This window comes from Amycolatopsis sp. NPDC052450, assembly GCF_044547565.1.
In the GTDB taxonomy this organism is placed as follows: Bacteria; Actinomycetota; Actinomycetes; order Mycobacteriales; family Pseudonocardiaceae; genus Amycolatopsis.
This window is the reverse complement of sequence record NZ_JBIUAQ010000050.1, coordinates 1-56,650: the sequence shown is the minus strand read 5'-3', so window position 1 is coordinate 56,650 and position 56,650 is coordinate 1. Positions and strand designations below refer to the sequence as shown.

The window sequence follows — 56,650 nt, the reverse complement described above, 5'->3', positions numbered from 1 at the left end:
CGGCCGGGCTTCTAACCCCAAAACCCCCCCCGCGGGCGGGCCGCGCGGGGGGGGGGCCCAACCCCCGCGCCCCGGGCGCGGCGCGGGGGGGGGGGGCCCCCCCCCCCCTCGACCGGTCAGTGGATGAATTCTTCGGCGAATCGCTTGAGCACATCGAGATCGGTGGATTCGGGGAAACTGATCGCGATCTCCTGGACACCGGCTGCCTCGTAGGCGGCGATGCGCCGATGGATCGTGTCGATACTTCCGATCAGACCGTATTCTCCGACGTCGCCGGGATAGATCGCCTCGGTGCCACCCGGCACGAGAGCCCGTGCCTCTTCGTCCGTGTCGGCCATGATGCAGATCGAGGTGGTCGTCCGGAGAATGGAGTCGTAATCTCTCCCCGCGTCGTCACAATGCCGCTTGAGAACTCCGTATTTGTGCGCCAAACCGGCCGGGCTTTCGATCACGTTGCAGACATCACCGTACTGCGCCACCAGTTTCAGCGTCACCTTCTCCCCCGCTCCGCCGATCAGCATCGGAACGTGCGGCCGCTGAACCCCCTTCGGCTGATTGATGGCACCGTTGACCTGGTAGTACTTGCCCTCGAACGTCGTTTCGTCCTCGGTCCACAGTGAGAGGATGATCTGGACGGCTTCGCGCAACTGACGAAGGCGCTCCGGTGCTTCCGAATACTCGTAGCCGTAACCGTGGTAGTCGGACTCGTACCACCCGGCGCCGATGCCGAAGGTGAACCTGCCGTGCGAAAGCACATCGACGGTGGACGCCATCTTCGCCTGAAGCGCGGGATTACGGTAGTTGTTGCCGGTCACCATCTGGCCGATACGAATGCGTTCGGTGTCACGCGCCAAGGCCGCGAGGGTGGTCCAGCATTCGAAGAACGTCGACTGGGAAGGTGGAATGGTATGCAGGTGGTCGACGATCCAAAGGGTCTCGTAACCGAGTCGGTCTCCGGCGCGAGCCACCTGGCTCACGGTTTCGAAGGCGTCCACGGGATCCGTGATGTGCGCCAGTTCCCCGCCGAAACCGGTGGGCAGGAAAATGCTGAACTTGACAGGCACGATTTCTCGATTCTCTCTCCGGTCCTGGGTGCGGCTTCAGTTCGCCGCGGCCGGGCAGGTGTGGTAGGCGTCGACACGCCAGGGGCCGTCCGCCCGTGACAACGTCCAGGTGTCCATGGCCCACTGTCCGGCGGGCGGCTCGGCATCGCCGGCCATGACCGTGGCGCTCGTCGCGTTCACCACCGCGGTGTCCGAGCCGACGAAACGGACGGCCCGCACGTCCACGACCCCGCGCGAACCTTCGAGCGCTCCGGCGAAGCCCGCGGCCATGGTGGCGTGGATCGCCTGCTTGCTCCCCAGGAATCCCCCCGGCATGGTGGCTGTCGCATCGTCGGCGTAGGCAGCGACGAAAGCGTCGGCGTCGTTGCCCGCCCAAGCCGCGTAGATCCCGTCGAGTACCGCGCGCACAGCACTTTCGTCGTTCGCGGAATTGGCGTTGCTGCTGGTCATGAGGTTCCTCTCGGCAGGCCGGATCGGTTCGCCCAAAGCGGGGTCAGGAGTAAAGACCGGCCGACGGGCGGAAAGGAGTCGCGGATCCGGCGGAAACTTCCGCGGCGGTCCTGCGAAGGCGACCCTCGATCTGGCTATGATCGACTCGTGGTGCGATTCCACGGTGTGGCCGTACAGCCGGCCGGTTCCGCCGAGGGGGTGGAACGACCCGGTGTGATTCCGGGGCCAGGCGGTGAGACCCCGCGTTCCCCGTGTCCGGCCGTCGCCGGACGCTCCGGGGTACGGCTGTCATAACGGGGTGTTGATCGATGTTCACTGGGCGAATCGGCGAGCTGGGTGCCGTAGAAGAGATCAAGGGCGACGTGCTGCGTGTGCGGGCGCCGAAAAGCGCGGACCGCGTCCGCGACGGCGGATCGGCGTGCGTCAACGGGGTACGGCTCACCGTACGGCCGGTCGACGGCGTCCTGGAGGCGGCGCTCTCCGCGGAAACCCGTCGCCGGTCGACGTTCGACGCGCTCGCGGCCGGAGACGCCGTCATCATCGAAACGCCGCTTCAGGTCGGTGATCCGCTGGACGGCCATCTGGTGCAGGGTTACGTCGACGCCGTCGGCAAGGTGATCCGGATCGACGACGAAGGCGGCTCCCGCCGGATCTGGCTCCGGCCGCCGCAGCGTCTGCTGGACAGGCTGCTCGCGAAGTCCCCGATCGCCCTCGACGGTGTCAGCGTGACCATCGCCGAGGTCCTGCGTGACCGGATTTCGGTCGTGCTGCTCCCGACGACCCGCTCGGCCACCACACTCGGCGATCTGGAGGCCGGAGACCGGGTGAACCTGGAACTCGACCTGGTCGGCCGGTTGGTGGAGAAGGCGCCACCTTCGACCGTGGGAAAGGCGCTGCCCCAGCTGCCGTGGGCCGGTCACGTCGATGGACGCGCCGGTGTGGAGAAGGTGGTGCGCCAGCTCGCCGCCGGTGGCGGTGTCGTCGTGTGGGACCCGGAAACCGAGGGCGAGGGCGATGTGGTCTTCGCCGGCTCCCGGCTCCGCCCGGAGTCGTTCACCTTCCTGCTGACGCAGGTCTGCGGCTTCCCGGCGGTGCCGTGCGCGCCGGAAGTGCTGCGGCGACTCGAAATCGCGCCGATGCCCGGCGAAGGCGACCGGCAGGGAACGGCGTGGTCGATACCGGTCGACCTCGCCACGGGAACGGGCACCGGCGTCTCCGCCGCCGAACGTGCCGCCACCGTGCGGAAGCTGGCCGATCCGGACGCGACGGCCAAGGACTTCCTGCGGCCTGGACACGTGTTCCCGCTCGCCGCCCGGCCGGGTCTGCTCGCCGAGCGGTCCGGGCACACCGAGGCGACAGTCGCGTTGTGCACCGCCGCCGGCCTCCCGCCGGTCGGCGTGTGCTGCGAAGTGATGAACCCCGACGGAACGATGGCAGGCAGCGCCGACCTCGAAGTCGCGGCGCTGCGCTGGGGAATGCCCATGGTGGATTTGGCCGATCTGAAAGCGTGGCTCTGATGACCGCACTGACCCTCGAAGACGCCCGGAAGGGCCTCGCCTCGCAACCGTTCAGCGTCCTGCTCGGGACCCGGGTGACGTCATTCGGAAACGGTGCCGCGACCCTCGAACTCGACATCCGCGAAGACCTGTTGCAACAGAACGGGTATCTCCACGGCGGCGTACTCGCCTATGCCGCGGACAACGCGATCACCTTCGCGGCCGGGACCACGCTCGGTCCAGACGTTCTCACCGGTGGCTTCAGCATCAACTATCTGCGGCCGGCGACAGGAATCCGGCTCGTGGCGGAGGCGCGGGTCCTGCACAGCGGCCGACGGCAGGCCACCTGCCGCTGCGATCTTCACGTGATCGGCGACGACGGGACCACGACACTCAGTGCCGCGGCACAAGGAAGCGTGCTGACCAGGAACGGTCCCGCGTCCTGATATCTCGACGGGACGGCCCGGCGCTCACCGAGGAGCGCCGGGCGCTTCGTCAGGCTTGTTCCGGGGCTGCACACGGTGCCTCCCGCACGCGGGAACCGTGTCCTCATCTTGGTGGCCGCAGTACACAGTAGACGATTCTGACCCCACCGAGTTGTAGGATCTTTGTGGCGTTCCGGTGGCCTCCCTGTAGACCCGGTTGGCAGAGTTCACCCAATGGCCAGTCGATGGATACCGCGAACACCAGCAAGCCAGGCGCCCTTCCGGCGCGTGGTACTGACGTGGCTGACAACGGCGTCCGGGGGCGCCGAGCGGTCGACGCTCGAACTGGCGCGGGGCCTTCGCGAACTACTCGGGATCGAGGTCGTCGTCATCTGGTGGGGTGACGACGGCGTCCCCACGCCTGCTCCACCGGGTGTTCACGTACGGCAGGTCACGGACTATGACGCCTACGAACAGGCACTGGTCACCGAACTCGGCGTGGATTCCGCCGGAACGGTGCTCATCGGAGCGCATCGGACAGCGATGGTGGATATCGCGGCGGCGGATTTCTTCGGCGTACCGGTCATTTCGGTTCTGCGGGGAATCCTCGTCGCGGACCAGCGCCTGCGAACCGTCGATCCCCGAGTACGACGGCTGGTTCCCCGTCTGCCCGGCGAACTCCACTGGGACATTCTCTCCCGCGCCGACTGCTGGGTAGGTGTCAGCCGGGCTGCCACGAGAAGCATCCGAGAGCTGTCTTCCGGCCCGGTCAACGCGGTCACCATCCACAACGCCGTCCACCTCGACTTGTACCGGAAGCCCCGGAAGCCACCACTGCCACGCAGATTCTCGGTGGTCGCCCGAACCGAGCCGTGGAAACTGATCGACCGGGTGATCCACGCCTTCGCGCGCCTGCCCGACGAACTCGCCGCGCACGCACAGCTCAACATCTACGGGACCGGTACGGCGTTACCGGATCTCCGGCGGTTGGCAGACGAGCTCTGCCCCGGCCGGGACATCCGATTCCCTGGCCATGTACCGGGTCATCGGTGGCAGGCAGGTACCGATGTCCTCGTCTCGGCCTGCGACATCGAAGGTTTCGGCCGTTCGGTGCTCGAAGCGGGCGGCGCCGGCATCCCGCAGATCGTGCCGGATCGCGGGGGCAGCACCGAACTGGTGATACCGGGGATCACCGGCCTCGTCTACTCCACCGACGATCCCGGTGGCCTCGCCTTCGCGCTGGCCGAGGCCGCGAGGTGGCCCGCGAGCCGTCTCGACGCCATGGGCAGCCGTGCCCGGCTCAACGCCCGATCGTTCTCCCAGACCCGTTGCTTCCTCGCTTATGCCAGGCTCGCGCGAGAAGTTCGCGCGTGGAACCGGAACCCCTCACCGCTGTCGGTACCCGACCGGACGGCATAGATCGAAAGGATCGCCAGAATGGGCCACGAAGCCGAACGCCACCACATCATCCGGGCCGTCAGCGACATGACACGTTGGGGGACACTGGACCCGGCCGGTGGTTCGGTCAGCGTCCGCGCCGGCTCCGGGAACATCGTGAGCACCACCGCGAGCTCCGCGTTCGTGCGATGGGACATCACCGCCCGCAATCTGATGGTCTACGGGCCCGAGGGTTCGATCGTCGAGCGCGCCACGGATCTGGCGCCACCGGACGCGCCACTGCATATGGCCATCTACCGGGAATTCCCGAATTGCAACGCGATCGTGCACTCCCACGCACCGTACAGCCTGGCGTTCGCCTCGCTCGGCCTCGGCGTGCCCTCCTGCACGAACAAGCTCGACACGATGGGCGAGGTACCCTGCTTCACCTCGGACGACCCCACCGTCAAGGAGGATGTGCTCGCCGGACGGGTCGACATCGAGGTCGCCGAATGCATGGGATCGCGCCCGGACGTGATCGCGGGCTACCTTCTCACGGTGAACCCCCAGATGCTGGAACACTTCGGCTCCCGCGCCGACGAACTGGACAAGCACGGTCTCGGTTTCGTGGTCTACCGGCACGGCGTCTTCGTCTTCGCCCGTCACCTCGACGAGGCCGTCGAGAACCTCACGCGGATCGAGGTCAGCGCCCGGACCGCGTTGTTCCAGGCCACCCTGCACGGCGGGATCAGCGGGATCAAACCCGACGCACTGCACCACCCTGGCGCAACCTGGTCGGAAAACCTGTATTCGGGGAACAGCCGCTGAGCACGCGACCGGGTACCAGGGGCGCGTCCGCGGGAATGCTCTTCGACGATCACGGACGCATTCTCATCGTCAAACCCACCTATAAACCGGGGTGGGGCTTGCCGGGAGGGGTGATCGAGGAGGGCGAGTCGCCGCTCGCGGCGTGCGTGCGGGAACTGCGCGAGGAGCTCGGCATCGCCCCGGTGCTCGGTCCGCTCGCCGGTGTCGACTGGATACCGCCGCGGTCCAGCCGGGACGATTCGAACGTGTTCGTCTTCGCCGGCCGGATCCCGGACGAGATGATATCCGCGATCCGGCTCCCGCCCGATGAGTTGTCGGCCTGCCGGTTCGTCGACAGGCTCCGGTTCCGGGAGCTGATGGCACCGCATATCGCCCGGCGGATCGAGGTCTGCCGCCGGGCGCACGACGCCGGGCGCGTGGCCTATCTGGAATTCGGCTGCGAGGTCATGTCCGCGCCCTCCGACCCGCGCTGATCGGCTGTAGCGCGGAAAGCGAGCCAGCCGAAGCAGCCGAACCAGAACTCGCGCTCCAGTACGAAACCCACCTCCCCCGCCTCGGCGATCACCTGCGCACGGGTACGGGGGTGTGCCACCGGGTTTCTTTGCGCGTAACGCAGATCGACCAGTTCCTGGTCATAGCTGCCGGTACGGAAGTACGCCATTGCCAAGCACACCACACCGCCCACTCTCACCAGCCGCGCCATACTCCGCCACATCGGCGTCGCGTCCCGCAGATAGTGATAAGCGCCGACCAGCATCGCACCGTCGAAGCACTGCGCACCGGGAAGGGCTAGTGGTCGTTCCAGATCCCCCTGGACAATGCGAGTCCGGGGAGCATCGGCGGTGCGTTCGGCCGAGACTCGGACGAAGTCCGGGCTGACCTCCACGCCGACGAACCGACCCTGGCCACCGCCGGTCGTATGACGCGCGAGTTCAAGCAGTCCCAACCCGGTTCCGGAAGCCAGATCGAGTAAATCCGAACCCGCGGAAACCAGTGTGCGTACCGCACACATTCGAGCGTACCGATAGTACGGGAGTTGCATTCCCTGATCCCAGAGATCGGCGTTCGAGGCATCGAAACCCGACAACGCATGCTTTTCCTCATGGGTCAGAGACGCCACTACGCGGCCGAAACTCCCGCTGTACCCAAGCTCCCTGTAACTCGATTTCCCGGTGGCCAGCCGGATCAGCTCATCGTCAATCGATCGTGGCGGCACGTAATCGGTCACCGCACTGAAGCGCGAAGGCCGATCACCGACTCGGCGGACCGCTCCGCACCTGTTCAGTGCTTCGAGAAGCAACTCGGCCACCACCGCCTTGCCCGGCGCAACTCCGTGCCGGGCCACAAATTGCGCCACGGTACGCGGTGTGCCGAGCTCGTCGAGCACACCATTCTCCAAGGCCGCACGATAGATGAACTCGTAACCGGATCGCCGGTATTCCATATAAGCGGATGCCATCCGCTCCGGCCGGATTCGCAGGAGCTCGTCATCGGTGAAGTTCACGACCTCGCCCTCCACGAAAAGACTCGGCGATAAATCCCCGATACTCATCCTACGCCATTTCGTACATGCCGGAAAAGTATTCCGGAGCTGATTCCGGGGCACACTCGGCAAGATCACGGGTGGGATAGCGTCGGCACAGCCCGCCGTCAAGGCCCATCCGCGTGAAATCGGCCGTTCGATCGCGTTGCATGAACTCCAAACTTGTGACACTCTGACCTAAAGTGTCATTTTCGCGACCCGACACCTTGCGAATGCACTCACGTCACTTGATCTTCGGGCAATGGGGGGACATGACAAATGGATTTCCGTGTTCTGGGTCCCGTTGAAGCCGGCCCGGCAAGCCGGGTGAGCGGCCTCGGCACGCCGAAGCAACGAGCGCTACTGAGCATACTTCTGCTCAATGCCAACCACATCGTGTCGGTGAACCGGCTCACCGCGATGCTGTGGGACGGCCCGGCTCCGCGCTCCGCGGTCGCGAACGTCTACAGCTATGTCGCCGGTGTCCGCCGTCTGCTCGACACCGCCGGCGACGCCGGGCGAGACCGGCTGATCACCAGGATGCCCGGATACCTGTTGCGCGTGCGCGCCGACGAACTCGATCTGTCCGTCTTCGAACGGCTCGCGACGCAGGGGCGGGCGGCACTACGTCAGTCCGACCATGAACTCGCCGCCGAATGCCTGAGCAGCGCTTTGGATCTGTGGCGCGGAAGACCGCTCGAAGACGTCCGTGTCACCCCCGCGCTGATCGCACCGATCACCGCACTCGAGGGACGCCGGGCCGACGTGCTGAACGACCTCGTCCACGCCCGGCTGCAACTGGGGCAGCACAAGGAAGTGGTGGGCGAACTCCGCGAGCTGATCGCGGCTTCCCCGATCTCGGAACTCACCTGGTCGCAGTACATGTTCGCGTTGTACCGGTCCGGGCGCAAAGGCGAGGCCCTCGGCGCGTACCTGGACGCGCGGCGGAACCTGGTCTCGCAGACCGGCGTGGAACCCTCCGCCTATCTTCGCCGCGTCCACCAGGCCATCCTCGCCGGCGCGCCCTCCACCGAAGTGCTCGAGCACTGCTGCCGGGACTGACCGGGCCGTTCGGCCGCCACCGGCAGCAGCGCCCCACCGGCGAGAGGAGCGACCGCCATGACCACGAACGCCCCCGCGTACCCGATTTTGCCGATGACCGCGCTCAGCACCACCGGACCGGCGGTGGTCACCAGGCTCTGCAGTGTGTGCTGCACTCCCAGCGCACGCCCCAACCGGGCCCGCGCGGCGAATCCGGCGACCGCCGTGGAGGCCAGCCCGTAACCGGTGATCGTCGAGACGCAGGCGACGAGCACCATCACCGTGCCCAGCCAGGTCCTCGTCACCGCACCGATCACGACGAGCGACAGCACCACCGCGTTACCGAAGGCGAAGATCCGCATCAAGCCAAGCGGGGTCCCGAGACGGTCCGCGAGGTAACCGGCCAGCGGCCGGGTGAGCACGGTGAGCAGGAGCGCCCCGCTGAGCAGCCACCCCGCCTGCACCGGGCTCCAGCCTCGATCATCGACGAGGTAACTGACACTGAACGTGAGCAGCGCGGACTGAGGCAGGATCAGCAACGCGCAGGCCCCGTAGATCCGTCGCCACGGTACCGGCTCGGTATCGCCGGGAGCTGTAACGACCGGGGCCCCCTCCGCCCGCGGCTGTCCGCCGAACAGGAACACCACCAGCGCGGTCAGCAGGCAGAGCCCGGCCATACCGAGCCAGACGACGGACAAGCCGTGAGTGGCCGCGACACCCGGCACGATCGCCGCGGCCAGCGCCGAACTGAGCGGTGTCGCGGTCTGGGTGAGTCCGAGAGCCAAAGCGCGCTGTCGAACGGGAAACCGCCGCACCACCGCCTGCCCGCTCGGTGCGTACACCGAGCTCGCGGTCGTCCCGACGAGGGCGAACACAGCGAACAGGGCCGCGACACCATCGGTGGCAGCGGCCACGCACAGGAGCAGGGCGCAGAGGGACAGGCCGCACGACATGGCGCACCGCTCGCCAAAGCGGTCGGCGAACAGGCCCCAGCCCAGCATGGCCACGGTCAGTCCGCCGTTGGCGACCCCGACCAGCGCTCCGGCCAGCGCCAGCGACATCCCTGTCTCCGCACGCAAAGCGGGCAGCACCAGCGAGAGCTGGAACACCGCGGTGGCGCCGACCGCCCAGGCGATCAGGCTCACCGACAGGAGCACCCACCTGTTCGGCGACCGGCGGATCGTGGGGACGCCTGGTTCATCGTCCATGAGCGTGCACCCACGCGGCCAGGTCGCCGAGGCTGCGCAGATGTTCGTGTCGCCCTGGTGGATCGGGGCAGTCACGATGCGGATCGAGGTGCAGGGGCCGGATCCCGGCGGCGAGCGCACCGTCCACGTCGATACGGGCGGTGTCCCCGACGTAGACCGTCCGCTCGGGATCGGCGTCCAGCTCCCGCAGCGCGAGGTGGAAGATCCCGGGATCCGGTTTGGCGACGCCGACCAGCGCGGAGTCGATCACCAGGGACACCGCGGTTCCTGTTCCCGGCCCCACCTGGCAGATGCCGGCCTGCCGCAACTGTTCGGCCACCAGCCCGACCGAGTTGGACACCACGCCGAGTGCGACCGGCAAGGAACTCAGTGCGCGCAACGACTTCGCGGCTCCGGCCAGCTCGCGAGTCCACTTCGGACCGTCGATGGCGATGGCGAGTTCGACGACCACCCGCTCGACTCGGTCGTCCTCGACCCCGCACGCCCGGGCGAAGGCTTTCAGGTACAGCAGACGATTCCGCGGAGGGAACGCGTCGTTCGCCGCGGTGGCCGCGTAGTGAGCGCGGTCGATCACACCCACGTCGGCCTGCACACCTCCGCCCCGCAGGATCGCGATCACGGCTTCGGCGGCCGGCATGATCAGTACTCCCCCGGCATCCAGCAGTACCGTTTCGACCGGTTCGCGCAGGCTCATCCCGGTCCCTCCCCGGAACCGCCGTACCACGCCGGTTTCGTCGATTCCTCGTAGTACACCGTTCCTCCACCGAGATATCCCTCGACGCACGAGCGGACCCGGCGTTCGGTGTGCGGTTCCACCTCCGGTAGCGCCGACACCGGGAAGAAGCCGAATTCGGCGATCTCCCCGGGGTCCGGTTCGATGGCGGACTGAGCGGTCTCGGGCAGACGACCCGCGAACACGAACAGGTTCGACGCCGCGCGGCGGGGCCGGGGCGGGAACCACACCACCCCGACCAGCCGCTCGAGCACCGGTGTGATGCCGAGTTCCTCCCGCACCTCGCGAGTGCACGCGGCCAGCGGGGACTCCCCGGCTTCGATCACGCCCCCAGGCAGGTCCCAGACCGGCTTGTACCCGGGCCGGACCAGGAGCACCCGGCCGGTGCCGTCGAGCTGCACCGCCCCGGCGGCACCCCTGGTCCGGGCGAGTTGCGCGTAGTAAGCGCTTTCGGCGGAGCCGTCAGACATCCGCGAGCTGCTGTTCGACGGCCAGCCCCGCCTTCGGGAACAGCAGGTTGGGCTCGATCCCGGCCAGACCGCCGCGCAGGATCGCCTGGAAGACAGCCGTCCGCGCGCTCATCTCCACCCTGGCCAGGTTCTCCACCGCCTCGGTCAGTCCACGGGCGAAAGTGAAGGCACCATGGCGATAGAGTACGCACGCCAGGCCGTGGCGCTTGAGTTCGTCCGCCCGCGGGCCCAGTTTCTGCTTCAGCTGCGGAATGAGCTGATAGGTGTCGACAGCCGCGATTTCCGGGCGCTGGGCGATGCCGTCGGGCAGCTTGACCTCGGGCCGGTCCGACTCGCCGCTGAGCACCCCGCCCTTGACCGCGGTGTCGTCGGCGATCAGGCAGGGCACCTCGCCCAAGGTGTCCAGCTGGTTGACACAGGAGGGAATGCCCATGCCCAGTGAGGCGAACGCGAGCACATAGGCGCTGTGCGCGTGCACGATCGCACGGCAGTCGGGGAACATCTCGTAGGCGGCCATGTGGATCAGCGCGCCCACCGGCGCCACTCCCCCGGTGCGCTCCCGCAGTTCGCCGGTCGCCGAGATCACCGTCATGTCGCGCGGTGTGACCTTCCAGCGTGCGAAGGCCGAACCGGTGGCGGTGACGATGATGTCGCCGTTGTCGGCTCGGACGCTCAAGCCACCGCCGGTGGTCTCGATCATCCCCCAGCGGGCCATGTCGTTGATGCTTTCCACGAGCAGCTGCCGTTCGGCTTCGTACAACATGTTCTCTCCTTTGTCGTTGGCTACCGATCAGGAACTCAGCGGTGCTGGCGAGCCAGTTGTCCCGGGGTCGCGCTCTCCTTGCTCTGGTACTTCTCCCGCGGTCCCAGCCCGAACTCGGGCAGTGGCTGCTCGCCGCCCTCGATCACGTCTGCGGCGTACTCGCCGAACGCGGGACCGAACTTGAACGCGTGCCCGCCCCCGCCTGCCAGCCAGCCGCCGCCCGATCCCGGCACCGGCGCGAGCAGGAAATGCTGATCGGCGGTCAACTCGTATTGGCAGACGTGCCGGGACACCAATGGAGCGCCGGCCAGCGCGGGAAACCGGTGGGCGAGCGCCCAGCGGGCGGCTTGCTCGGCCTCCGGATCGGGAGGGCGGTCGGCGAGATCGGGATCGATGACCGGAGCCGCGCCAAGCGCTCCGCCGACCTTGAAGCCACTGTCGTCGATGTCCCCGGCCCCGTATGCGCCGCCGTCGACCCACACCGGGAGGCCAGGCGTCCGCCAGTGCGGTTCCACGCCGAAGTAGAAGACGTTCTGCCGGACGGATTCGATCTCCACCAGATGCGGGAACCATCGTCCCAGCCACGGACCGCAGGCCCAGATCGTCTGATCGGCGGGCAGCACCTTGCCGTCCACGATGGCCCTGCCTTTCGCGTCCGGCCGGGCCTTGGCGATGCGTAACCTGGCACCTGCCCGCAAAGCACGGCGCATCAGGGTCAGCACGCCCAGCCGAGCCCGCAACACTCCACTGCTCGGTTCGTGCAACACGAATTCGAGGTCGTCGCAGCGCACGTCGGGGAAGAAGTCGCGGGCCGCCTCGGGGGCCAGCCGCTCGACCGGGAGGCCCAGCGCCTCGAGACTGCGAGCACTCTGTTCCTCGAATTCGGCCTCTCCTCTGGCGAACCAGACGACGCCCACGTTGTGGAAGAGCTCGATTCCTTCCTCCACCCCGATTTCCTGCCACAACTGCCGGGCGCGCCAGGCCCGGCGGGTGTACCAGACGTCGATGTCACGGCCTCCGCCGTAGGACAACCGGAGCACCCGGGAGGTGTCGTGGCTGGAGCCCCGCACATGTCCCGGTGTGTATTGCTCGACGACGGTAACCGACCAACCCCGCTGGACAAGGCTATGGGCGATGGACGCGCCGACGATTCCAGCGCCGACCACCACCACCGTAGGTGCATCAGGCATTGGACCTCCTTCCCCGCCCGGCCGGTCGGCCGAGCTGTGCGACGGCATGGTCGATACAGGACAACAGCGCTTCGGCGTCGGCGATCTCGATCGCCGGGAACATGCCCATGCGGATCTGGTTCCGGCCGAAACTGCGATGGGGCTCCAGGTCGAGAATGCCGTGCGCCCGCAGCCCGGCGACCAGGTGCGCAGCGTCGATGTGCTCGGCGAACTCGATCGTCGCGACCACCGGCGACCGCTGTTCCGGTTCGGCGACGAACGGTGCCGCGTAAGGCGAATCCTCGGCCCAGCCGTAGACCAGCGTGGCCGTTTTCGCCGCCCTGGCCGCGGCACCGCTCAGCCCGCCGAGGCCGAGCAGCCAGTCGATCTGCTCGCTCAACAGGAACAGCGACGCCACCGACGGGGTGTTGAACGTGAGGTCACGAGCCGAGTGGTCGATGGCGGCCGGCAGGCTGAAGAACTCCGGAATATATCGGCCGCCGGCCGCGATCTCCTCGGCGCGGGCCACCGCCGCCGGTGACATCAGCGCGATCCACAGCCCACCGTCGGCACCGAAGCACTTCTGTGGTGCGAAGTAGTAGACGTCGAACGCCTCCGGTCGCACGAGCATGCCCCCGGCCGCACTGGTTCCGTCGACCAGCACCAGGGCGTCGACATCGGCACCCGGCACCCGGCGGATCGGCATGGCCACGCCGGTCGAGGTCTCGTTCTGCGTCAGCGCGTAGGCATCGACTTCCGGCTCCGCGCGCGGCTCCGGATGGGTTCCGGGCGGACTCTCGATCACCGAAGGCTCGGCCAGCCACGGCGTGCCCCGGTCGACCGCGGTGAAACGGCCGGAGAACTCACCGAAGGACAGGTGCTGGGCCCGATTTCGGATGAGGCCGTGGGTGGCGATGTTCCAGAAGGCCGTGCCCCCGCCATTGCCGAGCACCACCTGGTAGTCCGAGGGCAGCTCGAACAGCTCCCGCAGCCCGGCGCGAACCCGCCCGAGCAACGCGCGCACCGCGCCACGGCGGTACGAGGTCCCGAGGAAGTCCGCGCCGCGCGAGGCGAGCGCGTCCAGTTGCTCGGGCCGCACTTTGGCCGGGCCGCACCCGAATCGCCCGTCGGCGGGCAACAGACCGTCCGGGAGACTCAAATCCACTGCTTCATCGTCAGGCACAACACCGGATCGTAAAGCCTCCCCGCGACGGGGACCGCTCACCGGCGGCTCTCTGTGGGACATTTATGGGGCCTGTATGGAAACTGTGTGGACCTTCGAAAAAGGGGCGCTTATCAGCCGATTCACACTTGACCTTGCCGAGCGGGACGACGCAGTATCGGACTGGCAGCCCGTGCCACCGAGGGGATCCCAGCTATGCGAATCACCGTTCTCGGGACCGGCTATCTGGGTGCCACACACGCGGCTTGCATGGCTGAAATGGGGTTCGAAGTACTCGGCATGGACACCGATCCGGAAAAGGTGTCCGCACTATCCGCCGGAACTCCGCCGTTCTACGAGCCGGGCCTCGAACGTCTTGTCCGAAGACATCTGAAATCCGGCCGACTGCGATTTACCTCCTCGTACGAGGAGATCGAAAAGTTCGCCGGCGGCGCACTTACCGTACATTTCCTCTGCGTCGGAACGCCGGAGAAGAAGACCGACAGGGCAGCCGATCTCCATTTTCTCGAAGAAGCGATTCACCGGCTGGCCCCCACGCTGCGCGGGCCGGGCCTGGTGGTCGGGAAATCGACGGTCCCGGTCGGGACAGCGGAGCGGCTCGCCGGCCGCCTGCGCCGGCGTGCGCCGGCCGGTGCGCCCGTCGAGCTGGCCTGGAATCCGGAATTCCTACGCGAGGGCTTCGCCATCGGCGACACACTCAGCCCGGCCCGGCTGGTGTTCGGGGTGAGTTCCCCACAAGCCGAATCCCTTCTGCGCGAGGTGTACCGGATCCCGCTCGCCCGCGGCGTGCCGCTGGTGGTCACCGATCTGCCTACGGCGGAACTGGTCAAGGTGTCCGCCAACGCGTTCCTGGCCACCAAGATCTCGTTCATCAACGCCATGGCCGAGGTCTGCGAGGCCACCGGCGCCGATGTCACCCACCTCGCCCGCGCGCTCGCGCACGATCCGCGCATCGGCGAGCAGTATCTTCTGCCCGGTCTCGGTTTCGGCGGCGGCTGCCTGCCCAAGGATCTTCGCGCCTTCCAGTTCAGAGCCGGCGAGCTCGGCGTCGGGCACACGCTGGGTTTCCTCCGCGAGGTGGATGCCATCAATCTCCGCCGCCGGCGCCGGATGGTCGACCTCACGCGCGAGCGGTGCGGTGGGTCCTTCCGCGGCAAGCGAGTGGCCGCCTGGGGCGCGGCGTTCAAGCCCGGCTCGGACGACATCCGCGATTCACCCGCACTCAGCGTCGCCGCGTCCATCCAGCTCCAGGGCGCCGAAGTGACCGTCTACGACCCGAAGGCGGCCGACAACGTGTGCAAGAACTTCCCGAACCTGAACTACGCGAGTTCCGCGGTCGAGGCGGCGACCGGTGCCGACGTGCTGCTGCACCTCACCGAATGGCAGGAGTTCCAGGAACTCGATCCGGCGGTGGTCGGCGCCGTGGTCGCCACGCGCCAGGTCATCGACGGCCGCAACACCCTGGACGCTCAGCGGTGGAGCGCCGCGGGCTGGGCCTATTATGCACTCGGGCGCCCGCCCGCCGATGACCGGGACCGCTCAACCCTGGCGGCGCCGATCAGCCCGGACTCGTAGGCGAACACAGGAGGCCCCGTGAACAGGCGTTCACAGGGCCTCTTGGCGATCGTCCGACTGTTACCAGCCGCGCTCAGCCAACCGGTGCGGCTCGGGAACATCTGAAACATTGATGCCGACCATCGCTTCACCGAGACCGCGCGAAACCTTGGCGATGACGTCCGGGTCGTCGTAGAAGGTGGTGGCCTTGACGATCGCCTCGGCGCGCTGCGCCGGGTTGCCGGACTTGAAGATGCCGGAGCCGACGAACACGCCTTCGGCGCCGAGCTGCATCATCATCGCGGCGTCGGCCGGGGTCGCGATACCGCCCGCGGTGAACAGCACGACGGGGAGCTTGCCCTTCGCCGCGACCTCCTTGACGAGGTCGTACGGGGCCTGGAGTTCCTTGGCCGCAACGTAAAGCTCGTCCTCGGGCAGCGAGGAAAGGCGACGCAGCTCCGCGCGGATCTTGCGCATGTGCGTGGTCGCGTTCGAGACGTCGCCGGTGCCGGCCTCGCCCTTGGAGCGGATCATCGCCGCGCCCTCGTTGATGCGGCGCAGCGCCTCGCCGAGGTTGGTCGCACCACAGACGAAAGGCACGGTGAAGGCCCACTTGTCGATGTGGTTCTCGTAGTCGGCCGGGGTCAGGACCTCGGACTCGTCGATGTAGTCGACGCCGAGCGACTGGAGCAGCTGAGCCTCGACGAAGTGGCCGATGCGGGCCTTCGCCATGACGGGGATCGAAACGGCCTCGATGATGCCGTCGATCAGGTCCGGGTCGCTCATCCGGGCCACGCCGCCCTGCGCGCGGATGTCCGCGGGGACCCGCTCGAGCGCCATCACCGCGACGGCGCCGGCGTCCTCGGCGATCTTCGCCTGCTCGGCGGTGACCACGTCCATGATCACACCGCCCTTGAGCATCTCCGCCATCCCGCGCTTGACCCGGGCGGTGCCGGTGAGCGAGGTGGTGGCCGTGTTCGTGGAGTCGTCAGACACTGCTGGACCTTTCGGAAAGCGCGCGAGGTGGGGTGACGCCTTCGAGGGTAGGCCGCTTTTGGACCTCTGAAGCAGGCCAGTTCGCAGCGATTTCAGCAGTCCACTGGGTGATCTGGCCCGCATTCGTCCTCTGAACGCGGTAGTTGCGCGTGCAAGGACCACATCCAGAGGACCAAATGCGGAAGGAGGGCTAGCGGGCCAGGCCTTGGGTGAAGGCGAAGAGGCCGTCCGGGTCGTACTTCCGCGCCACCCGGCGCAACCGAGGGAGGCTGTCGCCGTAGTACGCCTTCGCCCAGTCCGGCATCTCCGGATCGATGTAGTTGACGTACCCGGCCCGCCCGTACTCCCGGCCGAGTTCGTCCCGGACCAGGCCGATCGACCGGCGCGCGTACGCCTCGCCGCCCTCCAGACCACGGGTGATCTGGATGCTCCCCAGCGCCGACCGGTATGGGAAGCACGAGTCGCTCGACGGCACCCGCGCGATCGCGCCCCCGTACGCGTCCACGATCGAATACAGTTCCGGATCGCTCGTCAGCAGCGACGCCAGCGCGCCGGGGTCGGGCACCGGATGGGTCAACATCCTCGACGTGGCCACGTACTCGCCGCGCTGCGCGACAGCGGCGGGGAAGTCGGCCTCCCGCGCGAAGGCGCGCATCGTGGCCAGATGGCCCTGTTCGGTCACCTCGCGTTTGGTCGGCTGAGTGCCGACGCGGCGGATCAGATCGTCCAGCAGCGGGTTCACCTGCGCGGCGGAGCCCACGAAGCAGCCACCACAGTTCGCGACCGTCGCGCCGAGGCCCATCCCGGACCACAGTTCGTCCGGCATCGCGGGCTGCCACTCCTGCCAGGCCGCGACCAGCGAGGCCAGCGCGGCGGGCGGGAAGATCAGGTTGAAGTTCGTCAACGTCCTGGCCGCCGCCGTGCGGAAGGTGAACGACGTGACGATGCCGAAGTTGCCGCCACCGCCGCCGCGCAACGCCCACAGCAGGTCCGGCGCGGTCTCCGCCGACACCAGACGCGGTTTCCCGTCGGCGCCGACGAAGCGCACCGATTCCACGCTGTCACAGGTCAGCCCGTACTTGCGGGCGAGCACGCCGATTCCGCCGCCGAGGGTCAGGCCCGCGATGCCGACCTGAGGGCAACTGCCGGCGGGCAGTGCGCGGCCCGCCGCCGCCAGTGCCTCGTACACCTGGCCGAGCCGCGCGCCCGCGCCGATCGCCGCCCGGCCGCCGGGCAGGATTTCGACCGTGTTCAGCCGGGACAGGTCGACGACGAGTCCTCTGTCCACAACGGAATAGCCGGCGTAACTGTGCCCGCCCGAGCGGGCCGCGATCGGAATCCGCTGTCTGGCCGCGAAATCGACGCAGTTCCGCACGTCGTCCTCGGTCGCGCAGACCGCGACACCGGCGGGCAGCCGATGGTCGTAGAGGCTGAAGAACCCGAGCCTCACTTCGTCATAGCCGGGGTCACCGGGCCGGAACAGCTCACCCGTCAGCCTGGACCGCAGCCGTTCCCACGGACCACCGCCCTCGGGGATCGCCGCGGGCGCCGCCGCGAGCACCGGAACCGCGCCTGCCAGCCGTAACACCGTTCGTCTGCCGAGCTCCATCGCTCATCCCCCACCGTCGGATCCGCCTCCGGGTGTCCGCCATCGAGCATAACGGCGCTTCGACATTCGGGGGGTCCCTCGCCGGTCGCCTTGCCGCGACGGCCGTCGCGGGTGTGTGATCGAGGACACACCTGTACGCGGCATCGTGTGGTGAGGAGATCGGCATGGCCGACAAACAGAGCAAGAACGGAGACTCCGGGGCCGCCGTCGCTGTGGACGACCCGGCGAAAGTACGCAACGTCGTCCTGGTCGGCCCCTCGGGATCAGGCAAGACGACACTGGCCGAAGCGCTGCTCGCCGCCTCCGGCACGGTGACGCGGGCAGGCTCGGTCGTGGAGGGCACCACCGTATGCGACCACGATCCCGCCGCGGTCCGGCAGCAGCGGTCGGTCGGCCTTTCGGTCGCGCCGGTGCTGCACCAGGGCCACAAGATCAACCTCATCGACACCCCCGGGTACGCCGATTTCGTCGGCGAACTGCGGGCCGGGCTCCGCGCCGCCGACGCGGCGTTGTTCGTGGTCTGCGCGGCGGAAGGCGTCGACGCGGCCACGGTCGCGGTCTGGGAGGAGTGCGCGGCCGTCGGGATGCCGAGGGCGGTGGTCGTCTCGCGGCTCGACCATCATCGCGCCGATCCCGAAGGCGAGATCGCCGCTTGCCAGGAGGCCTTCGGCGCCGGAGTCCTGCCGCTGTACCTCCCCGCTCGCGATGGGCTCGTCGGACTCATCACGCGCCGCTACTTCGACTATTCGAACGGCTTCCCACCCGAGGTCGGCGAGCCGGACGAGGCCGATCTCGCCCGGATGACCGAGGCTCGCAACGAACTGATCGAAGGGGTCATCGCCGAGAGCGAGGACGAGTCCCTGATGGACCGCTACCTCTCCGGCGAGGAGATCTCCGAGGACACGCTGATCGCCGACCTCGAAACAGCCGTCGCCCGAGGCTCCTTCCATCCGGTGATCCCGGTGTGCGCGACGACCGGGGTCGGGCTCGCCGAGGTCCTCGACGGGATCGTGCGCGCTTTCCCGTCACCGCTGGAGCACGTCCCGCCGGAGGTCACCTCGCCCACCGGCGAACCGCATGCCGGTCTTCGCGCCGACCCCGACGGCCCGCTGGCGGCCGAGGTGGTGCGGACCGCTGTCGACTCCTACGTCGGCAGGGTGTCGCTGGTGCGAGTGTTCTCCGGGACGCTCCGGCCGGAACGCCCGGTGCACGTCTCCGGCCACGGTCTCGCCGAACGGGGCCACGAGGATCACGACACCGACGAACGGGTCGCGCATCTGTACTCGCCGCTCGGGGCTAACCTGCGCGAGGTCCCGTACTGCGTCGCCGGCGATCTCTGCGCGCTCACCAAGGTCGGCTCGGCGGAAACGGGCGACACCGTCTCCTCGCCCGAAGACCCGCTGATCATGAAACCGTGGGCGATGCCGGAGCCACTGCTGCCGGTCGCCGTCGTCGCGAAGACACGCAGCGACGAGGACACCTTGGCGCGCAACCTTTCCCGGCTCGTCGCGGGCGACCCGACGCTGCGGCTGGACCGCAACGCCGAGACCAACCAGCTCGTGCTGTGGTGCATGGGCGAGGCGCACGCCGACGTCGTGCTGTCGCGGCTGCGCGCGGGAGGCGCCGACGTGGACACCGAGCCCGTCCGCATCAGCCTGCGGTCGACCTTCGCCGGGCCGGGCCGCGGGCACGGACGGCACGTCAAACAATCCGGCGGCCACGGCCAGTTCGCCGTCTGCGACATCGAGGTCCAGCCGCTGCCGAGGGGTTCGGGCTTCGAGTTCGTGGACAAGGTCGTCGGCGGCTCGGTGCCTCACCAGTTCATCCCGAGTGTCGAGAAGGGAGTCCGGGCCCAGGCACTGCGAGGGATCGTCGACGACCATCCGCTGATCGACATCCGGGTGACCCTCGTCGACGGCAAGGCGCACAGCGTCGACTCGTCGGACGCCGCGTTCCAGACGGCGGGCGCGCTGGCCCTCAAGGAGGCGGCCGCGGCGGCCAAGATCGCGCTGCTCGAACCGCTCGAAGAGGTGGCCGTGCGGCTGCCGGACGAGCACCTGGGCACCGTGCTGGGCGACCTTTCGTCCCGGCGCGGCCGCGTCCTCGGTACCGAATCGGGTGAAGGCGGCCGCACGGTCATCCGCGCCGAGGTGCCCGCGATCGAGCTCCTGCGCTACGCCATCGACCTGCGTTCACTGACGTCGGGCACGGCGACGTTCACCCGCAGGCACGCCCGGTTCGAGCCGATGCCGGAAGGAGCGGTGGCCCACTAGCCCGCAATTCGTCACCTACTTGCGTTGGTGGGGAACTCGAAGCCGCCGGGTCGGCCGTTCCGGTCGGCCAGCAGACCGGCCAGGGTGGCGATGGCGATCTCGGGCGGCGTGCGTGAGCCGATGTTCAGCCCGACCGGGCGATGGACACGGGCGATCTCCCGGTCCGGGACGTCCAGTGCCCGGAGCGCGGTGACGTGCGGGCCGGCGTGGCGCGGATTGCCGAGCACCCCGACCCACCGGGTGGGGCGGTCCAGCACGGCCTTGAGCACGTCGCCGAGTTCGGGCCGGTCGTGGTCGGTGACGACGACGTCGGCGTCCGTGCCGAGTTCCGGCACCGTCGTGACGGCCTCCAAGCCGTTCTCGACGTCCGTCACGCGGGCGCCGTCCGGGTCGAACAACACCGCCCGATAGCCGAGATCTTCGCCGTAGCGCAGGAGGAACGACGCCACCGGCGTCGCGAACACAGCCACCAGCAGCCGCTCGCTCATGGGTCGTCCTCCTATAGATCGGGCTCGGCGATCTCGAAGTATTCCGGAAGCCGGGCCGTCCCGGCGAGACCGAAGTACCGGACCTTCCGCCGCCGCCGCAGGTGCAGGGTGTCCCGGACGGCGTCGTTGTGCACACGCCGCGCGATGACGACGCGGTGTTCCGCGTCGGTCAGCTCCTCGGCCAGCGGCGGCGGCAGAGTCGCGCGGTCGACCCGCGCCAGCCGCAGCGTCAGTTCGCTTTCCTCGGCTTCGCGATCCTGCCTGCGCGCCTGCTCGGCACGTTCGGCCAACGCGCGCAGCTCCTCGTCGCCCAGGATCGCGGCGGCCGCCCTGGCGACGACGGCACGCCGCGCGAGGGCCGCGTCGAGCGCCGCCCAGCCCGCGTCCGTGCGGACGTGCAGCCGGTCCAGCCGGTTCGCCGTCGCGAGTAGGAAAAGTCCGCCCAGCACCACGATCGCGGCCACCAGACCGCCGATCCACACCCAGGTCGTCATCGGCTGAACTCGCGTTCACCCGCGCCGACCCGGCGGGGATCGGCGGCGATCGCCGTCTCGTACACGCGCAGCACCTGCGTGGTGACCACGGACCAGTCGAACATCGCGACCCGCTCCCCCGCTGCCGCCGCCAGCGACACCCGGCGAGCCGGATCCCCGAGCAGCTCACGCAATCCGTCGGCCAGTGCCGCCGCGTCGCCGGTCTCGGTCAGCATCCCGGCCTTGCCGTCGTCGAGCACCCGGCGGAACGAGTCCAGCCCACTCGCCAGCACCGGGGTCCCCGCCGCCATCGCCTCGGTGAGGATCATCCCGAAACTCTCGCCGCCCGTGTTCGGCGCGCAGTAGACGTCGACGCTGCGCAGCGCCCGCGCTTTCGTCTCGTCGTCGACCTGGCCGAGAAGGTCGATATGCGGCGCGAGTTCCGGCCCTGCTTCGCGCCGGAGCTGATCGGCGTCGCCGCGGCCGACGACCAGCAACCGCAGCTCCTCGAACTCCGGCAGCAGCATCCGCAACGCTTCCAGCAGCACACCCATCCCCTTGCGGGACTCGGTGAACCGCCCGACGAACCCGACCGTGCCGCCCGCCCGCGGATAGCCGTCCAGCGGAAGCGCCCGGGAGAAGAAGTCGACGTCGACGCCGTTGGGCACCTCGACCGCGTCCCCGCCGGCGTGCTCGACCTGGACCCGGCGAGCGAGCGCCGACACCGCGATCCGCGCGGTGATCTTCTCCAGCAGCGGCCGCAGCACCGGCTGGAACGCCGCCAGCGTGCGCGAACGGGTCGTCGCGGTGTGGAAGGTCGCCACGATCGGGCCGTCCGCGACCTTCAGCGCCAGCAGGGAAAGGCTCGGCGCGGCGGGCTCGTGCAGGTGCAGGACGTCGAAGTCGCCATCGCGGATCCACCGCCGCACCCTGGAGTAGGACACCGGGCCGAACTGCAACCGCGCGACCGAGCCGTTGTACGGGATGCCGAGCGCCTTTCCCGCGGGGACGACGAAATCCGGGACGTCGGAGTCTTCGTCGGCCGGAGCGAGGACCGAGACCTGGTGCCCGCGCGCCAGCAAGGCCTTCGCGAGATCGATGACGTGCCCCTGCACGCCACCCGGCACGTCGAACGAGTAGGGGCAGACGATCCCGATCTTCATGACCCGCGCCTGAGCCATCGGCTCAACTCGCTTCGCCGAGCTCGGCCTGTTCCCCGGCTTCGAAATCGGAGAGCCAGAACTTCTGCATCATGTGCCAGTCGGCCGGATGCGCGGCGATGTCCCCGGCGAAGATGTCCGCCAGCGCCTGGGTGGCCGCCGGGACCTCGGACCGGTTCGTGACCCGGATCCGCGGATGCAGCCGGATCTGCCAGCCGTCCTCGGTGAACCAGCAGCCCGCCGGGATCAGCGCGGCGCCGGTGGTGGCGGCCAGCCTGGCAGGCCCGCCGGGCATCCGGGTCTGCTCGCCGAAGAACTTGACGGGTACGCCGGAGTTCGTCAGGTCCCGGTCGCCCACCAGGCAGATCGCCTTGTTCTCACGCAGCCGCTTGAGCAGCACGCGCATCGCGGAGCTGTCACCGGTCAGCGGCACGATCTCGAAACCGAGCGACTCCCGGTACGACACGAACCGCTGGTACAGCGATTCGGGCTTCAGCCGCTCCGCGACCGTGGTGAAGCCGCCGAGGTAATCCGCGAGCCAGACGCCCGCCGCGTCCCAGTTCCCGCTGTGCGGCAGCGCCATCACCGCGCCGTTGCCCTCGGCGAGGGCGGCGTCGAGGTTCTCCACGCCGGTGATCGACTGGGCGACCTTGCGGCTGACCTCCTTGTGGTCCATCGAGGGCAGCCGGAACATCTCGTGCCAGTAGCGCGCGTACGAACGCATCGCGCGGCGGGTCAGTTCGTCGAGTTCGACGCCGTCGGCCTGCGGCACCACCCTGGCGAGATTGCGCCGCAACTGGCGGACGCCGCCGCCGTCCCGCCGGACCGCGAGGTCGGCACCCAGCCCGAAGGTCACCGCGCCCGCGGACTCCGGCAGCAAACGCGCGAGCCGCCAGCCCGCCGCGTAGCCGAAGTCACTGAGCCGCTGGGAGAACCCGCTCATACCCCACCCTCCGCGGCGGGTGGCCCGGCCGCCTTGGCGGCCCTCGCCGCCTTGGCCACCGCGGCCGTCCGCTGCAGCAGGGTGATCACCGAAAGCACCGCGAGCAGCCAGAGTGTGATGTCCACGGTGTACGGAACGCCCAGCCCGTGCAGTCCGGTTCCCACGAGGGCGATGATCAGCCGTTCCGCGCGTTCGACCAACCCACCGTCGGCCTCCAGCCCGGAGGCTTCGGCACGCGCCTTGACGTACGAGATGACCTGCGCCAGCACCAGGCAGATCAACGCGGCGGCGGCGGCCGGGCGGTTGTCGTCGTGGACGAAGCACCACCAGGCGATCGCGGCGAACAACGCGCCGTCGACCAGCCTGTCGCAGGTCGCGTCGAGGACTGCCCCGAACGCCGTGCCGTACCCGCGGGCGCGGGCCATCGCGCCGTCGAGCAGGTCCAGCATCGCGAAGCCCCAGACGGTGAAGGTGCCCCACAGCAGCATGTCGTTGGGAAAGAACACGAGCGCGCACAGCACCGCCCCGGCCGTGCCGATGACGGTCATCGCGTTCGGGGTCAGCCCGGCACGCACGAGCACCTTCCCCATGGGGTCGGTGACGCGGGAAACGGAGGCGCGCGCGAAAATGTTGAGCATCGGTTCTTCAGGTGCACCTAAGCAGCAGGGTCGGGTGGCCGCCCGAAGCCTATCCACCCGCACCGGCGCCCGTCGCCGTGCCCGCCCTGGAGCGGCTCCCGGTCAGTCCGCTTTGGCCAGTTCGGCAGGCTCCTCGAGATCCGCGAGCGTCCCTTCCCGTAGCGCCAGTTCCGCCTCGGCGGCGGCACATTTCGGCGACAACCGCTCCAGCACGGCGGCGCTGATCTCGCCGAGCGCCTTCACCTGTTCGGGGGTCAGCGGGTCGAAGAGGCTCTCGCGGACGGCCTCGACGTGCCCGGGCGCGGCCTCCTCCAGCGCGGCGAAACCGGCGGGGGTGAGCACCGCCCAGGAGCCGCGTTTGTCGGTGGGACAGGACTCACGGCGCACCCAGCCGTTCGCCTCGAGCCGCGCGACCGCGTGCGAAAGCCTGCTGCGCGACGCCTTGCGCGCGTCGGCGAGCTCGCTCATCCGCAGCCGCCTTTCCGGCGCCTCCGACAGGGCCACGAGCACTTCGTAGTAGGTGTGGGGCATGCCCGCCTCGTGCTGGAGCTGGCCCTCCAGATGCGCTTGCAGCATCCGCGTGGCCGCGGAGAAGTCGCGCCAGACTTTTTGCTCCTCGTCGGAGAGCCATCGGGGTTCGGACATGCCACCCATTCTACCCCTGGTTGAACGCTCAACCAAATTGCGCTACAGTCACGGTTGAGCGCTCAACCAGATGAGGGTTCACCACGGCCACACCCAGACTTTTGGAGATCGACTTTCATGACCACCACCGAGATCCCCGGCTACGTCACCGGCAAGTGGACGATCGACACCGCCCACTCCGACATCGCCTACACCGTGAAGCACCTCGGCCTGGCGAAGTCCCGTGGCAACTTCACCGCCTTCACCGGCGAGGTCGTCACCGCCGACAACATCCTCGACTCCTCGGTCACCGTCGAGATCGACGCCTCTTCGGTCGCCAGCGGTGTCGACGGGCGTGACACGCACCTCAAGTCCGAGGACTTCTTCCACGTCGACGAGCACCCGGTCATCACCTTCCGCTCGACCGGCATCCGCGAGGACGGTGGCGACTACGTCATCGACGGCGAGCTCACCTGGCGCGGCAAGACCGTCCCGGTCTCGCTCGAGGCCGAGTTCAACGGCATCGGCACCAACCCGGCCAACGACAACGCCACCACCCTCGGCGTCTCGGCCAGCACCACCGTCAACCGCCGCGACTTCGGCATCGGCCCAGAGGGCAACGCCTTCCTGTCCGAGAAGGTCAAGATCGACATCGAGCTTCAGGCCGCGCTCAACGCCTGAGTCCGCCTCGGTCTCAGTACAGCGATGTCATGCGCCCAATGTGGCATTGGGGACGGTCAGCGTCCCCAATGCCGCATTGGGGGCATGCCCGGCTTCCGATTCCCCGCTCACAACCGCCAGGGGCGACCAGCCTCCCTGCGGCCCGCGACCGTGCCTACCAGGCGTCCGCCAGCAGCTGCCGTGTCTCCCCCAGCAACTGCGGCAGCACCTTCGTATGCCCGATCACCGGCATGAAGTTCGCGTCGCCGCCCCACCTCGGCACCACGTGCTGGTGCAGATGCGCGGCGATTCCCGCGCCGGCGATCACGCCCTGGTTCATCCCGATGTTGAAGCCGTGCGCCGAAGACACCTCGCGGATCACCCGCATCGCGCGCTGGGTGAACTCCGCCACCTCGACGGTCTCTTCCGCCGTCAGGTCCGTGTAGTCCGCGACGTGGCGGTACGGCACGGCCATCAGGTGGCCGGGGTTGTACGGGTACAGGTTCAGCACCGCGTACACCGTCTTCCCGCGCGCGAGGATCAGCGCGTCCTCGTCACTCTTCTCGGGGAGACGGCAGAACGGGCAGCCCTCGTCGGGTTTCTTCGACCCCTGCACGTAGGCGAGCCGGTGCGGGGTCCAGAGGCGCTGCAACGCGTCCTGGACCCCCACACCGTCCTGTCCGACGACTTCAGGGCCATCGGGGCCCGTCACCGGAGGACCGCCTCCAAGCCCGCCACGGTCGGCGAGGAGTTCTCACGGCGCTGGACCCAGCCGGCGATCGCCTCGACGGCGTCGGCCACCGGGACACCGTTGATCTGGCCACCGTCGCGGAACCGGAACGACACCGCGCCCGCCTCGACGTCCTTCGCGCCCGCCAGGAGCATGAAGGGCACCTTCTGCGTGGTGTGAGTGCGGATCTTCTTCTGCATCCGGTCGTCGCTCGCGTCGACGTTGACCCGGATCCCCTTGGCGCGCAATGCCTTCTCGACGCCGCGCAGATGCTCGACCTGGTCCTCGGTGATCGGGATGCCGACCACCTGGACGGGCGAAAGCCACGCCGGGAACGCGCCCGCGTAGTGCTCGGTCAGCACGCCGAAGAACCGCTCGATCGAGCCGAACAGCGCGCGGTGGATCATCACCGGGCGCTGACGGCTGCCGTCGCCCGCGGTGTACTCCAGTTCGAACTTCTCGGGCAGCATGAAGTCCAGCTGGATGGTCGACATCTGCCAGGTGCGGCCCAGGGCGTCCTTCGCCTGCACGGAGATCTTCGGCCCGTAGAAAGCGGCGCCGCCCGGGTCCGGCACGAGCTCCAGCCCGGAATCCACGGCGGCGGTGCGCAGCACCTCGGTCGCCTCGGCCCAGACCTCTTCGGACCCGATGTACTTCTCTTCGTTCCGAGTGGACAGTTCGAGATAGAAATCGTCGAGACCGTAGTCGCGCAACAGGTTCAGCACGAAGTCCAAAAGGGACTTCAGCTCACCGGGAACCTGCTCCAGGGTGCAGAAGATGTGCGCGTCGTCCTGCGTCATACCGCGCACGCGGGTCAGGCCGTGGATCACGCCGGACTTCTCGTAGCGGTACACGGAGCCGAACTCGAACATCCGCAGCGGCAGTTCCCGGTAGGAACGTCCGCGCGACCGGAAGATCAGGTCGTGGAACGGGCAGTTCATCGGCTTGAGGTAGTAGTCCTGGCCGGGCTTGCGGACCGAACCGTCCTCGTTGTGCTCGGCGTCGAGGTGCATCGCCGGGTACATGCCGTCGCGGTACCAGTCGAGGTGACCGGAGGTCTCGAAGAGCGCGCCCTTGGTGATGTGCGGCGAGTAGACGAAGTCGTACCCGGCCTCGACGTGCCGCTGGCGCGAGTAGTTCTCCATCTCCTGCCGGATGATCCCGCCCTTGGGGTGGAACACCGGCAGCCCCGAACCGATCTCGTCGGGGAAGGAGAACAGGTCGAGCTCGACGCCGAGCTTGCGGTGGTCGCGCCGCTCGGCCTCGGCGAGGCGCTCCAGGTAGACGTCCTGCGCCTCGGTGGATTCCCAGGCGGTGCCGTAGATCCGCTGCAGCTGCGGGTTCTTGTCGTCACCGCGCCAGTACGCGGCGGCGACGCGGGTGAGCTTGAACGCCGGGATGAACTTGGTGGTCGGCACGTGCGGGCCGCGGCAGAGGTCGCTCCACACGCGCTCCTTGGTGCGCGGGTCGAGGTTGTCGTAGATGGTCAGCTCGCCGCCACCGACCTCCATCACCTCGCTGGTGTCCACATCGGACTTGATGTCGACGAGCTCCAGCTTGAACGGCTCGTCGGCCAGTTCCTTCTTGGCCTCGTCGACCGAATCGAAGACGCGGCGGGAGAACTGCTGCGAGCCCTTCACGATCTGCTTCATGCGCTTTTCGAGCGCCTGCAGGTCTTCCGGGGTGAACGGGGTGTCGACGGCGAAGTCGTAGTAGAAACCGTCCTTGACCGGCGGCCCGATGCCGAGTTTCGCCTGCGGGAACTGCTGCTGCACTGCCTGGGCGAGCACGTGGGCGGCCGAGTGGCGGATGACGCTGCGGCCGTCCTCGGTGTGGGCGGCGACGGCCTCGACCTCGACCTCGGACTCCGGCGCCCAGGAGAGATCGCGGAGGTTCCCCTCGGCGTCGCGCACGACGACGATCGTGTCCGGCCCCTTGGTCGGCAGCCCGGCTTCGCGGACCGCGGTGCCCGCCGTAGTGCCCGCCGGTACCACCACGCGCGGGGCGGTTGCGGCTGCTACTGACGACGGCTGGGACACGATGGACTCCTCGCGGTATAGCGGATGGTTCCCGTGATGTTAGTCGTCAGGTGCGGCGAGGCTCACGCGCATTACCCCTAACAGCACGAAGGCCTCCTTCCCATCGGAAGAAGGCCTTCGCGTATCGCGGGACGAGGTCAGACGGTCTCGACGACCTCGTCGAAGTCCAGCCGCGGCAGGCGGTCGAACCAGGGGTTGTCGCCCGGCTTGCCGACGTTGATCACGACGAGGGACTTCCACGGCTTGTCCGCGAAGAACTCCTTGTCGATGCCCTCGGCGTCGAAGCCGGTCATCGGGCCGGCGGCCAGCCCGGCGGCGCGGACGCCGATGATGAAGTAGCCGACCTGCAGCAACGCGTTGAGCTTGGCGGTCTCGACGCGGCCCGCCTCGTCGGCGAACAGGTCCTTGGCGCCGGGGAAGTGCGGGAAGGTGCGCGGCAGGTTCTCGTGGAACTCGGTGTCGGCGGCCAGCACGACGGTCACGGGCGCGGCCTCGGTCTTGGCGCGGTTGCCCTCGGACATCAGCGGCGCGAGGCGCTTCTTGCCCTCTTCGGTGCGGATCACCAGCGCGCGCAGCGGCTGGTTGTTCATCGACGTCGGCGCCCATTTGACCAGCTCGTAGATCGCGCGGATCTGCTCGTCGGTCACCGGCTCGTCGCTGAAGTTGTTCGCGGTGCGGGCTTCGCGGAACAACAGGTCCTGAACGTCCTGCGGGAGATTCAAGGCTTCGGTCGGCTCAACGCTGGTGGTCATGGGTGGATCTTCCTTCCGTACGCGTCCTGTACCCGTGCCAACCTAGTTGAGCGCTGAACTATTTCTCGTTCAACTATCGCCGGGTGTGGTTCCGGTCACAGCAACACGTCAGTAGGCTCCTCGCCCCTGCACCACGGCACGGAAGGTCTTCCAGAGGATCACCAGGTCGAGGGCGAGAGACCAGTCCTCGACGTAACGCAGGTCGAGGCGGATGCTCTCGGCCCAGCTGAGGTCGCTGCGGCCACTGACCTGCCAGAGCCCGGTCAGCCCCGGTTTGACCAGGAGACGACGGCGCGCGTCGGGGGCGTACTTCGCGGTCTCCTCCGGGAGAGGCGGCCGTGGCCCGACGAGCGACATCCGCCCGCCCACGACGTTGAACAACTGCGGCAGTTCGTCGAGCGAGTACCGGCGAAGCAGACCGCCGACCCGCGTGATCCGCGGATCCTTGCGCATCTTGAACAGTGGGCCCGCGCCTTCGTTGTCCGCCTGGAGATCCTGCTTGAGCTTGTCGGCGTTCGTGACCATTGTGCGGAACTTCAGCATCGTGAAGGTGTGGCCGTCCCGGCCGACGCGCCGCTGCCGGTAGATCACCGGTCCGCGGTCGTCGAGTTTGATCGCGACCGCGATCACCAGCAGCAGCGGGGAAACGAGGGTGAGGAGCAGGGCGGAGCCGAACCGGTCGAGTGCTTCCTTGACCAGACGGCGGCCGCCGGTGAACATCGGCGCGGTGACCCGCAGCAGCGGCATGCCGAGGACACCGGAGACGTTCAGCCGGGGGCCGGCGACCTCCATCAGCACCGGCGCGACCACCATCTCGGCGGACGTTCCTTCGAGGTCCCAGGCGAGCCGCTGCAGGCGTTTCGGATTCCAGTGCTGATCGGCGGTCACGGCGACCACCCGGTAGCCACCGCGGCGGACGTGGCTTGCCAGGTCGTCGAGCTTCCCGACGACCGGGACACCTTCCACCTCGCCGCTCCCCCGCTCCGCGCCGGCGCCGGAGTACGTGCACACGGCTTCGACCCGCCAGCCGACGTGGGGGTCGGCCTTGGTACGCGTGATCAGATCGGCGACCGTGTCCGGGCTTCCCGCCGCGAGCACCGGCAGCAGGCATTCACCGAGCCGCCGTCGCCGGTGCAGCACCTGTCTCAGCGCGTACCGCTGCAGGAACATGAAGACCGAGATCATCGGGACGACGATGAAGACCCAGGGCTGCACGGCGAGTGCGCCGAAGAGCAGGCCGCCCAACGCGACGAGGACAGCGGTGGTCACCAGTCCCCGGCCCAGCGTCCGATACTCCTCCGCGCCTTCGCCCAGCACGCGCGGACTCCAGGCACGGCAGACCGACAGCCCGAAAAGGAAGGCCACGGCGGTACCGAGCGCGTGCATGTCGTGCGGATCCGATCGATCGATCAAGAAGGCGCTCATCACGATGAGCACGAACGCGGTGAAAACGTCACTACCGATGACCCAGGCGCGGTAGCGCGATTCCCAAGCCGCGTACGGCGGCCGCGCCGACGTGGTGTCGACCGCGGCGACAGCGCCCGCACCCCGTCGAGGGGCGGGCGGGATCGACTGAAGGTCGATGTGCTGCGGCGTCCCGTTGACGGTGGACGACGGCCGCACCGACTCTTCCATCAGACCTCCCGGAGAGGGAATTCCCGAACGCCGGATCAACACGCTGAGTAAATGAGAGCGATTTCGAAGAGTGATCGATTCTCAAGATCCTTCAGCGGCCGATGGGGCGACACACGCCAAGGTATCGGCCACTCTCCGGCCATCGTTACAAGGATTTCCAGCCACACCCTGCGCGAGCATCCGGCAAATGAATGCCCCGTTGATAACAAGATGGTGACGATGGGTAATAGACCGTATCCGCCGAACAACTACCCAAAGTAGTCACGAATTCCCGGCCCGCGCGGCCACTTGGAGCACCGCGACCCCGATCGGCCGAGCAGCCCGGAAAACTCCACAGTGGACGGTCTCGGGAAGTCGATCTCCGGCCGGTCCATTGTGGATTTCACGGGTCCGGAGGACCACGGCGGGCCGGTCCGGTTCACCGCGCACGGACCTACCTTGTCAATCGGTCACCGGAGTGGCGTTTCGTCACATCACGTCAGCATCACGGCGACCCCGCCGCCGGAGCCGGACGGGTGAGCTCGCCCGGCATGCCCCACATCACTTTCCTCATGGTCTGGACCTTTCGACGGCCACTTCGTGCCGAGGATCACAAAGATGTCTCACCAGCCGGACGATGCGACACTTTCGCGACGCGACGCGAGCTTCTAGACGAATGTCCACACCGGCCGGAAGGGCGGGCTTCCTCGATCTTCGAACCGGCGGCCCACCGTGACCCCCGCGGCACTCGATGGATTCAGCCGTGCCGCTCGCGATCTCCGCGACGGCAGAAGTACCGTCCCCACATAACCGGCGTCCGACCTGGGGATCGAATGCCGCCGGACGGCTCACCGCCGACGGTCCCCGGAAATGAATCAAGGCCCCGGACCGATGGTCCAGGGCCTTCATCCGGTGGGCGATACTGGGATCGAACCAGTGACCTCTTCGGTGTGAACGAAGCGCTCTCCCGCTGAGCTAATCGCCCGCTCGCGGTGTTCGGCAGACTCTACCCCAAGACTTTAGGGGGCCTGCAAACGGGTGGTTCCCGCCGACCACACTCCGCTCACCAGCAAATACGGAGCGAACAACCACGAGCTAGCCGGGGTTGTCACGGCCGGGGGGCGCCCGCGACGCGTTTCGACATTCATGCGACGGTGCTATCGCGTGACGACTAAACCGCGCAGTATGTACATGTGGACTGCCTGCAGGGCGCATGGATGGCTGCGCGTCGCGCGGGTGATGATGGGGTGACGGAGCATGGACCCGGGGTCCGATGACCCCGTCCGGGTGATCTGCGGCAAAACCGCGTTCCGATCAGCCGGCCGATGCGTCACATCATCGCCACTCGGTTCGACCGGGCCGGGAAGGAGACGAAGGGTAGGACGATGCGCAACGATCACGTGACGCTCCGCTCGACGGCGGTGTTCGACCTCCTGGCGCCGCGGACGCCCGCGGTCCCTGTCAAGGTGGAACTGCGATACGACACTCGCGACCCCTACGCGGTCGTGGCCGCCTTCCGCACCGGCCGCGCCGGCTGGGTCGAGTGGGTTTACGCGCGCGACCTCCTCGCGGACGGCCTCCTGGCCGACGCGGGCGACGGCGACGTACGCATCCGCCCCTCCGTCGAAGACCCCGAGTCCGTCCTCATCGAACTGAACTCGCCCTCCGGGCACGCCATGTTCGAGGCGTCCGCTCAGGAGCTGGCCGACTTCCTCGACCGGACCTACGACGTCGTGCTCCCGGGCAACGAGCACCTGTGGGTCGACGTCGACGACGCCCTGACCCACCTGATCCCCAACGATCTGGCCTGATGACGGGCTTGCGAACAGCAAGTGGCACCCCGGTTGCAGGGGCGATTTCGGGGTTCGATAGTGTTCACACACACCACGGCGACGGGGTGAGAGGCAGAACCGCGAGGATCTGACCTCCCATCCAGACCGAGGATGTGCGGATGTAGCGCAGCTGGTAGCGCATCACCTTGCCAAGGTGAGGGTCGCGGGTTCGAATCCCGTCATCCGCTCGGAAGGCCTTCTCGGGCCTGACACGGTGGAGTGGCCGAGAGGCGAGGCAACGGCCTGCAAAGCCGTGTACACGGGTTCGAATCCCGTCTCCACCTCGCGCGATTAGCTCAGCGGGAGAGCGCTTCCCTGACACGGAAGAGGTCACTGGTTCAATCCCAGTATCGCGCACCATCTGTTTTCGCAGGCCAGAAGCCCTGCTCCTCCTCGGAGGGGCAGGGCTTCAGTCGTTCAATGGCGATGGTCCTCGGGGCGTCTTCAACTGCCCGTCACGGAAAGTGGCGTGCAGGCGTGGGAACCACTCCCCCAGCGAACAGAGCGGCCGACGCTCACGCCGCACGCATGCCACCGCGATACGGACGCACCTCGCTCTTCGTCACCCGCGCCATCTCCGCGACGTCCTCCCGGCTGAACCGGTAGTGCTTGCCGAACCGGCGATGCGGCGACCAGCGTGTCGGACTGTCTTGGTGCCGACCATGAACCGATAGTCAGACCGGCGGGCGGGCGTAGGTAACCGAGTACGGGTTGCCGTGGATGACGAACGGCAGCGTGCCGCCGTTGTCCTGCACGAAGGCGTTGATCCGCCAGGTCCCGCACCCGCTGGCCGGCTGCGTCACCGTTAGCTGCCCGAGGAGCCGCAGGTGGTGCAGATTCCCGCTCACCGCCGCGGTTTCCGAGGGCGTGGCCTGGGCGACGCAGCCGGGCGCGGCTGAGGACGGCGTCGCGACCGTCCGGAACCGCACCATCGCGGTGTTGGCCTTGCCGGGATAGGTGGTGCCGTCCGGGCAGGCGTTGCCCCCATCGCCATAACAGCTCGTGGCGAAGAGATCGGCGGTGGCGAGGAACCTGGTGGCTCCCGGCAATGGGGTGTAGTCCACCGGGTTCACCTGCTTGCCGGGCGCATCCATCCCGAGGAAGGTGTTCTGCGAGGACCCGAACGTCTGCGCGAAGCCCTCGGGGCCGATGGCTCCGTCGATGTCCCCGATGAAGCCGCTGTACAACTTGGCGGTCTCGCGACCAGGCTGACCGGGCTGCCCGGCCGCGTACCCGTTGAGGACGTACGCCCGCAGCAGGCACTCGTAGTTGCCCGTGGTGGCCGGCTTGAACAACATGCGCACGACGAGCGTGACCCTGCCACCGCCGTGCAGCAGGTTCTGTCCACTCCAGATCTGCCCGTGCTGGGTCGCCGTGTTCGGCAGCGTCGTGCCGCCCACCGGCTGGCAGGTGATCTTGTGCCCGATCGCGATGGCGGACACCGCGCCGTCCACTCGGCCGTCGCCGACCTCAATCTCACTACGCAGGTTGTGCGAGGTGCCCGCGGCGACCGTGCCGAGGACGAGCCGGGCACGGACCTCGCCTTCGCCGCTGGGTGACTCCACCATCGTCACCGGCGCGGCCTCGGCGATCTTGTCGTAGGCATGGGCGGTTCCGGCAAGCACCGGGACCAGGAGCAGGGCGCTGAGTGTGGCCAGAAGGGTTCGCACACCTCCCACCATGCCGCAGGCGACTACGTCTTGCACCCGGTTCGACACGGATCGGGTCAGGCCAGGCCAGGTGTCTGCTCGAGGGCAGAGCCGTGCTGGCAGTCCGCCGCGGCCAACGGAGCCCGTGCCGATGCCACGGGTACCAGGCTCACCGCCGCCAGGATCGCGCCTGAAAGGAGATAGATTCCAGTTTTCGTGGCACTAGTGCCATTTCAGTGCCACGATCCCTGGGAAAGTGTCATCGATTCTGGGACCCTGCAACCCGCCTGCAGGGTCTCGCCGCGTGTGACATGTCGATATTCTGCGACGTGCAGTTTGTTCGCGTGTCTCAGGGTGTTTCATCAAGATCAGTCTCAGTCTCGTGGCATTTCTTCGGGTGACACTGCCGGATCGCGTTGATGCCATCGGCTCTGACATTGTGTGCGCGCCGAGCATCGCTCTGAGATGTCGACGGACGCCCTGCTCGACGCGCTCATCCGTCGGCCAACGAGCGGGGGTCCGTGCCGGGATCAAGGCGGACTATGAGCGGAATTCTCTGCCGAGTTCCTTGAGTATGCCCCGGGGGCAGGGGTTCAACTGTTCATCGCGATGTAGTCGATCGGGCTGTTTTGAACCTAGGGGCGGTTTATGGACAGGAAATTGTGGTTCGCCATGGTGATTCCCGTGGTCGCGGGTGGCCTGCTCGCGGGGATGACCCCCGCGCTGGCGAACCCCGGCACGGTGAACACGACCGGCATTCCGGCGCGCTACGCCGAACAGGACCTGGCGTGGCGCCAGTGCACCGCCGAGGATGTGCCGGACAAACCGGAGACGGCGAAGGTCCTTGAGTGCGCGGCGTTCGCGTCCCCGCGCGACTGGGAGCGCCCGGACGACCGGCAGGACGTGACGATCGCGATCAGCAGGCTGAAGTCCACCGGTGAGACGACGGCATCGGTGCTGACCAACCCGGGCGGCCCCGGTGGGCCGGGCCGCTCGTTTCCCGCCTCGCTGCGCGAGCAGGCCAAGCTGCGTGAACACCAGGAGATCATCGGCATCGACACCCGCGGCACCGGCAGGAGCACGAACATCTCGTGCGACGGAGCGGGCCAAGGTGCCTTTCACGACCCGCGCGACCGCGACCCGCGCAATCTGGACCTCCTCCTGGACACGGTGGAGCTGACCACGAAGACCTGCGAGCAGGCCTCCGGTGAACTCGGCAGGTTCGTCGACACCTTCCACAACACCAAGGACCTGGATCTGCTGCGGGTCCTGCTCGGCCGGGAGAAGATCAACTGGATCGGCTACTCGGCGGGCACCTGGCTCGGCGCGCACTACGCCCAGCGGTTCCCCGACCGCGTCGGCCGGTTCGTGCTGGACTCGTCGGTCGACTTCACCTCGACCTGGGCGGCGTCGTTCGACATGCAGCCCATGGGTTACGAACGCCGCTGGCGGCAGGACTTCCTGCCGTGGGCCGCTACCCATGACAACCGGTACGGGCTCGGTGTCACCGGTGAACAGGTCCGGCAGACCTTCGAGCAGGTCCGGTACGCGCTGACGCGCGATCCGGTCGAGGTCGACGGCGTGAAGGTCGGCCCGGTCGACCTGGACAGCCGTTTTCTCGGCCTGCTCAAGAGCAAGCAGGCGTTCCCGGCCCTGGCCGGCTTCCTGGTCCAGCTCAGGACGCTTACCCGGGACGACGCGCCGGAGCAGGCCAAGGCACAGGCCAGGGCGGCGATCGCCGCCGCACCGGCCGAGCCGGACCCGAATGACGCCCTGCTCGCCGTGCTGACCGCCGTCCGGTGCAACGACAGCCCCACGCCCGGCGACCGGGAGTCGGTGATCCGCAGGTCGCAGAAATTCCTCGACCAGGGCAAGCTGCTGGCCGGCGGGTTCTGGATGTTCCTCCAGAACTGCGTCTTCTGGGAGGGGCAGCCCCGTCCACTGCCCACAATGGACGGCAAGGGTTTTCCGCCGGTGGTGATGGTCCAGTCGGTGAACGACCCGGCCACGCCCATCGAGGGCGCCCGGAGGGCACACGCCGGGTTCGAGAACTCCCGGCTGCTGACCGTCACCGGCGAAGGTGACCACGGCGTCTACGGGTACGGCAACCCGGCCGTGGACAAGGTCGTCGACGCCTACCTGGTCGACGGCGTGGTCCCGGAAAACCAAAGCCTGCCCGGCATGTCGCTGCCCAACCCCACCTGACCGATCAAAACAAATGAAGAGCTACCGGGACTTAACGGCAAGTAGTTGTTTGGGGAGCGCCCTAGCGGCACTCCCCATGCTTGCCCTAAGCTCATCGATCCCCGATACGAAAGGCCCCCAATGCACGTACGGTCTCGCCGCCGCTCGCTTCGCTTCACTGGCCAGTCGGTGGTCATCAGCATTGCGGTCAAGAAGGGCATCATCCCGGACGACTACAAGCACACTATCCCACTCAAGAACATCACTGGTGTACAGCACACCAAGCCGACTGTGTTCAGCCCCGGCAAGGTGGTCATCAAGCACAACGGAGCTAGTGCCGACGCAGTAGTCAACGTGCCAATGTTCGCCGATAAACTGAATAAGGACACGTTTCTCTATTCGGCGGGAGAACTGAAGAAGGTCACTGAAATTATCGATGCTATTAATAAAGCCAGGAGCAAGTAGATAGCGGCCGAATTTCAGCTGCCCGGCAGAATTAGGTCCCTCGACCGACGAGAAGACACCGAATGCCACGGCGCGACGGCCGCGAACTTGGCCCTTGCCGACTTGTCACACGACGTGTGAGGTGCCACCCCTGGTGGGCTACTGGCAGAAGTGGCGATGTGGCTTGAACCCACCCTCCAGGTGTCGGGCAAAGGACGCGGGTCACCGCGTGCTGACGGTCTGAACGCGAGCGAGCAGCGGCACCCTGTCCCCTACGACGACTGGTTTCCCGTCCGTTGCGTCGGCACCGGTCGACGCCGACCGCTTGGAATTCGCCTCTTCAGAAACAGCTGACGACACAGCGGAACAGAACCACAGCTGGGCGAACCCCGTACGGTGCCGCGCTTCGTACCCGCGCCCCGGTCAGACATCTGACCTGCATGATGACGGCCACGATGGCGTTCAGGGAGTGGGGATGACTTCCTGGTTACGCGGGCGAACGCGCGCGCGGCGAGCAGGGGCTCCAGGCCGGTGAGGGCGGTGTCGCGGAACGGCTCGGTGATCGAGCACTCTGAGGAAGGCCCGGAGACCAGGTCGTAGGCATCGTGCTCCGAGCGGGCCAACTGCCCGGCCAAATGGTGCGCCGACGCGCGATGCCGCACGTAAAGAACGCCGTAGGCGTCCGCGCTCGTGGCGGGCTGCCTGTGGCGCACCGCGTGCAAGAGCTCGGTGTCGCTCCATTCCGCGGTGGGCACCGCGGCCGCGACCTGGGCTGCTGTGGCCCGCTGCCGATTCCGGTGACTACTGGGCGATCGGGAGAGGGCGTACTGCCGGTCTCGACGGCGCGCGGCCCGCGCCGCGGCGCACGAGGACCGGTGAAGATAGCCCAAGCGAGTGACAGGTACTGGCGATCTGTCACATCGAGTGATGATCCTTGCTAGCGTCCGGGTAACCGACTTGAGGAGACTGGGGCATGGCAGGGGATCTCGGGCGACGGGCGGCTTTCGGGATGGCGGCGACCGCCGGTGGCGCATTGCTGGCCGGTGGCACCGCGAGCGCGGTGGAATCCACTGTGGACTCCACGGTGGACGACAAGCACCAGGTGCGCCCGTCGTTCACCGTGGTAGACAAGCGAGGGCGGCAGCGGTTCCTGCTCGACAGCCGCAAACCGCCGCTGATCGTCGACGGCCAGACCTACCCGCCCGAGCGGCGCTCCGGACCGGAGAACGGCTCCTATCTGATCTTCAACGACGAGACCGGCGACGAAAAGGGCGGCCTGCTCGTCCACCCCTCCGGGGGCCGCATCGCCTTCGACTATCCGCACGCGGTGGACGGGATCAACCTCAGCCTGTCCGCGAAGGACGGCGTGGGCGGCGCGGGCTTGACCATCAACGGCATTCCGGATCCCGACGCCGGACCCAGCGTCCGTGCCACACCGCGCGCGCTCTTCGGCTGCCACACCACCTTCGGCGCGCAGCTGGCGTTGTGCGATTCCCAAGGACGTCCGCGAATCGTGCTCCAGGTCGACGAGAACGACCGGCCCACCATCAAGATCCTGGACGGGGACGGCAAAACGGTCAACGAACTGGCTTGATACACCGCACGCGAACCACTCCAGCGGAGTCGTGAACTGCATGGCCGTGCGGCGGCGTTCCTCGACGCTGAGCGGTGCGTCCGCGTGGCTTATGCGCCCATTGCGTAAGAGCGGTCCAACAGGTCGGTCATCGCCTGCTGGAAGTCGCGGCGCTTCTTGCCGCTCCAGCCCGCGGTCAACTGGGCGAAGATCTCGTAGAGTGCCTCACAGGCCAGCACGAGCCTGCCCTGCTCACCCCCGGCGTCCGCCGTCACCGGCCGGCGCGCCCAATGCCGGACGAAGTGGAACAGAACCTGACCAGGGCCGCCGCTCGTCATTCGGACGCCGCCATCTCACGGCAGATGTAGGCCAACTCGAGGGCGGACTTGAGATCCGGCAGCCGCAGCGCCGCCGTCACCTTCCCGCCAGAGGCACGGAAAACGGTCGCCACTCGGGTGGGCTCCGCGCTCTCGGGCCAGGTCGCGTCCTCCTCGACCACCATCAGCCGTTCACTGACCGGGTGCCAAGACCGAGGGATCAGCTTGATCCCCGAACGCTCCACCCACTCGGCGAACTGCGCGGGCATGATCGGGCCCGCGCCCTTCGGGCCGAGGACGACGAGCGGGTCACCGACCGCCCTCACAGACCGCCGCAGGTCGCCGTCATACGCCTGTGCTCGGATCGGAAGTCATGGCCGCGCTGTTGGACGAGCGGGGAGCTCGACGCCATCGGCAAGTGCCACGTGCCCGATGACGCACGCCACCGGCGGGTTGAGGTCGAGCATCTCGGTTCGGAGGCGCTCGAACCCAGCCTCGGCAAGCTGGCTTTCCAGCTCCGCTTCGGCGGCCGCCGAAGCGGCCGCGGTGGCTCCGTGACAATGGGGCTGGGACACCAGAGCGACGCGCCCGCCGGGCGAGTTCGCGTAGCCGGGCGGTCGGATCGGGCCACATGCCGGCTGTGTTGACCGCTAGCGCGGCGTCAAATGGCCCTTCCCTGATCGACAGGCTCTCGACCGCCGTGTGCACCAGGCGTACTCGCCCACTCTCGTAGGGCGTGAGGCAGGTCCCGCTTCAGCGCGTGCAGTGACTCGCGCCTTTCGCACGGCGGCTACGTCTCCCGGTCGCTGTGCGGCCGGGAGACGTCGTGGATTCAGATCACCGTCGGGTCAGCAGTTTCCCCACTCGTGCGACGCGACGTTGTCTGCGATGGGCTGACCGGAGCCGGAGCCGGTGTTGGCCCAGAAGGTGATCCGTTGCGTGCCGGGCGGCGGCGGGTTGATACTGGTGAGGTTGTTCCACGACGTGCCTCGGCCGATGCACACGTAGGCCCCCGTGTTGTTGGCGTTGTAGTGCAGCCACACGTCGTCATTGTTGCCGGCGTAGCCGTTGTTCCACATGTCGGAGCCCTTGTTTCGTATGCCGCACTCGTCCCAGTTGTTGGACTTGCCGACCCACGCGCAGTGCTTGCCTCCCCCGAAGGGGTGCTCCCAGACGTGCAGCAGGCCGTCGGCGGCGGCCACCGCCCGATCCTCGCTGGACTGAAACCCGACAGGTGAGCTCTCGGCCTGCGCCCACGGTGTCATCGCCACACTGAGGCCGATCACGGCCGCCGCGACAAAAATCGCCTTCCTCACGGTTTCTCCCTTTCCTGGTGCATTCATCGGGATTGACTTTCAACCACCGCACGGGCCAAAGGCAGTGCGGCACGTTCCAGACGAAGGCGGTCCGCTATCTCCCGCCCGTACAGTTGTCCTTGCAATGCCTCGTAGTGGGCGTCGAGGTCGCGTGCGACGGAGGCGAAACCGGTGCTCTGGGCGCACGTCGCCTCGGCGATCGCCGCCGAGATCTCCTCCGGTCCCCGGACCCGGAACGTCTCGTGGACACGGGCAGGGTCGGCGAAGGCGTAGCCCCGGGCGGCCATGCACCGGGCCCATTCCGTTAGGGCTGCTTGGAACCTCGGATCCACGGACACCTGCTGGCGCCGAGGCACGTGGAGTCCGTCGCTGACGGTCTTGGCCCGGAACCAGGTCTGGAGTTCGCCATAGAGCTTCTTCTCCAGTTGGGAGGTGCAACCGCGATCGCTTCGGGTTATCTCGACTCCGGCGGGCGATGTCGCGGTCAGGCCCACCGGGCGTTCACCATTGACCGCGGCTAGCGCCTTCGCCTTGTCCTCCGCCGACAGATTGCCGAAGTAGCGCTTGTTCGGGTCATGCGCCGCGCGCTGCCGAACCTCGTCGCGCACGTCGTTGCCGAACCCGTGTTCGCGCGCCCAGGATAGGTCGTCGACCACATAGGGGAACCGTCGGAGAAAGGACGCCGGTTCCTCCGCGACCATGACGTAGGCGTATCCGCTGTCGGCCATGCATGCTTGCAGCAGAACCTGTTCAGCCCGGTGCAGGACGGACTTCTCCTGTGAAGTCAACGGTTGTGTCTGCGCAGTCTCGCCAACTGTCGATGGGGCGCGATCGACGGTGACGAACTGCGTCAGTGCGCCCAGCACACACACGCTTCCAGCCAGCGCGAGCAGGATGGCCCTCATCTTGGCAAGCACTCTCGATCCCCCTAATCCGCATATCACTGTCGGTGGCCATCACGCCCTGGGGCACACCGCCGGTCTGTCGTGATCTACCAGCGGCGTCGAGACCGGCGGACCGACGACCAGGAGTGCATGGAATCCGCATCCGGCCAAACCGGCGGGTGCCGAAACCAAGCTCCTGCTAGAACTCCCATCATCGCGGCCGAATAAACGCAACGGATCCGATTCAGGTCACGTAAAAGATAGCCAAGAAGTGCTACTACCTGAAAGCAATGACTCCTCCAGTGAGATCACTCACTCTCGCAGTCGTCAGCAGGTTGGAAAGACTCCAACGGAGTGAACGTGATGATATTAACGAGAGCATTAAATTAGAATGCGAAAACTTATTTATGCGCAACCACTGTTGACGAATTCCACCTCACTCGTGAACGACAAGCGTCAAATCCGAAGCAGGACACAAAGAAATTCCTTCCGGTGACATTCGCTGGCGAGTCTGTCACTCCGCCTGTTGCCGTGCCGGGCGCGTGGTGATGTGATCATGCACTGCATCGACGACTGCACGGTGCTGACCTGCCACCGCCCGGACGACGGGGCCGTGGCCCGCTGACCACCTACCTCCAGTGGCGTGGCTGGACCACCATCGACCGGACAGCCACACGGCCGCGGTTCTCACCTATCCCGGCAGCTTCCAGGTGGGCTCGACACCCATGATCGCTGCGAGGTCGCCTTGGACGACAACCTGCAAGTACTCGAGGAACTCGATCTGCGCGTACCGCAGTGGATCGCCTACTTCGTCGTGCGGAGCGCTGATCGGCTTCGACCGGCACCGCAGCATCCTGGTGCGCATGGGCGTCCACGGCCTCCCGTCTTCGGCGCGTGCAGCAGCCGGGGCGTGCCCAGTCAGGCTTTTGTGCTTCCGCGCGTCGCGCCGGACGAACCCCGCACTGCACGTCCAGAATCAGGATTCAGCAGCGAATGAAATGAGTACGGCCTGAGGTGAGGTCGTGCGCATGTGGGCCGTGAATTCGCGGGGTTAATGAGCCGCCGCCCCGGCCGGGGTGGTGTCGCAGGGGGACGAGGGGTGGATGGTCTGGGTTTTCATGTAGAGCTCGAGGTGCTGGAGACCCACACTACGAAATCCGGCGGAGCAACCCTCGATAGCACCGGAAAACGGTGCGCGTCGTCAGGATCGACCATCACCGCGACCCCTTCCGGACTAATTCCGTAAAATTCGCGCCGGTCGCAGATAAGTTGTCACAGTCGCCGGCGTGCACGGCGAGACGCCGCAGCGACGAGAACATCACCGTCCACCGTCGTCCTCGGTCGCCTAATTCGGTCATCGGCAACGCAGTCCTTCGTGGAAGCTGCGTGAACACCGTCGCTGTCGCGAACACTTCGATCACGTCGGATGTGCCTCGCTGACCGGGGTTGACGGAACCCGCGACGGTCCGAGAACGTCAGTGGTGACGGGGAAGCGTGCCGAGGGAGGGGTGGTGGCCGGTGGCCGAACTCAGCGATGTCGAGCGCATGGTGGCGGACTGGGAGCGTGACGCGGAGCAGAAGGCGCAGCGCTATCAGCGCATGCAGGAGCAGGTGGAGCAGATATCGATCACCGAGTCGGTGGCTTCCGGCGCGGTCAGTGTCACGGTAGGTCACAACGGATTGCCCACGGACGTCAAGATGACTCAGGCGGTGCTGAAAATGAGCCCGGATGAGATCGCGGCGAACGTACTGAACGCGATGCGGAAGGCCCAGTCGAAGTATCCGCAGCGGCTGGCCGAGATTACCGCCGAGACCGTCGGCGACGACCAGACGACCCGGCATCTGGTGGCGACCGCCGTGGACAACTTCCCGGCGCCGCCGGAGGAGGACGAGCCACCGCCCGACCCGGAACGGCAACTGTTCCACCACGACGAAGAGGAGCCGCGGCCGACGTCTCCTTCCGCGCCGAAGCCGACGCCGCGGCGTAAACCGGGATCGGACGACGACGGCGAGGACTTCAGCGACCAGTCGTTCCTGCGACGCGACTGACGATTCTTTGGGGAGGGGACGACCATGGCCGAGGGTTATCAGGTTCTCACCGACGAGCTCACTACGCACACGGGCAAAGTGGACGGGCTCGCCGACCGGATGGGCACCGCCGTGGAAGCGGCGAACACGGTGACCATGAACGACAGCGCGTACGGGGTTATTTGCCAACCCTTCGCCATGTTGTTGCAACCGTTCGAGGAAATGGGCGTCAACGCCCTGAAAACAGCCGCCGAGTCGCTGACCGAAATCGCGACGAAAGTCCGGGACGCCGCCAAGACGTATCAGGACCGCGAGGGCGACACCGTCGACGCGATCAAGAAAGCCGAAGCCGGCTGAGCCCGTTTTTCGTTGATTCGAAAGCCAAGGGGAGGGACTGGCGATGACGGCAGGCGGAAATCCACTCGTCGCGCAAGCGCAGTCGCAGACGACGGGTGTGACAGGGATCGGGATTGCGGAGTCGGCGGTCGATCTGGCTAACGGTGTGTCGGATGGTTCGTGGGTTGAGGCGGGTCTGGGTGCGGTCGGGGTTGGGCTGGAGGTCCTGTCCCTGGTGGTGGATCCGATCGGCACGTTGGCGTCGTATGGGGTGTCGTGGCTGATCGAGCATGTGCAGCCGTTGAAGGAGGCACTGGACTGGCTGGCCGGTGACCCACCGGTGATCCAGTCGTTCTCCGATACCTGGGCGAATGTGGCCGGTGAGGTGAACGCGATCGCCGGTGATCTGACGAATGAGGTGAACAACGGCACCGCCGGCTGGCAGGGTGAAGGTGCCGACGCGTATCGGGGTGCGGCTGCTGAGCAGGCGGACGCGTTGGCCGGCGCGGCTTCTCTCGTCGATGGCATTTCCGCCGGTGTGATGATCATGGGCACGGTGGTCGCGGCCGTGCGGGAGTTCGTCCGAGACTTGGTGGCGGAGTTGGTCGGGAAGCTCATCACCTGGGCGCTGGAGGCCGCTGCTACTTTGGGGTTCGCGACTCCGGTGATCGCGGTGCAGGCGACCACCGCGATCGCCAAGACGATCAACAAGATCAGCGACTTCATCCGCAAGCTGATCAAGACCATCGGCAACGTCTCCCCGAAGATCCGCAAGATCATCGACAAACTCGGCGAGATCATCGAGAAACTGTCCAAAATGCTGCGCAAGGGCGGTACACCGGGCAGCAGCACCACCCCCTCGTCCGCCAAGCCCAACGCATCCAAGAGTCCCGACACCACCCCCAACTCCCCCGACACCACCCCATCCGGCACCGACAGCACCCCCGATGGCGGCGGCACCGGCACGCCGGACGGTGGCAAGCCGGGCAGCAACGATCCCTCGGTCAAGGGCAACAGCTCCGATCCGAACACCGCGTCCAGGGAGCGGCAGTGCGTGCCGGGATCCGGCGAGCCCGTCGACGTCGCCACCGGGCAGATGTACCTGGGTGAGGTCGACGTTTCGCTGCCCGGCGCGCTCCCGCTGACCGTCGAGCGGATGCACTACTCGGAATACCGGGCGGGCAGGCTGTTCGGCGCCTCCTGGGCGTCCACTTTGGACCAGCGGATCGAGTTCGAGGACGACGGCGCCTACTTCGCCGGGCCCACCGGTGAACGGCTGATCTACCCGCTGCCCGCGCACGACGGCAGCGCGGTGTTCCCGGTGGTGGGCCCGCGCTGGCCGCTCACCTGGTCGCCAGAGGGCTGGCGGATCGAGACCACACCCGGCACCTTCACCACGTTCACCCCGGCAGAACCGGTCGCACGCCTCGCCTCGATCAGTGACCACAACGGGCACCGGATCGACATCGACTACGACGACGCGGGTCTCCCCCAGCTCATCCGGCACTCCGGCGGGTACCGCGTCCACGTCGGCACCGATGCCGGTCTGGTCACCGAACTGCGCGCGGCGGACGTGACGCTGGTCCGGTACCGGTACAACGAGCGGCGGCAGCTGACCGAGGTCATCAATTCCTCGGACCTGCCGATGCGCTTCGACTACGACGCCGACGGCCGGATCGTGCGCTGGGAAGACCGCAACGGCCAGTGGTACGGCTACACCTACGACGAGCGGGGCCGCGTCGTGTCGGCCAGTGGTTCCGGTGGCGCGATCGCGGGCAACTGGGCCTACGACGACGGCGACCGAATCACCGTCTACACCGATTCTCTGGGCCAGCGCTGGGAATACCATCGCAACGAACGCGCACAGGTCGTGCGCGAGGTCACGCCGCTGGGCGGCGTCGTGCTGTCCGAATGGAACCACTACCACCAACTGCTCTCCCGCACCGACGCGCTGGGCAACACCATGCGCTGGGAGTACGACGCGCGCGGCAACGTCGTCACGGTCGAACGTCCTGACGGTGCCCGCCAGAGCGCGACGTACGACGAGCACGGCAACGCCATCCGGTTGGTCGACGCCGAAGGAGCCGTGTGGGAGCAGCGGTTCGACACCCGCGGCAACCTCGTCGAAGCGATCGATCCCACTGGTGCACGCGAGAGCTACACCCGCGACGAGCGCGGCAATCTGAGCACCATCACCGATGCCGCCGGCGCCGCGCGCCGCATCGTCACCAACGCCGCCGGGCTCGCGATCGCGACCATCGAGCACGACGGCGCGACCACCCGGTACGAGCGGGACCTGCTCGGCCGCGTGGTGGCGGTGACCGACCCGATGGGCGGGACCACCCGGTTCGGGTGGACGGTGGAGGGGCGGCCGTTGTGGCGCACCGAACCCGACGGCACCACCGAGCGGTGGGACTACGACGGCGAAGGCAACGAGGTCGGGCACACCGACGCGCTCGGCGCCACCAGCCGCGCCACGATGACCCATTTCGACCGCGTGGCCACCGAACTCCGGCCGGATGGGTCGAGCCTGCGTTACGAGTACGACTCGGAAATGCGTCTCGTGGCCGTCACCGACGGCCGTGGCCTGGTGTGGCGCTACACCTACGACGTCGAGGGCAACCTGGTCCACGAGAAGGACTTCAACGGTGCCGAGATCCACTACCGCTACGACGCCGCGGGCCGGCTCGTCGAACGCGTCAACGCCGAAGGGCAAACGATCCGCTTCACCCGTGATCCGCTGGGCCGGGTGGTCGAACGCGACGCCGATGGTGAGCGCACCAGCCTTCGCTACGACGCGCAGGGACGGCTGACCTGGGCACGCAACGCCGATGCCGAACTCAGCGTCGAGTACGACGCGATGGGCCGGGTCCTGCGCGAGACGGTCAATGGCCGGACCCTGCGGTCCACCTTCGATGCCGCCGGACGGCGAACCTCCCGGCAAACCCCGTCGGGTGCGGTCTCCACCTGGGACTACGCGATGACCGGCCCGCCGCGCGCGCTGCACACGGCGGGCCACACCCTGCACTTCGGCTACGACCAGGCCGGGCGGGAGACCGATCGCCGGTCCGGCGGGCTGACCATGACGCAGACCTGGGACTCCGGGCACCGGCTGCGCACCCAGGCCGTCACCACCAGCGGCGGGCGGCCGGGACTGGTGCAGCGGCGCTCGTACTCCTACCGCGGGGACGGCGTCCTGCGGTCGGTCGTCGACCAGCTCGCCGGTGCCAGGGAGTTCGACCTCGACCCCGGCGGGCGGGTCACCGCCGTACGCGGTCCCGGCCGGAGCGAGCGCTACGCCTACGACGCGTCCGGTGCCCTCGCTGAGGCCGAAGTCCCGGCCGAGGAGGAGTCGTCGCGGACCCTTTGCCGCTACGACCGGCAGGGCCGGGTCCTGCTGCGGCAGCGGAAAAAGCTCTCCGGCAAGCCCGCCACCTGGCACTACGCCTGGAACGCCGAGGACCGGCTCACCGCCGCGGTGACCCCGGACGGCACCATGTGGCGCTACCGCTACGACCCGCTGGGCAGGCGGATCGCCAAGGAGAAACTGTCCGAGGACCGCCAGGAGGTGCTGGAGCGCACCGATTTCAACTGGGACGGCACCAGCCTCGCCGAGCAGGCGACCTCGCGCGCGGGCGAGCCCGCCGTGCGGGTGACCCACTGGGACTACCAGCCCGGCACGGACATCCCGATCACCCAGTCCGAGCGCTCGACTCTCGGCGCCGGTTCCCAAGAGTGGGTCGACGAACGCTTCTACAGCATCGTCACCGACCTGGTCGGCGCCCCGACCGAACTGCTGGACGCCAACGGCGAGATCGCCTGGCGCCGGCAGAGCACCATCTGGGGCCGCGCACTGGCCGGCGTCACGTCCACTGCCCACACCCCGCTCCGGTTTCCCGGGCAGTACGAGGACGTCGAGACCGGGCTGCACTACAACGTCCTGCGTTACTACGACCCCGAACAGGGCAGATACACCTCACCCGATCCGCTGGGCCTGCTGGGTGGGCCCAATCCGCACGGTTACGTGCCCAACCCGCTGCAATGGACCGACGCGCTCGCGCTCACCCCGAGCCGTGGCCAGACCTGCCCGTGGGCGCCGACCTACCGGGACCACCAGCGCGACCTGGCCGGTATCCCGCAGGACGGGCATCACATCATCCAGGACGCAGCGGTCCGCGACCTGCCCGGATACAACCGGAACGACGCCCCGTCGATCGCGCTGGAAAGCCCGTCCAGCCGCCGGGAAGGCCCGGATTCCACGGAACACGGCCGGGCGACCGCCGTGCAGGTGCCCAAGGAAGGCCGTGGCACCTATGGCGCCGAGCGTGACGTCGCCTACCGCGCGCTGCTCGCGGCGGGCAAGTCCCCGGCCGAGGCCGCCGCCGAGATCGCGCGGGCGGACCTCTACTTCATGGGGCAACTCGGCGTCACCCTGGACACACCCACGCGAATACCGGGTACCCGGCGGTGAGCGCGCCGGGCGATACGCTCGCCGAAGGCACACGGCGACGATGGAAGGACGGCGGATGGAGGACACCGCGCGGCGGGAGGTCGAGGACCTGGTGTACCAGGCCGTGTCCATGCTGGTCTCCGGTGATACCGCCGGGCTGGAGCGCTGGACGGGCGGGCTGCGGATGTCCGCCGCGCAGATGCGGGCCGCCCTTGACGACTACGACGCGGAATTCGTGCTGCCGTCGAAAGCCGAGCAAATGTCGTCGACGGATTTCTACGACGCGGCCAAGGAACGGCCCTGGTTCCGGGTGGACACCTTTCTCCGGACGGCGAACGGGCCCACCGATCTGGTCCTCCAGCTCGACGTTTTCCAGGATGAGTCGGGTCGCTACACCCTGCTGGTCAACAACATCTTCATCCCCTGAGAAGGAAGACGAATGATCCCGCCCGAAGCCGTGAACGCCGTACAGGGAACCGTTACCCTCCTCGCCGATGGCGACTACACCGCATTGCAGAACCTGACCCAGGGCCGCCGGTTCAGCGCGGACGAAATCGCCGCGGCGGTACGGGAATACGGGCACAAACTGGTGTGGCCCCCCGCGAAGGCGCTGCACGACCCCGACGTCCCGGCCACCGAACGAGTGGTGGACGGAATACGCCACATCGAGGTGGAATTCCGCCTGTGGACCGAGGACGAGGGGCAGAGCAAGTTCACCATCACCCTGATCCTCACCGAGGTGCTCGAACGCGTCTTCGGCGTGGAGATCGCCGCCCTCGGCCCCGCTTAGGCGCCACGGGTTCTCATCGCGGCATGAGAGGACGTTCGGTGGCACTTGGTCGGCGGGACACCGGCTTTGCTGGGATCGGCCGGCCGTCCGATCCCAGCAAGCCTCGGTAACGCATCCAGCGTGTCTGCACCGAGGTCGCGGCACCTGCGCGAAGGGTCCCCGGTTAGAGGTCGACGATGAGCTTCAGGACGAGCTCCGAAGCGTTGTGCATGAAGTTGTGTCCGGTGTCCCAGGCATGCACAGTGAACTGTTCGTCGGCGCGTGCTTTCGCCGTCATCGCCGCGAGCGGGGATGCGCCGGGCCAGCCTGTTGCTTCGACATAGTGCTTGACGGGTACGCCGCGCCATGCCCCCGTGAGTTTTGAGGCTTGCATCAGTGTGGCCAGCGGGTGCGGGCGTGCCCGCTTATCGAAAAACGGCAAGGGATCAACGAAAGCTCCGGTACGGGCCGACCCGTCGACGTACCAGGTGTGCTCCTCGTCGTTGGTCATCGACCAGCTCGAATCCCCGTTTTCGGGGATCAGGGCGTCCAGATAGACCAGTGCTCGGATTCGGTCGGATTCGGCGTCCGCGACACCGCTGATGATGCTTCCGCCGTAGCTATGGCCGACGAGGACGGCATCGCGCTTGCCCTCCGCCTCCGCCGGAACTGCCCGTAGCGCCTGGATGGCCTGGTGCACGTGGTCGTCCAGGGTGATCACCTGTTGTGGCGGGTTTGCGTCCGGATCCAGGCCCATGGGAGTGAGCGCGACGACGGTGTGCCCGGCCTCCTTGAGAGCGGGGACTACGGGGTCGTACCACCAGCCGCCGTGCCAGGCGCCGGGTACAAGCAGATAAGTGGTCACGGGTGGATTTCCTTCCGGCATGTGAGTGCATGGCCAGGGCTGGTAGGGCAAAGCCGAGATATGAAGCCCGTCGATCAGCCGTTGGGGCGTGACTCGATGGCCTGTAGCGACCAGCTGTTGCCGTCAGGATCGCGGAAGTAGACGAAGTTGCCCCACGGCTGCACGTCCACCTCGCTCGCGTCGACACCGGCATCGAGCAACTGCTTACGCGCCACCTCCGCGTGCGCGACCACGACCTGGATCTCCTGCGTGCCAGGCGTCTTGTCTGTGAGGCCTTCGCCGATCACGATGGAGCAAGCCGAGCCGGGCGGTGTCAGCTGGACGAACCGCAGGCCTTCATGCACTTTGTGGTCGTGGTCTGCGTTGAAGCCGACCTTCTCGTAAAACGCCTTGGCCCGGTCGACGTCGGTCACCGGAACGGGAATGAGTTCGATCTTCCAGTCCATCGGCCTACCGTAGGACGTGGGTACGACATTCCGCGCTTCGTTCCGTACGGTCTTCCGAGAAGCGCGAGCGGCGGCAGGGCCAACGCGGGTCACTGCCCGTTGGCCGTCTGAACGTGAAAGCCGCACTAGGCACACCGCGCCGTCAGCGACATGAGAGTGCGTTGCAGCGTGGTCGCCTCATATGGAATTCCGTTGGCTCAGGGGCTGTGGTCTTCGGTCTTCGGGTCGCCTGGGTGGGACGCTGCCAGCCGCTGGAACTCCTCTTCGGAGATCGGGAGCATGGTGTACTCAACCAGCAGTTTACTGGTCGGCTGCCAGCCGTCCGGTGTCCACAGCTCGTATTCGAGTTCATACGGGTTCGGCAGGCGCTTGGCCAGGAAGAGGACGTTGCCGAGATCGTGGACGTCGTTCTTACTGCGGAAGACTGCTTGGTAGTCGTGGGCCCGGCCGCGGAACGCGCGCGATCTCCCCATCATTGCAGCGACGTGGCGTGCGGTGCGGAAGTGCCGCTCGCCGAACTCCACCACCCACCAGCCGGGCTCCAGCCGCCCGAGCACATCGGTGTGCTGCCAGCCGAGGTCGTCGGGGGACTCGTCGGCCGATCCGGTGCGGCGGACCAGATCGTGGACGTAGTACCCGCCCTTGGTGGCGAGGCCGTGCCACACGTCGAAGTACCTGGCCTCGGCGGTCTCCCGTCCGCGGATGGTCCGTTCCAGATCGTCGCGGCCCACCGGCCGCACGACCCTGTCCCGCGGCTCCTTGCCCAACACCCACACACCCTCTTGCAGGTAGGTCTCCCATTCGCCGTGGCCGCTTGAGGGGCAGCGGATCAGCGCGTGCGCGCGGTCGAGGTCCGCGACGTCGTCCAGCCGCTCGAACTCCGCGAAGTGGTAGTGGCCCTCCACCTGTTCGGCTCGCCGCCGTGCCGCCAGCAGAGCGACGATGCCCGCAAGGCTGTCCCGTTCGAAGGGCGCCAGCGACAACGCGTAACGGTGTTCCGGCAGCAACTCGTCGACCACGGCGTACGCGGAGCGCAGGTCGATCATGTCGGCCTCGTACCGGAACACCGCGAAACCGCCGCCTTCGAACCCGTCCCGCCGCTCGTGCTTCACAGGCCCACGGTCGTCGGCCACTTGCCTGAGCCACTCCAACTCTGCGGCACTCACCTCGCGATAGTCCTCGTAGGAGTCCCGGTCGCCGGTTCTCGACAGGCCATCGCTTCGCGTCCACACGCCGTGGCCGAGATACTCTGCTCGTCGTGAGAGCCGATGCTGCGGTAGAGGTCCTTGGCGTTACCGACATCCGACATGGCGCGTTGGGATTCGAACAACGCGAAATAGCGGTAGCCGGCCAGATAGCGCTCGAACACGCGATCACCCCCAAAGTGATCACCTGATTTTAGCGAGCAGACCAGCGTCCGGGACGCATACCTGACTCTCCATCCGGAGACACAGATCACGCGACTGCCTGCGAGGAGGCCGAACGCAGACCAGCGCATGAGCCCGCCGCGAGCGGCCTTCGGCCCCAAGCATCCGACGACCGAAAGTTCTCCGCTCGAATCGCCAACGCCCGCTCATCGGCAGAAGCGGACGTCTGTCGAGACGCCCGCTCGGCGGCATGAGCGCGCGTTCGTGTACGCCGGTTGGCGGAGTGCAAGGTCGACGATTGAGGCGTACCGAGGCCATCCTCGTCGTGAACCGGCTACGCGCGCTTCCTCCGTCGTGATGCCTGTTAGCGACTGGGTCTTTGGGCAGCGCGGGGCTGCGCTGTCGTAATCTGGCCGGTGCGAGAGCATGTGTTCGTTGCGGAGGATGCGATGGCGTCGAGCGTCGAACCGGTCGGGAGATGCCAGGCAGGGCGATGTGGTGGCAATCTGCCGATTCGGTGAGGCGCACATTCGACCGCACTACGCCCCGCTGATCGGCACTGCTGCGGCGGATGAGCAGGTCCGCAGGTGGTGGAACAAGACGCACGTCGACGCAGCGGTGGCCGGAGGTCTGGTGGTCATCGAAGAAACCGACGGGCAGGTCGTCGGCGTCGGGCAGCGCGGCCGCAGAGGGGCTAACCACGTCGTCTACAAGCTCTACCTCCACCCTCGACATCGTGGCCGCAGGCTGGGCCCGCGGCTGCTCGATGTCCTCATCGGACAGTTGCCTGCTGACGCTGAGCGGCTGTATATAGAACATTTCGTGGGCAACGAGCGCGCCGGCGCGTTCTACGAGCGTGAGGGCTTCACAGTGGAAAGGATCGAGTCAAGTCCCACCGGCGACCCTGCACTCGGCGTGGTATGGCGCGCACGCCCGCTGGCCGCGGGCGGACAAGAGTTTCGCCGGTAGCCGCTTAGCCGGGTCGCCATTCGCACGTCAGCAGGAAGGCGACTCGTTGTCAGACGAAGGGTTGTTCGGCGAAGCTGATCCCGTTGCGCTGAGCCAGGGTGAGGGTTTGCCGCGGTACGTGCTGCGCCAGCATGCGCAGGTATTGTCGGCAGCCGTGCGGGAATTACCTGTTCGTCCTGACGCGCCATGTCTTCGACTCGCTGTCATTCCACGTGCGGATCGCTTCGCACGTCCGCGTGCTGCACGGCCGCGACCCGCACCACATCGCGGAAGCCCAGCACAAGGCCGTCGCTCGCGCACTGCGTACCGCGACCGAGCCGAACCCCGCGCGGGCGGGATTCCGTCCACCGAAGGGTGTGCCTTCAAGCGGTCGTGAGTGTTACCGACGGTTTGAACCGTCGGTAACACTCACGAGTCCCTTCATCAGTTTGCCGTAGTGCGTCACCCGAATGCCATTTGGTTGACCGGGTTTGTGCATTTGCCCTATTTCGAAAGAAATGTTCGTAGATCGTATCGGGTAACATGCCAGATGCGTCCCGCGACTTCCGATAGGCATCCACGATGACGTGGGCGCCTGTATTGTTCGGGAGGGACTTAGCGATGCGCAAACGATCTCGAAGATCTGTCCGCGCGGTCAACGTTCTAGCGCTGACCGCCGCGCTTGTGGTGACGCAGCTGCCCGGTATCGCCGCGGCCGCGCCGGTCGCGGGAAAGAACGTCCTCTATACGACGGACGCCGATTTCGACAACGGGGTCCTGCAGGACGTCAATCACGACGCACCCAACAACAACCAGCTGCAGCTCAACAGGTCGACGGTGTTCTTCCCGTACGTCAATGTCGCGGCTTCGGCCAGGGGAACCATGGTCCGCATCGACGTCAACACCGGCGCGGTCGTCGGGGAATGGACATCGGCGCCCAGCGGCCGCGGGCACAACCCCTCCCGCACGACGGTCGACAAATTCGGCAATACCTGGTTGTCGAACCGCGATGAAAACACCGGCGAGAAAGGCTCCGTGACCAGGATCGGCGTGATTCAGGGCGGCACGCGCAGCAATGCCGACGGCACGCCGAATCCGGTCGGCGACTATCTCAAGGGTCCATTCGGGTACAATACCTGTGAAGACCGGGACCTGGACGGCTTGTACGCCACCACCCGTGGTCTCGGCGACATCCGGCCATGGACCAACGCCGGTGGTGCCAACGACAATGGCGGCGTCAGCACGGCGGCCGACGAATGCATTATCAACTACACCCGTGTCACCGGCACGAATACCAGGACGGTCGCCGTCGACGCCAACAACGACCTGTGGACCGGCGGCGCCGACAACGATCACGAAAAGCTGATGGGAACGTCCGGGGCTCCTGTGGCGGGTTCCCAGATCAACTTCGGCTGCGGCGGGTACGGTGGGCTGATCGACAAGGCAGGCACGCTGTGGTCCGCGCGCTTCGGCAACAACCTGCTGCGCTACGAACCGGGTACCGGCGCCGGTGCCTGTCTCGGCACCTCGCACGGTGACTACGGGCTCGGCATGGACCCGAACACCGGCGAGATCTGGCACTCCACCGTTGACCGCTCCGCAGTGGTCAAGATGTCGCCGTCGGGCGCCGTACTCGGTACTTTCCCGCACGGCAACCAGTACGCACAGGGTGTCGCCGCGGACAAGGCCGGGAACGTGTGGGTCGCGCATTCGATACTCGGGCCGCAGACCACGGTCGGGCATCTCCGCACCGACGGTACTTTCGTGGGCAACGTGGCGCTGCCCGGCGGTGCCGGCCCGACCGGCGTCGCGGTGGACAGCAACGGCAAGGTGTGGGTCACGAACCTCAACACCAACAACGCCCAGCGTATCGACCCGACCGCCGGGCCGATCGGCGGTGGCGGGTTCCCGGTCGGCGCGGTCGACCTGACCGTCGACCTCGGTGCGGGCGCGGGTCCGTACAACTACAGCGACATGACCGGGTCCGTCCTCGGTGAGATCACCGCGCCGCAGGGCACCTGGTCCGTCGTCCAGGATGGCGGCGTCGCGGGCCAGACGTGGGGCAAGATCACCTGGAACACCGAGCCGCAGGGCAGTGTCCCGGCGGGAACGAGCATCACCGTCGAGGCGCGTACCTCGGACACCGAAGCCGGGCTGGCCGCCCAGTCGTTCGCGGCGGTCGGCAATGGCGCCCAGTTCACCATGACCGGGCGCTACATCGAGGCACGGGCGACAATGAAGGCGAGTCCCAGCGGGGCCAGCCCGATCCTGTCCGACCTGCGGATCCAGACTTCGGATCGGACCGGCGTTTTCTCTTGCCAGGCAACGGTTCTCAACCTGGCCGGGTTGATTGTGACCAGGGCGAACCCGCCGGACGTGCCGTGTGTCGACGATCATCAGAACCTGGCGAACGTGAACCTGAACTCCGGTATCGTCGGTGTCCGGCTGAACGTGCTCGACGCCAGGACCGACCAGACACCCGACAGTCTCGCCGCATCGCCACCCGCTGCCGGTGACAGCGCCTTCGCGGAGGCGAGAGTGGAGTCCTCGAAGGTCACCGCCGGCGCGGTCCTCCCGTTGGTGACGATCGAACTGGGCGTGATCAGGTCCACGGCGACGGCGACCTGTGTCGTCGGACCGGGTGGGCTGGTGCCGTCGCTGGCCGGTTCGTCGAGCATCGCCAGCCTGAAGATCAACGGGCTTTCGGTGACGGTGGGCAGTGCGCCACTGACGATCCCGCTGGTGGTCGGCTCGCTGCGGCTCAACAGCACCGTGACGACCGCGACAAGCGTGACCCAGCAAGCGGTCGTGTTGGACACCCTGCTCACCGACGTGGTGATCGGCGAGGCCAAGGCCAACGTCGAAGCCACCGCGGGCCACCCCGGCGGAAACCCCTGCCGCGTGTGACCCCTGACTGACTCGTGAGTGTTCCGGGCGGTTCCAACCACCTGGAACACTCACGAGCTTCAACCGCCGCTCGAGGGCCGGTAAGCCGGAGCCGCGGCCATCTCGCGGGTGGATGGCAGAAAGCCAACGACCTGGTCCGGCTGCAAGCCGATGACTGCGCCACTGCCCTGGAAGCCCGCAAAGAGGAACTGGCTGCCGCGCTAGCCTCGGACCCGGAGTTCGGTGGATCAAGAGGACCGACGCGCGCATTCGTCACGGCCCTTCGCGGTCCGCATGTCTCGCAGCGCCAGGAACCACGTCGTCTACGTGTTCGTCTCGTTGAGGTCACACACGAGCATTGACCTGACGTAGGCCCCTTGCCCAGTTCGGTCGTCATCGGGTCGACAAAAATAGGCTGAAGTGGCAGAGATGCTCTCATCGGCATGAGAGCACAGTGCTGAGGCTCCGTAGCCCACCGCACCCGTGTGACTCGAAGTGCATGGGCGAGGAGCAGGTGTCACATGGGGTCGTATTCGTAGCCGTCTTCGTTGAGCAACACGTAGTTGGGCGACAGTTCTGTCAGGCACCTGCTCAGCGACGCCAACAGCTCGTCGACGGCGACCAGGTCGAGTTTCAGCTCCGCGGTGACCTCGGAGCGGAGCTGTTCGATCCGCGGCTCGTCCGCCTTCATCTCGGCGTAGGAAGATTCGAAGGAGGCGCGCATCGCGTTGATGTCAGGTGCGTTCGGCGCGACGTCCTGCCAGGTCGGCACACCGACGACCAGGCGAATCACGGCGTCCAGGTCGGCGGCGACGATCGCGGCGGCACCTTCGGAGTCGGCGTAGAGCACGGGTCCTTCGTCGCATACGAAGAACGTGCCGCCCGAGGCGTCGCCGGCGACCGCGCGTAACTTGCCATCCGAAGCCAACCGCACCGGTTCGACCGGGTCGAGCCGGGCGATGTCGAAGTCGAACACGTCCGCCAGGAGTGCGGCGGCGCGGGCGTTCTTGCGGATGCGATCGAACATGGCGGAACGGTAGACCATGCACCACTGGGGAAAGAGCGGCATGCCAGGCGCAGGACTTTGGTGCGTCCGTTCATCGCATGAGCGCGCGACATGAGAGGGTGTTTAGCGGCGCATGCGCCCGGCCTCAGCCGCAACGTCTGCCTGGGCTTGATCGCCGATGGGGGAAACCTGGCCGATCTTGCTCAGCCGGCCGCCGGAGCTGGCAGCGTGATCGTCTCGCGCAGTTCGGCGGCGGCCTGGGCCATGAGCTGGGAGAGGGTGGTATCCGGCTCGGCGAGCCAGCGAGGCATGGCGCGCCGGTGGATCGCCAGCACCACATCGATGATGAAGCGTGCTTTGCCGGGATCGACGCCGCGGCGCTCGAGTGCCGGTACCAGCGCGTCGGCGATGTCGGCGAGCTTGATCAGATCGCGCTCGGCCAGTGCCGGGTTGGCGGCGATCACTCTTCCCCTGCGCAGCAGGAACTCGCGCGGGCGGAAGATCTCCTCGGCGGTTCCCAGCGCGGTCAGCAGCGCCTCGATCAGGGTGAGGTCCGGGTCCGCTGCCTCGACCTGGGCGACGAGGTGGGCCTCGAGTTCGTTGCCGGCGAAGAGGACTTCCCGCTTGTCGGGGAAGTAGCGATAGAAGGAGCGCTCCTTCAGGCCGGCGGCGCCTGCGATCTGCGCGACCGAGGTGCGTTCGAACCCCTGTGTCTCGAAAAGCATTTCTCCGTTGTCTCACGATGACGTCACCATGATCAGTCTCAAACTAGTGACACTTCCTCGGCTGAGGTGGTGAGCCCGACTGCCGGGGCGACCGGCAACGTGGGCCGGTACAGCCATCTGCTCGAAGGTCCTCATGGCGGCATGAAAGGACGTCCGTCGCCAGGTTGTCCGATCGCGCTTCACCGATCGGAGTGGATCTCGCGTCGAAGATGCATGGTGAAGGTCTGGAGAGCCTTCACGACATCCGCCGGCCCTGTCATGATTTCCGTGTAAGCCACGGATGACTTCTTCTTTGATTCTAGTGGAGTGGTAGTCGGTCGGGGAAGAGTGCGGCGAGTGTGTT

Annotated in this window: 53 protein-coding genes, 4 tRNA genes and 1 pseudogene; 24 read left to right on the top strand and 34 right to left on the bottom strand. The window is 67.4% G+C overall.

What is annotated here, in order from left to right:
- Positions 1-116: 116 nt before the first annotated feature.
- Complete coding sequence (locus tag ACIHAO_RS41450; RefSeq protein ID WP_396567559.1) at positions 117-1,064, bottom strand: LLM class F420-dependent oxidoreductase; 948 nt, start codon at positions 1,062-1,064, stop codon at positions 117-119.
- 36 nt (positions 1,065-1,100) lie between these two features.
- A complete protein-coding gene (locus ACIHAO_RS41445) occupies positions 1,101-1,514 on the bottom strand; it encodes an SgcJ/EcaC family oxidoreductase (RefSeq protein ID WP_396567557.1) in 414 nt (137 codons plus the stop codon).
- A 308-nt stretch (positions 1,515-1,822) separates the two neighbouring features.
- Here ACIHAO_RS41445 and ACIHAO_RS41440 point away from each other — a divergent pair, with 308 nt between their 5' ends.
- From ACIHAO_RS41440 to ACIHAO_RS41420, 5 genes are all read left to right on the top strand, one after another.
- The gene (locus ACIHAO_RS41440) at positions 1,823-3,031 is read left to right on the top strand and encodes a 3,4-dihydroxy-2-butanone-4-phosphate synthase (RefSeq protein WP_396567555.1); all 1,209 of its coding nucleotides are present in this window, start codon (positions 1,823-1,825) and stop codon (positions 3,029-3,031) included.
- On the top strand, positions 3,031-3,456 hold the full coding sequence (locus tag ACIHAO_RS41435) for a PaaI family thioesterase (RefSeq protein WP_396567553.1): 426 nt from the start codon (positions 3,031-3,033) through the stop codon (positions 3,454-3,456). The genes ACIHAO_RS41440 and ACIHAO_RS41435 overlap by 1 nt, the downstream gene beginning before the upstream one ends.
- 267 nt (positions 3,457-3,723) lie before the next feature.
- Positions 3,724-4,854 (top strand): glycosyltransferase family 4 protein, encoded by a 1,131-nt coding sequence (locus ACIHAO_RS41430; RefSeq protein WP_396567551.1) that lies wholly within the window; start codon positions 3,724-3,726, stop codon positions 4,852-4,854.
- 18 nt (positions 4,855-4,872) lie between these two features.
- Complete coding sequence (locus ACIHAO_RS41425; protein WP_396567549.1) at positions 4,873-5,640, top strand: class II aldolase/adducin family protein; 768 nt, start codon at positions 4,873-4,875, stop codon at positions 5,638-5,640.
- A 35-nt stretch (positions 5,641-5,675) separates the two neighbouring features.
- On the top strand, positions 5,676-6,113 hold the full coding sequence (locus ACIHAO_RS41420; RefSeq protein ID WP_396567547.1) for an NUDIX domain-containing protein: 438 nt from the start codon (positions 5,676-5,678) through the stop codon (positions 6,111-6,113).
- Here the strand turns inward: ACIHAO_RS41420 and ACIHAO_RS41415 are convergent.
- On the bottom strand, positions 6,062-7,144 hold the full coding sequence (locus tag ACIHAO_RS41415) for a class I SAM-dependent methyltransferase (protein ID WP_396567545.1): 1,083 nt from the start codon (positions 7,142-7,144) through the stop codon (positions 6,062-6,064). The genes ACIHAO_RS41420 and ACIHAO_RS41415 overlap by 52 nt on opposite strands.
- Before the next feature lie 297 nt (positions 7,145-7,441).
- Between ACIHAO_RS41415 and ACIHAO_RS41410 the strand changes: the two genes are divergently transcribed.
- A complete protein-coding gene (locus ACIHAO_RS41410; protein ID WP_396567543.1) occupies positions 7,442-8,224 on the top strand; it encodes a BTAD domain-containing putative transcriptional regulator in 783 nt (260 codons plus the stop codon).
- Here the strand turns inward: ACIHAO_RS41410 and ACIHAO_RS41405 are convergent.
- The 6 genes from ACIHAO_RS41405 to serC are packed head-to-tail and all read right to left on the bottom strand — an operon-like array spanning position 8,146 to position 13,711.
- Entirely contained in the window at positions 8,146-9,411 is a 1,266-nt protein-coding gene (locus tag ACIHAO_RS41405) for an MFS transporter (protein ID WP_396567541.1), read from the bottom strand. The genes ACIHAO_RS41410 and ACIHAO_RS41405 overlap by 79 nt on opposite strands.
- Positions 9,401-10,105, bottom strand: a complete 705-nt coding sequence (locus tag ACIHAO_RS41400; RefSeq protein ID WP_396567539.1) for an HAD family hydrolase — start codon at positions 10,103-10,105, stop codon at positions 9,401-9,403. The genes ACIHAO_RS41405 and ACIHAO_RS41400 overlap by 11 nt, the downstream gene beginning before the upstream one ends.
- The gene (locus tag ACIHAO_RS41395) at positions 10,102-10,614 is read right to left on the bottom strand and encodes an NUDIX domain-containing protein (RefSeq protein WP_396567537.1); all 513 of its coding nucleotides are present in this window, start codon (positions 10,612-10,614) and stop codon (positions 10,102-10,104) included. Before ACIHAO_RS41395 ends, ACIHAO_RS41400 begins: the two co-directional genes overlap by 4 nt.
- A complete protein-coding gene (locus ACIHAO_RS41390) occupies positions 10,607-11,377 on the bottom strand; it encodes a class II aldolase/adducin family protein (RefSeq protein WP_125796795.1) in 771 nt (256 codons plus the stop codon). The genes ACIHAO_RS41395 and ACIHAO_RS41390 overlap by 8 nt, the downstream gene beginning before the upstream one ends.
- Positions 11,378-11,412: 35 nt before the next feature.
- Positions 11,413-12,567, bottom strand: a complete 1,155-nt coding sequence (locus tag ACIHAO_RS41385) for an FAD-dependent oxidoreductase (protein ID WP_396567535.1) — start codon at positions 12,565-12,567, stop codon at positions 11,413-11,415.
- Positions 12,560-13,711, bottom strand: coding sequence for a phosphoserine transaminase (gene serC, locus ACIHAO_RS41380; protein ID WP_396567533.1), 1,152 nt, complete (start codon positions 13,709-13,711; stop codon positions 12,560-12,562). The genes ACIHAO_RS41385 and serC overlap by 8 nt, the downstream gene beginning before the upstream one ends.
- Before the next feature lie 213 nt (positions 13,712-13,924).
- Between serC and ACIHAO_RS41375 the strand changes: the two genes are divergently transcribed.
- Positions 13,925-15,304 carry a UDP-glucose dehydrogenase family protein gene (locus ACIHAO_RS41375; RefSeq protein WP_396567531.1) on the top strand — a complete coding sequence of 460 codons (1,380 nt, stop codon included), beginning with the start codon at positions 13,925-13,927 and terminating at the stop codon, positions 15,302-15,304.
- A gap of 60 nt (positions 15,305-15,364) precedes the next feature.
- Here the strand turns inward: ACIHAO_RS41375 and pdxS are convergent, their stop codons facing one another.
- A complete protein-coding gene (gene pdxS / locus ACIHAO_RS41370; protein ID WP_125788066.1) occupies positions 15,365-16,279 on the bottom strand; it encodes a pyridoxal 5'-phosphate synthase lyase subunit PdxS in 915 nt (304 codons plus the stop codon).
- Between the two features lie 190 nt (positions 16,280-16,469).
- A complete protein-coding gene (locus ACIHAO_RS41365) occupies positions 16,470-17,888 on the bottom strand; it encodes an FAD-binding oxidoreductase (protein ID WP_396567529.1) in 1,419 nt (472 codons plus the stop codon).
- Positions 17,889-18,052: 164 nt separating this feature from the next.
- Between ACIHAO_RS41365 and ACIHAO_RS41360 the strand changes: the two genes are divergently transcribed.
- Positions 18,053-20,161, top strand: coding sequence for an elongation factor G-like protein EF-G2 (locus tag ACIHAO_RS41360; RefSeq protein WP_396567527.1), 2,109 nt, complete (start codon positions 18,053-18,055; stop codon positions 20,159-20,161).
- An 11-nt stretch (positions 20,162-20,172) separates the two neighbouring features.
- On the opposite strand, the gene ACIHAO_RS41355 is transcribed toward ACIHAO_RS41360, so the two are convergent.
- From ACIHAO_RS41355 to ACIHAO_RS41330, 6 genes are all read right to left on the bottom strand, one after another.
- Entirely contained in the window at positions 20,173-20,649 is a 477-nt protein-coding gene (locus ACIHAO_RS41355; protein ID WP_396567525.1) for an XdhC family protein, read from the bottom strand.
- An 11-nt stretch (positions 20,650-20,660) separates the two neighbouring features.
- On the bottom strand, positions 20,661-21,143 hold the full coding sequence (locus ACIHAO_RS41350; RefSeq protein WP_396567523.1) for an NUDIX hydrolase: 483 nt from the start codon (positions 21,141-21,143) through the stop codon (positions 20,661-20,663).
- A complete protein-coding gene (locus tag ACIHAO_RS41345) occupies positions 21,140-22,285 on the bottom strand; it encodes a glycosyltransferase family 4 protein (RefSeq protein ID WP_396567521.1) in 1,146 nt (381 codons plus the stop codon). Before ACIHAO_RS41345 ends, ACIHAO_RS41350 begins: the two co-directional genes overlap by 4 nt.
- 22 nt (positions 22,286-22,307) lie before the next feature.
- The gene (locus tag ACIHAO_RS41340) at positions 22,308-23,225 is read right to left on the bottom strand and encodes a phosphatidylinositol mannoside acyltransferase (protein WP_125788060.1); all 918 of its coding nucleotides are present in this window, start codon (positions 23,223-23,225) and stop codon (positions 22,308-22,310) included.
- Positions 23,222-23,863, bottom strand: a complete 642-nt coding sequence (gene pgsA / locus ACIHAO_RS41335) for a phosphatidylinositol phosphate synthase (RefSeq protein WP_396567518.1) — start codon at positions 23,861-23,863, stop codon at positions 23,222-23,224. Before pgsA ends, ACIHAO_RS41340 begins: the two co-directional genes overlap by 4 nt.
- Positions 23,864-23,965: 102 nt before the next feature.
- Positions 23,966-24,508, bottom strand: coding sequence for a MarR family winged helix-turn-helix transcriptional regulator (locus ACIHAO_RS41330; protein ID WP_125788058.1), 543 nt, complete (start codon positions 24,506-24,508; stop codon positions 23,966-23,968).
- Positions 24,509-24,625: 117 nt separating this feature from the next.
- On the opposite strand from ACIHAO_RS41330, the gene ACIHAO_RS41325 reads away from it, so the two are divergent.
- Positions 24,626-25,168, top strand: coding sequence for a YceI family protein (locus ACIHAO_RS41325; protein ID WP_396567516.1), 543 nt, complete (start codon positions 24,626-24,628; stop codon positions 25,166-25,168).
- Positions 25,169-25,322: 154 nt separating this feature from the next.
- Here the strand turns inward: ACIHAO_RS41325 and ACIHAO_RS41320 are convergent, their stop codons facing one another.
- The 5 genes from ACIHAO_RS41320 to ACIHAO_RS41300 form a co-directional block, all read right to left on the bottom strand.
- Positions 25,323-25,859 (bottom strand): HIT domain-containing protein, encoded by a 537-nt coding sequence (locus tag ACIHAO_RS41320; RefSeq protein ID WP_125796785.1) that lies wholly within the window; start codon positions 25,857-25,859, stop codon positions 25,323-25,325.
- The gene (gene thrS, locus ACIHAO_RS41315) at positions 25,856-27,916 is read right to left on the bottom strand and encodes a threonine--tRNA ligase (RefSeq protein WP_396567513.1); all 2,061 of its coding nucleotides are present in this window, start codon (positions 27,914-27,916) and stop codon (positions 25,856-25,858) included. Before thrS ends, ACIHAO_RS41320 begins: the two co-directional genes overlap by 4 nt.
- A 137-nt stretch (positions 27,917-28,053) precedes the next feature.
- Positions 28,054-28,668, bottom strand: coding sequence for a malonic semialdehyde reductase (locus ACIHAO_RS41310; protein ID WP_396567511.1), 615 nt, complete (start codon positions 28,666-28,668; stop codon positions 28,054-28,056).
- 108 nt (positions 28,669-28,776) lie between these two features.
- Positions 28,777-30,303 (bottom strand): sugar transferase, encoded by a 1,527-nt coding sequence (locus ACIHAO_RS41305; RefSeq protein WP_396567509.1) that lies wholly within the window; start codon positions 30,301-30,303, stop codon positions 28,777-28,779.
- Between the two features lie 892 nt (positions 30,304-31,195).
- Positions 31,196-31,267: transfer RNA gene (locus ACIHAO_RS41300), tRNA-Val, on the bottom strand.
- Between the two features lie 400 nt (positions 31,268-31,667).
- Between ACIHAO_RS41300 and ACIHAO_RS41295 the strand changes: the two genes are divergently transcribed.
- From ACIHAO_RS41295 to ACIHAO_RS41280, 4 genes are all read left to right on the top strand, one after another.
- Entirely contained in the window at positions 31,668-32,093 is a 426-nt protein-coding gene (locus tag ACIHAO_RS41295; RefSeq protein ID WP_005159130.1) for an SsgA family sporulation/cell division regulator, read from the top strand.
- A gap of 136 nt (positions 32,094-32,229) precedes the next feature.
- Positions 32,230-32,302 (top strand) — tRNA-Gly (locus ACIHAO_RS41290).
- 25 nt (positions 32,303-32,327) lie between these two features.
- Positions 32,328-32,398 (top strand) — tRNA-Cys (locus tag ACIHAO_RS41285).
- 1 nt (position 32,399) lies between these two features.
- Positions 32,400-32,474, top strand: a tRNA-Val gene (locus ACIHAO_RS41280).
- Between the two features lie 314 nt (positions 32,475-32,788).
- On the opposite strand, the gene ACIHAO_RS41275 is transcribed toward ACIHAO_RS41280, so the two are convergent.
- Complete coding sequence (locus tag ACIHAO_RS41275) at positions 32,789-33,784, bottom strand: hypothetical protein (protein WP_396567507.1); 996 nt, start codon at positions 33,782-33,784, stop codon at positions 32,789-32,791.
- Between the two features lie 627 nt (positions 33,785-34,411).
- On the opposite strand from ACIHAO_RS41275, the gene ACIHAO_RS41270 reads away from it, so the two are divergent.
- The 3 genes from ACIHAO_RS41270 (at position 34,412) to ACIHAO_RS41260 (ending at position 37,985) form a co-directional block, all read left to right on the top strand.
- A complete protein-coding gene (locus ACIHAO_RS41270) occupies positions 34,412-35,968 on the top strand; it encodes an alpha/beta hydrolase (RefSeq protein ID WP_396567505.1) in 1,557 nt (518 codons plus the stop codon).
- Positions 35,969-36,136: 168 nt separating this feature from the next.
- A complete protein-coding gene (locus ACIHAO_RS41265; RefSeq protein ID WP_396567503.1) occupies positions 36,137-36,412 on the top strand; it encodes a hypothetical protein in 276 nt (91 codons plus the stop codon).
- 952 nt (positions 36,413-37,364) lie between these two features.
- Entirely contained in the window at positions 37,365-37,985 is a 621-nt protein-coding gene (locus ACIHAO_RS41260; RefSeq protein WP_396567501.1) for a hypothetical protein, read from the top strand.
- Between the two features lie 89 nt (positions 37,986-38,074).
- Here the strand turns inward: ACIHAO_RS41260 and ACIHAO_RS41255 are convergent, their stop codons facing one another.
- The 5 genes from ACIHAO_RS41255 to ACIHAO_RS41235 form a co-directional block, all read right to left on the bottom strand.
- Positions 38,075-38,302 (bottom strand): hypothetical protein, encoded by a 228-nt coding sequence (locus ACIHAO_RS41255; RefSeq protein WP_396567499.1) that lies wholly within the window; start codon positions 38,300-38,302, stop codon positions 38,075-38,077.
- The gene (locus ACIHAO_RS41250) at positions 38,299-38,607 is read right to left on the bottom strand and encodes a hypothetical protein (RefSeq protein ID WP_396567497.1); all 309 of its coding nucleotides are present in this window, start codon (positions 38,605-38,607) and stop codon (positions 38,299-38,301) included. Before ACIHAO_RS41250 ends, ACIHAO_RS41255 begins: the two co-directional genes overlap by 4 nt.
- Positions 38,608-39,129: 522 nt before the next feature.
- Positions 39,130-39,597 carry a hypothetical protein gene (locus ACIHAO_RS41245; protein WP_396567495.1) on the bottom strand — a complete coding sequence of 156 codons (468 nt, stop codon included), beginning with the start codon at positions 39,595-39,597 and terminating at the stop codon, positions 39,130-39,132.
- A gap of 23 nt (positions 39,598-39,620) precedes the next feature.
- Positions 39,621-40,514, bottom strand: a complete 894-nt coding sequence (locus ACIHAO_RS41240; protein WP_396567493.1) for a hypothetical protein — start codon at positions 40,512-40,514, stop codon at positions 39,621-39,623.
- Between the two features lie 658 nt (positions 40,515-41,172).
- Positions 41,173-41,346 (bottom strand): hypothetical protein, encoded by a 174-nt coding sequence (locus tag ACIHAO_RS41235; protein ID WP_396567491.1) that lies wholly within the window; start codon positions 41,344-41,346, stop codon positions 41,173-41,175.
- Positions 41,347-41,999: 653 nt separating this feature from the next.
- Here ACIHAO_RS41235 and ACIHAO_RS41230 point away from each other — a divergent pair.
- The 5 genes from ACIHAO_RS41230 to ACIHAO_RS41210 all read left to right on the top strand — a co-directional run bounded on the left by ACIHAO_RS41230 (position 42,000) and on the right by ACIHAO_RS41210 (position 48,085).
- Positions 42,000-42,530 carry a YbaB/EbfC family nucleoid-associated protein gene (locus ACIHAO_RS41230; RefSeq protein WP_396567489.1) on the top strand — a complete coding sequence of 177 codons (531 nt, stop codon included), beginning with the start codon at positions 42,000-42,002 and terminating at the stop codon, positions 42,528-42,530.
- A gap of 24 nt (positions 42,531-42,554) precedes the next feature.
- Positions 42,555-42,866: a type VII secretion target gene (locus ACIHAO_RS41225; protein ID WP_396567487.1), complete on the top strand. Its 312-nt coding sequence runs from the start codon at positions 42,555-42,557 to the stop codon at positions 42,864-42,866.
- Between the two features lie 214 nt (positions 42,867-43,080).
- On the top strand, positions 43,081-47,316 hold the full coding sequence (locus ACIHAO_RS41220; RefSeq protein ID WP_396567485.1) for an RHS repeat-associated core domain-containing protein: 4,236 nt from the start codon (positions 43,081-43,083) through the stop codon (positions 47,314-47,316).
- A 55-nt stretch (positions 47,317-47,371) separates the two neighbouring features.
- Positions 47,372-47,722, top strand: coding sequence for a hypothetical protein (locus tag ACIHAO_RS41215; protein ID WP_396567483.1), 351 nt, complete (start codon positions 47,372-47,374; stop codon positions 47,720-47,722).
- 12 nt (positions 47,723-47,734) lie between these two features.
- The gene (locus tag ACIHAO_RS41210; protein ID WP_396567481.1) at positions 47,735-48,085 is read left to right on the top strand and encodes a hypothetical protein; all 351 of its coding nucleotides are present in this window, start codon (positions 47,735-47,737) and stop codon (positions 48,083-48,085) included.
- Positions 48,086-48,248: 163 nt separating this feature from the next.
- On the opposite strand, the gene ACIHAO_RS41205 is transcribed toward ACIHAO_RS41210, so the two are convergent.
- The 4 genes from ACIHAO_RS41205 to ACIHAO_RS41190 all read right to left on the bottom strand — a co-directional run bounded on the left by ACIHAO_RS41205 (position 48,249) and on the right by ACIHAO_RS41190 (position 50,744).
- Entirely contained in the window at positions 48,249-48,929 is a 681-nt protein-coding gene (locus ACIHAO_RS41205) for an alpha/beta fold hydrolase (protein ID WP_396567479.1), read from the bottom strand.
- A 74-nt stretch (positions 48,930-49,003) separates the two neighbouring features.
- The gene (locus tag ACIHAO_RS41200) at positions 49,004-49,375 is read right to left on the bottom strand and encodes a VOC family protein (protein WP_396567477.1); all 372 of its coding nucleotides are present in this window, start codon (positions 49,373-49,375) and stop codon (positions 49,004-49,006) included.
- Between the two features lie 197 nt (positions 49,376-49,572).
- Positions 49,573-50,487 (bottom strand): hypothetical protein, encoded by a 915-nt coding sequence (locus tag ACIHAO_RS41195; protein ID WP_396567475.1) that lies wholly within the window; start codon positions 50,485-50,487, stop codon positions 49,573-49,575.
- Between the two features lie 50 nt (positions 50,488-50,537).
- A complete protein-coding gene (locus tag ACIHAO_RS41190) occupies positions 50,538-50,744 on the bottom strand; it encodes a hypothetical protein (protein WP_396567473.1) in 207 nt (68 codons plus the stop codon).
- Between the two features lie 442 nt (positions 50,745-51,186).
- Here ACIHAO_RS41190 and ACIHAO_RS41185 point away from each other — a divergent pair, with 442 nt between their 5' ends.
- From ACIHAO_RS41185 to ACIHAO_RS41175, 3 genes and pseudogenes are all read left to right on the top strand, one after another.
- Entirely contained in the window at positions 51,187-51,711 is a 525-nt protein-coding gene (locus tag ACIHAO_RS41185) for a GNAT family N-acetyltransferase (RefSeq protein ID WP_396567471.1), read from the top strand.
- A 158-nt stretch (positions 51,712-51,869) separates the two neighbouring features.
- A pseudogene (locus ACIHAO_RS41180) lies at positions 51,870-52,087 on the top strand (imidazoleglycerol-phosphate dehydratase); the annotation flags it as partial.
- 224 nt (positions 52,088-52,311) lie between these two features.
- A complete protein-coding gene (locus ACIHAO_RS41175; RefSeq protein ID WP_396567469.1) occupies positions 52,312-54,597 on the top strand; it encodes a hypothetical protein in 2,286 nt (761 codons plus the stop codon).
- Positions 54,598-55,093: 496 nt separating this feature from the next.
- On the opposite strand, the gene ACIHAO_RS41170 is transcribed toward ACIHAO_RS41175, so the two are convergent.
- Both ACIHAO_RS41170 and ACIHAO_RS41165 read right to left on the bottom strand, forming a co-directional pair.
- Positions 55,094-55,603, bottom strand: a complete 510-nt coding sequence (locus ACIHAO_RS41170; RefSeq protein WP_396567467.1) for a hypothetical protein — start codon at positions 55,601-55,603, stop codon at positions 55,094-55,096.
- A gap of 182 nt (positions 55,604-55,785) precedes the next feature.
- Complete coding sequence (locus tag ACIHAO_RS41165) at positions 55,786-56,307, bottom strand: TetR/AcrR family transcriptional regulator (protein WP_396567465.1); 522 nt, start codon at positions 56,305-56,307, stop codon at positions 55,786-55,788.
- Positions 56,308-56,650: the final 343 nt, after the last annotated feature.

Bases quoted from the DNA above. Each gene is read 5' to 3' on its own strand.
- ACIHAO_RS41445 (WP_396567557.1), bottom strand. From the start codon at position 1,514: ATGACCAGCAGCAACGCCAATTCCGCGAACGACGAAAGTGCTGTGCGC.
- ACIHAO_RS41440 (WP_396567555.1), top strand. From the start codon at position 1,823: ATGTTCACTGGGCGAATCGGCGAGCTGGGTGCCGTAGAAGAGATCAAG.
- ACIHAO_RS41435 (WP_396567553.1), top strand. From the start codon at position 3,031: ATGACCGCACTGACCCTCGAAGACGCCCGGAAGGGCCTCGCCTCGCAA.
- ACIHAO_RS41425 (WP_396567549.1), top strand. From the start codon at position 4,873: ATGGGCCACGAAGCCGAACGCCACCACATCATCCGGGCCGTCAGCGAC.
- ACIHAO_RS41420 (WP_396567547.1), top strand. From the start codon at position 5,676: ATGCTCTTCGACGATCACGGACGCATTCTCATCGTCAAACCCACCTAT.
- ACIHAO_RS41410 (WP_396567543.1), top strand. From the start codon at position 7,442: ATGGATTTCCGTGTTCTGGGTCCCGTTGAAGCCGGCCCGGCAAGCCGG.
- ACIHAO_RS41405 (WP_396567541.1), bottom strand. From the start codon at position 9,411: ATGGACGATGAACCAGGCGTCCCCACGATCCGCCGGTCGCCGAACAGG.
- ACIHAO_RS41400 (WP_396567539.1), bottom strand. From the start codon at position 10,105: ATGAGCCTGCGCGAACCGGTCGAAACGGTACTGCTGGATGCCGGGGGA.
- ACIHAO_RS41395 (WP_396567537.1), bottom strand. From the start codon at position 10,614: ATGTCTGACGGCTCCGCCGAAAGCGCTTACTACGCGCAACTCGCCCGG.
- ACIHAO_RS41390 (WP_125796795.1), bottom strand. From the start codon at position 11,377: ATGTTGTACGAAGCCGAACGGCAGCTGCTCGTGGAAAGCATCAACGAC.
- ACIHAO_RS41385 (WP_396567535.1), bottom strand. From the start codon at position 12,567: ATGCCTGATGCACCTACGGTGGTGGTGGTCGGCGCTGGAATCGTCGGC.
- ACIHAO_RS41375 (WP_396567531.1), top strand. From the start codon at position 13,925: ATGCGAATCACCGTTCTCGGGACCGGCTATCTGGGTGCCACACACGCG.
- ACIHAO_RS41365 (WP_396567529.1), bottom strand. From the start codon at position 17,888: ATGGAGCTCGGCAGACGAACGGTGTTACGGCTGGCAGGCGCGGTTCCG.
- ACIHAO_RS41360 (WP_396567527.1), top strand. From the start codon at position 18,053: ATGGCCGACAAACAGAGCAAGAACGGAGACTCCGGGGCCGCCGTCGCT.
- ACIHAO_RS41355 (WP_396567525.1), bottom strand. From the start codon at position 20,649: ATGAGCGAGCGGCTGCTGGTGGCTGTGTTCGCGACGCCGGTGGCGTCG.
- ACIHAO_RS41350 (WP_396567523.1), bottom strand. From the start codon at position 21,143: ATGACGACCTGGGTGTGGATCGGCGGTCTGGTGGCCGCGATCGTGGTG.
- ACIHAO_RS41345 (WP_396567521.1), bottom strand. From the start codon at position 22,285: ATGAAGATCGGGATCGTCTGCCCCTACTCGTTCGACGTGCCGGGTGGC.
- ACIHAO_RS41340 (WP_125788060.1), bottom strand. From the start codon at position 23,225: ATGAGCGGGTTCTCCCAGCGGCTCAGTGACTTCGGCTACGCGGCGGGC.
- pgsA (WP_396567518.1), bottom strand. From the start codon at position 23,863: ATGCTCAACATTTTCGCGCGCGCCTCCGTTTCCCGCGTCACCGACCCC.
- ACIHAO_RS41330 (WP_125788058.1), bottom strand. From the start codon at position 24,508: ATGTCCGAACCCCGATGGCTCTCCGACGAGGAGCAAAAAGTCTGGCGC.
- ACIHAO_RS41325 (WP_396567516.1), top strand. From the start codon at position 24,626: ATGACCACCACCGAGATCCCCGGCTACGTCACCGGCAAGTGGACGATC.
- ACIHAO_RS41310 (WP_396567511.1), bottom strand. From the start codon at position 28,668: ATGACCACCAGCGTTGAGCCGACCGAAGCCTTGAATCTCCCGCAGGAC.
- ACIHAO_RS41305 (WP_396567509.1), bottom strand. From the start codon at position 30,303: ATGGAAGAGTCGGTGCGGCCGTCGTCCACCGTCAACGGGACGCCGCAG.
- ACIHAO_RS41295 (WP_005159130.1), top strand. From the start codon at position 31,668: ATGCGCAACGATCACGTGACGCTCCGCTCGACGGCGGTGTTCGACCTC.
- ACIHAO_RS41270 (WP_396567505.1), top strand. From the start codon at position 34,412: ATGGACAGGAAATTGTGGTTCGCCATGGTGATTCCCGTGGTCGCGGGT.
- ACIHAO_RS41260 (WP_396567501.1), top strand. From the start codon at position 37,365: ATGGCAGGGGATCTCGGGCGACGGGCGGCTTTCGGGATGGCGGCGACC.
- ACIHAO_RS41255 (WP_396567499.1), bottom strand. From the start codon at position 38,302: ATGACGAGCGGCGGCCCTGGTCAGGTTCTGTTCCACTTCGTCCGGCAT.
- ACIHAO_RS41235 (WP_396567491.1), bottom strand. From the start codon at position 41,346: ATGCGCACCAGGATGCTGCGGTGCCGGTCGAAGCCGATCAGCGCTCCG.
- ACIHAO_RS41225 (WP_396567487.1), top strand. From the start codon at position 42,555: ATGGCCGAGGGTTATCAGGTTCTCACCGACGAGCTCACTACGCACACG.
- ACIHAO_RS41215 (WP_396567483.1), top strand. From the start codon at position 47,372: ATGGAGGACACCGCGCGGCGGGAGGTCGAGGACCTGGTGTACCAGGCC.
- ACIHAO_RS41210 (WP_396567481.1), top strand. From the start codon at position 47,735: ATGATCCCGCCCGAAGCCGTGAACGCCGTACAGGGAACCGTTACCCTC.
- ACIHAO_RS41200 (WP_396567477.1), bottom strand. From the start codon at position 49,375: ATGGACTGGAAGATCGAACTCATTCCCGTTCCGGTGACCGACGTCGAC.
- ACIHAO_RS41185 (WP_396567471.1), top strand. From the start codon at position 51,187: ATGCGATGGCGTCGAGCGTCGAACCGGTCGGGAGATGCCAGGCAGGGC.
- ACIHAO_RS41175 (WP_396567469.1), top strand. From the start codon at position 52,312: ATGCGCAAACGATCTCGAAGATCTGTCCGCGCGGTCAACGTTCTAGCG.
- ACIHAO_RS41170 (WP_396567467.1), bottom strand. From the start codon at position 55,603: ATGTTCGATCGCATCCGCAAGAACGCCCGCGCCGCCGCACTCCTGGCG.
- ACIHAO_RS41165 (WP_396567465.1), bottom strand. From the start codon at position 56,307: ATGCTTTTCGAGACACAGGGGTTCGAACGCACCTCGGTCGCGCAGATC.